This is a genomic window from Planktotalea sp. (genome assembly GCF_050633725.1).
GTDB lineage: Bacteria > Pseudomonadota > Alphaproteobacteria > Rhodobacterales > Rhodobacteraceae > Planktotalea.
On sequence record NZ_JBOEHB010000002.1, the window covers coordinates 230,687 to 287,470 of the forward strand.

Consider the following 56,784-nt stretch of genomic DNA (forward strand, 5'->3'; position numbering starts at 1 on the left):
CCAGCTTCCCAGAACTTGCGCATGTCTTTGGTCCATGCGGAAAGCTCTTCAACCGCATTCGGGTTCACGGAATAGAGCCGATTGGTCCCGCTTTTACGCTGATTGATAACGCCCGCCTCTTTCAAAATTTTGAGATGCCGCGAAATCGCAGGTGCGGAAATATCCGCCAGCCCATGCAGCTCGCCTGCTTGGGTTTCGCCGTCCTCTAGCAGTTTGCTCACCACAGCAAAGCGCGTGGGATCTGCAAGGGCAGAGAAAATGGGAATCAGTGGATGTTGGTCATGGGTCATGACACAACAATTAACCAAATTGTTAATTAAAACAATTGTTAATTTCTAGAGGGAAAATTCGGCCTTGGAATAGCCCTGCACAAACAGAAGCGCCGTCAGATCGCCAAAATTAATGCGCACGTCACACTGAGCTGCAACTGAAGGCTTGGCATGAAGCGCAACGCCCATACCCGCGCGTGTCAGCATGCCTAGATCATTTGCGCCATCGCCAACCGCAAGGACATCGATCTCACCAATTCCCAAACGCGCTGTGATCTCTTCCAAAGCATCTACCTTGGCCTGCTTGCCGAGAATCGGCATTCCGACCTCTCCCGTCAGAACGCCATCCGCTGCAATCAATGTATTCGCGCGGTTCTCATCAAAGCCAAGCTTGCCCGCAATCGCAGAGGTAAACGCAGTGAACCCACCAGACACCAACGCCGCATAAGCGCCATTCGCCTTCATCGTCGCGAGCAAAACAGGCCCACCAGGCATGAGCGTGATGCGTTTTTCCAGAACGTCGCTAATAACGCTCTCGGGCAGCCCTTTGAGCAAGCCGACCCGTTCGCGCAAGGCCCCGTCGAAATCAAGCTCTCCGTTCATCGCGGCTGCGGTTATCGCGGAAACGCGTTCACCAAAACCAGCTTCGTCGGCCAGCTCGTCAATGCATTCTTGCTGGATCATTGTGCTGTCCATATCGGCCAGCAGCATCTTCTTACGGCGGCCTTCAGCGGGCGTTACAACCAAATCTACATTCAGTTTTTGGACATCCGCCCACACATCCCAAAGATTACTTGGCACGCGTTCCAAAGGAAACTCGGCAGCTTCATCTGCACTTAGCCAAATTGCGTCACCGCCACCCCAAGCGCTTTGCAAGGAAGCGACCAGAGAAGGATCAAGCGAACCTGGACGGGCAATAAGTGAGCAGATGAACATGGGCGTCTCCGTTTGATAACGCGCTTGCCCTAACCTAAGACGCAAGCGCATACCAGAGTCACCCTCATTGTTTAGGTTTTATCGATACGCTGCGGGTACTGTTTTTCGAATGTTCTTTCTGATCGAAGAAACACTCCACCCTGTTATGCTTGATAGGTAGTTCGCTTCTTGCGCTAAACGTTTTTTCGTATCGCGCACGTAGTCTCGCCCTTCATCGCACGTTACTTTTCCATCGTAGGGATGATTCATGACATAGCGGCCTTGGAAATTGCGCCGGTTGTTTGTCTCTCTAAACACGAGATCCTTTGGCATTTGCCCTTTGCTATATTGCGCATGATAGCGCGTCACATAGACATTCTGCGGTGTCCCATTTCCACGGGCCCAGCGTACGCCAAGCTTGCGCAGGTCAGCATTGGGTAGTGGATCCGCAGCACATGGATCGCACCATGCCATATCCCAGGCATATTCCATTACGATCCCACCAGAACGCCCTACCGTTTTGGCAAACATTGCTTTGTAAAACTGCCCGAATACCTTTTCGACAAACACAGGTACGTCGCCATCGCTTGGAAGATCTTTTGCTTTGTAGTTGGCGACTTCAACGCGGCCTTTGCGCGAGAGCAAAAAGAACAGTGCATCTTGTGCCTTTTCCGCATTTAGCTTGCCCAGCTGAATAGGCAGCATGAAGGATTTTGAGCGGAAAGAGATTTGCAAAGGCGGTAGGTCTTGCGATTGCTTCGCCGCGTGACGGCTCAAATTTACTTTAGCAACAAGGAATTTCATCCCCGCGCCGATATAGTCTGCCAAAACTAAATCCGCGCCTTGCGGGAGCTTGTAACCCTCTGCCGTCAGGAATGTTGCAAGCCCGTCAGATTCTTTCGCTTTGAGGATAAGTATATCGTACTGACCAACCGCATATTGCGCCTTGATCGTCACGCCCTTGGCGCGCGCACGGATCTGCAGAGATTGTTTCTTTACATTTCGTCGAGCCGAAGACTCTTCGACAATAACTGGGGAAGCCATAGCAAGTTCTGGAGCGCAAGGGTCGTCGTCAAAGTATTCGACCAATCGCGGGGCCGTATAGCTGTCCAGATGGGCGACAATCTTAGCATCAACTGTCTGAATTTGATCGCGGCGTAGCACCTTGGGCGTTGGCACAATCATCGCAAAATCAGCGGGCGCGCCGCGATAATCCGATGACATTGTGATTACCGATTTGTTCCCATCACGGACAAAAACAACTTTTGACGATTGGTTGTACAGAGCGCCATCTGCCTTGGCGACGTAAAAGCCGCAAAATGCGCTGGCTTCTGATGTTCCGAACACTGTTAATAAAAGCAAAAAGAGAATTCGCATCTCACACCTCGGACTAAGCAATATTGATCTAATAAGTAGAGCTTAGGCAAAGCGTCATGTTCTGGCACTTCACGAAATGTGACAGACTAGGCGTTCGCGATTGGGGCAGGTCTTTAGCTACGCAAAAGGCTTAAGCGGCGTTTTGACGTTTCGCTTCTGTCAAAATGGCAAAAAGCGTTTCCGGATCATCATTCGCCCGTAGCTTTTCGCAGGTTCTCGCTTCACGCATTGTGCGCGAGATAAGCGCGAGCGCTTTGAGATGGGCAACACCCGCGTTCTCTGGCGCGAGGAGGCTAAAAAACAGATCAACAGGCTTACGATCAACAGCGCTAAAATCGATAGGCGTCTCGAGACGAATGAACATACCCTTTACAACATCGACCCCGTCTATGCGGGCGTGGGGCAGGGCGACGCCTTGCCCAACACCAGTTGTCCCCAGGGTTTCGCGTTCTTGCAACGCGGCTAGGGTACTCGCAGAATCAAGACTATAAGCATGCGACGCGAGATCAGCCATTGAATGCAAAAGCATCTTCTTGCTTGAAACCGTTGAGACAGTTTTCACTGCCTCGGGCATCAACAAATCCAAGATATCCATACGCCTGTTCCTAATCGGATCTTATGGCGGGGTCTTACAGGGCGCAGCCAGCCAAATCAATATGATCGGATTCTTAACCCACCTTTGCGATTGAATCAGACGATATCAATATCGTTAGTAAGCAGTCCCAAGCTGCCTATATTTTCGATCACAAGAACATCGCCGCCACCAAAATCCAGTACGGCATCTCCTGCGATGATCACGCCAAAGTCCGTCAGCACCTGCGAAGCATTTCTGACGCCAGACCATAGATTGTCGTTCAACTCGATCGTGTCCGTGTTGTTGTTGAAGTCAACCACGGTATCTTCATCATCATTGTTGTTGAACACAAAGCGATCCGCTTGCGCGCCCCCATTCAGCGTATCGTCGCCGCTTCCGCCTGCAAGAATGTCACTTCCGTTACCGCCTTGAAGTGTGTCGCTGCCATTGCCGCCATAGAGGGTATCATCGCCCTTATGGCCTTCAAGGCGATCATCCCCATCGTTCCCCAACAGCATATCATCGCCGACATTACCTTCAATAGTGTCGCTGCCTTTGCCGCCTTCTAGAAGATCCTTGCCATCACCACCTTCGATGGTGTCATCGCCTTTACCGCCCTCAACAATATCTCCGCCAGAACCGCCTTTAAGCAGATCGCTATTGTCCCCACCAAAGATTTTGTCGTCTCCGCCTTCTCCGAAAACACTGTCAGCGCCTTCATGACCGCGCAGTTCGTCCTTTCCTTTGCCGCCCTCAAGGCGATCCGTTCCCTCATTGCCCTCTAGCGTATCAGCTCCCTTTTGGCCCTTTAGCGTGTCATTTCCGGCACCCCCCAAGAGAACATCGTCATTGCCATATCCGTTAAGCGTATCATTCCCGCGTGCGCCGTGAATTTCGTTGGCAGAGCTGTTGCCAAATGCTTTGTCATCACCGTCACCCAGATAGGCGTTCTCGATGTTCGTGCCAGCTTCAATATCGGCCCAAGTCACTCCTCCGACGCGAATGTCATTGCTGCCGGCGCTATCCAAATCCAAAATAATTTTGGCTGCGATAGCTGCCATATTCAGCCAGTCGTCACTGCCCCCATTGCTATCGCTGATTGTCATTCGATCAACGTCTACGGCCGCATACATTTGAAAATCATCGGTAATATGATGCGTTGTATTAGTGTCCAAGGCCTGTCCGTAGAAGTCCATCGACCAACCGGACAGAAGGCCAGTATCCCCCGATTCCGTATCTTCAATTGACAATGTCCAGTCGCCAGAAATGACCTCTGCGCCAAGCAAGGCGGTTACTCCGAAAGACCAACTTCCTGTGAATTCTGAGCCACCGCCTTGGAAAACGGATAGAGGAATCGCACTGCCGTCGGGCGCATAAAGTAAAATCACCAGATCGCTGGTGAACGTGTGCGTTAGATCAATCGTCACCATTAGGTCTTCTACGTACATGCCACCTGACACGACCGTCATAGTGGATGTTATTGTCGCGTTGTCGCTTATTAATTGGCTGTCCAAGATCGCGAAACTTTGGCTCACTTCGTTTGAGCTATCTTGCGCCTCGTCGTGCATCACCAACCATGCTTCGGCCATACGCACCGCTGAAAAAGCATCCACCATGCCAAAGCCGTAACTCAGACTGAAGGACATACCGCCGCCATTCCAGTTGGTCGCTGAGTTTTCAACCCATGCGGATTGCTCAAATCCTGAAGCAGGGCTCCCATAAGCCGATCCAGTATGAGCGGCAGAAATTGCCAGAATGTCCTGAACATTGCGCCAGCCAAGATCTTCATTGGCTTCAAGCATGAGAGCGACCACGCCAGAAACAACGGGGGTTGCAGCGGAGGTTCCATCAAAGTCGGAAATGTAGTTGTCGTTCGTATACCCGTCGCTATCGGTTCTATCCGTTGTGTAATTGCTCGCCGGTGCTGAAACGAGAATCGAAACGCCGTAGTTGGAATAATCTGCGACAAACCCATCAAGTTCTGTCGCGGCAACGGTTGTCGTGTAGCGAACTGCGTTGATGCCGTCCGCATTGGCATCGGAAGTTTCGTTTCCTGCCGCTTGCATGATCACCGTACCTAGTCCAGCACGTCCGTTCTCTATGGCGACCTCCATGCCATTATAGACTTCGTCGTAAACATCCGAATTTACATTCGCTAGGTTTTGGTAACTACCGAAAGAGGGTGTGCGGCCCCAACTGTTGCTTATCAGGTCAAAGTGTTGCCCCCATGCGAGGGACGCAACTTCTGCTGCAAGGTTTGGCAGCCCTTCAAGAAAGTTAACGCCGGTGAGCGTTACCCCCCAAGCAACACCGACACCGCCTGTCCCATTTTGCCCAACTGCGCCAATGATACCCGCGCATGCAGTGCCATGCGCATCTGCTCCTACCAACGGAAAAGGATCATAAGTTATGCCGTTGTGAACGAAATGAAGTGAAGAATCATAGTTGGTTGCAAGGTCTTCGTGAGAATACTCGACACCATCGTCATAGACCCCTACTTGGATGCCGTTTCCATTGAATTCGCTCCAAATGGTTTCGATATCGCCGATCACCGTTAAAAAGGTTTGGCTCGCATAAGATGGATCTGTTGGCGTCGTCATAGTATTCTTCCTAACAATTATCACACGTTACATATTGCCCAAACAAGCATTCTGCGCGGTCCACCATCGAGGTGTTTAACGTCACCGATTTGCAGTCGCGCATTGCATCTTTCGCACGTAGACGGAACGAAGGCTACAAGGCGACTAAGCTTTGTGGGGAATCAAAACGTACGTCCTCTAAATGTCGTACGTTGGCGAAAACCTAAAAACTGTCGCGCTGAATGCGCCTATCGGAAACAACTGGCCGCACTTTAGGTCAAAATGACAGTAGATTGCTCTATTTTCACTGTTGCGGTTCAAAAACACCGCCCGTATGTCCGGCGGTGGGACACCCTTCCCCAACGAAGGGCATATATCTGAGAGGATACCAGCAATGGCTATCGAGCAACCGGCGACGCGTCCGGCCAATCCGCGTTTTTCTTCTGGCCCCTGTGCCAAACCCCCCGTTTTCAAACTCGACAATCTGTCCGACGCGCCCTTGGGCCGCTCGCACCGCGCAGCCGTTGGCAAAGCCAAGCTGAAAGCCGCGATTGAAGAGACCCGCGACATCCTCGGCATTCCTGCCGATTACAAAATCGGCATCGTGCCTGCATCTGACACAGGTGCATTCGAGATGGCCATGTGGAACCTTCTAGGTGAGCGTCACGTTGAGATGCTTGCTTGGGAAAGCTTTGGCGCTGGCTGGGTCACAGATGTGGTCAAGCAGCTCAAGATCGACGCGACTGCAAAGACCGCTGACTACGGCGAGATCGTTGATCTCTCCGGCGTGAACTTCGACAACGACGTTTGCTTTACGTGGAACGGTACGACCTCTGGCGTTCGCGTGCCAAACGGCGATGTGATCCCGAGCGATCGCGCTGGTCTGACGCTCTGCGATGCGACGTCTGCTGCATTCGCGATGGACCTGCCTTGGGACAAGCTCGACGTGACGACCTTCTCTTGGCAGAAGGTTCTGGGCGGCGAAGCGGCGCACGGCATGCTGATCCTGTCCCCACGCGCTGTTGAGCGTTTGGAAAGCTATGCGCCAGCGTGGCCTCTGCCGAAAATCTTCCGCCTGACCAAAGGCGGCAAGCTGATCGACGGCATCTTCACAGGTGCGACGATCAACACACCATCTATGCTCGCGGTCGAAGATTACCTACAAGCCCTCGATTGGGCGCGCTCTGTCGGCGGACTTCAGGGGCTTATCGCCCGCGCCGACGCGAACACGGCGGCGATCACAGCCTTTGTAGAAGCAAACGATTGGATTGAATTCCTCGCGGTCGATCCTGCGACACGCTCCAACACCTCTGTCTGCCTCAAGTTCAACGATGCGCGCATCACGGATGGCCCTGCGTTTGCCAAAGCAGTCGCCAAGCGTCTGGAGAACGAAGACGTTGCGCTCGACATCGGTGCCTACCGCGATGCACCTGCGGGTCTTCGTATCTGGTGCGGCGGTACGGTTGAAACTTCGGACATCGAAGCGATGCTGTCTTGGCTCGCTTACGCGTTCGAAGCCGAGCTCGCAGCTTCCTAAAACAAGGGTGCGTGGCAACCACGCACCTTACTTTCCCGAACATATGTAGGGTGCGTGATAGCGCGCACCGCCCCTATCAGACATAAGGACCAACACCATGGCCCCCAAAGTACTCGTATCCGACAAACTCTCTGAATCCGCGGTTCAAATCTTCCGCGACGCAGGCATCGACGTCGATTTCCAGCCTGATCTCGGCAAGGACAAAGACAAGCTCGCCGCAGTCATCGGCGACTACGATGGTCTTGCAATCCGCTCCGCGACTAAAGTCACGGAGAAAATCCTCGACGCTGCAACGAACCTGAAGGTCATCGCGCGTGCAGGTATCGGCACCGATAACATCGACAAGGTTGCGGCCTCCAAGAAAGGTGTGATCGTCATGAACACGCCATTCGGCAACATGATCACAACGGCAGAACACGCCATCGCGATGATGTTCGCTGTTGCGCGTCAAATTCCAGAAGCGTCTGCATCCACGCATGCTGGCAAATGGGAAAAGTCCAAGTTCATGGGCGTCGAACTAACCAACAAAACGCTTGGCGTTATTGGCGCAGGCAACATCGGCGGTATCGTTTGCGATCGCGCCCGTGGCCTCAAGATGAAAGTGGTCGCGTTTGACCCCTTCTTGAGTGAAGAAAAAGCTGCGAAGATGGGCGTTGAAAAGGTTGAGCTGGACGAATTGCTCGCACGCGCAGACTTCATCACGCTGCACGTTCCCTTCACTGAAGCGACGGCAAACATCCTCTCCCGTGAGAACCTCGAGAAGACCAAAAAGGGCGTTCGCATCATCAACTGTGCACGCGGTGGTCTCGTGGATGAAGAGGCGCTCGCGGACCTGCTGAAATCCGGTCACGTTGCTGGCGCGGCGTTCGACGTGTTCAAGGAAGAGCCTGCAAAAGAAAACGCGCTGTTCAACCTGCCTAACGTTGTTTGCACACCGCACCTCGGCGCGGCGACGACCGAAGCGCAAGAGAACGTGGCGCTGCAAGTGGCCGAGCAGATGTCAAACTACCTCAACACAGGCGCAGTTGAGAATGCTCTCAACATGCCATCTGTGACAGCTGAAGAAGCTAAGATCATGGGTCCATGGGTCGCGCTTGCAGGTCACCTTGGTGCCTTCATCGGTCAAATGACGGACGAGCCGATCAAAGCAATCAACATCCTTTATGACGGCTCTGTGGCTCAGATGAACCTTGATGCGCTGAACTGCGCCGCTATCGCCGGTATCATGAAGCGCGTGAATCCAGATGTGAACATGGTGTCCGCGCCTGTGATCGCAGCCGAGCGTGGCATTCAGATCAGCACCACGAATCAGGACAAGTCTGGTGCGTTTGACGGTTATATCAAAGTGACCGTTGTCACCGACAAGCGCGAGCGCTCTGTTGCGGGTACAGTCTTCTCTGACGGCAAGCCACGTTTCATCCAGATCAAAGGCATCAACATCGACGCCGAGGTTGGCCAGCACATGGTTTATACAACCAACGAAGACGTGCCGGGCATCATCGGTACGCTGGGTAAAACAATGGGCGAGCATGGCGTGAACATCGCGAACTTTACCCTTGGCCGCGCAGAGGCCAACGGCGAAGCGATTGCTCTGCTTTATGTTGACGAAGAAGTGCCAGCAGCCGCGCTCGCAGCGCTGGAAAACGCGGGCATGTTCTCTTCCGTTAAGCCGCTCACATTCGACGGTGCATAAGATACCAGCCCTAAAGGTCACATAGATTTCTGAATACAAAGGCCGCTCTTCACGGGGCGGCCTTTCTCGTTTAGGTCTGCACTTATGACACATACAATTTATGCCATGGGCGATATTCATGGTCAGCTCGAAATGCTCGAAGACGCGCTCGCGTTGATCGAAGAAGACGGCGGCGCTGATGCCCATATCATCTTTCTAGGTGACTACGTGGATCGCGGCGCGAATAGCAAAGCAGTGATCGAACGTCTCGTACAAGGAAAAGCCGCAGGCAAGCCTTGGCGCTTTCTCAAGGGTAATCATGACCGCATGTTCGAATGGTTCATGGAGCCTGTGCCACGTCATGATCCGCATTTGCTGGTGGGCTATCATTGGCTGCATGAACGCCTTGGCGGGACAACGACGCTTGCGTCATATGGTGTAGATGTCGGTGAGCGCCGTCGTCTTTTTGCCGTGCATGAAGAAGCGCAAGTCGCCGTTCCACTTAGCCACAAACGGTTCTTGCAAGATTGCGAAGTCTCTATTTCCCAAGGCCCACTGTTCTTTTGCCACGCAGGCGTGCGTCCAGGTGTTGCGCTGATAGATCAAACGGAAGATGATCTTGTTTGGATCAGGGAAGAGTTCGGCAGCGATACGCGCGATCACGGTGCGCTTGTGGTGCATGGGCATACACCAGTCGATAAACCGCTACATGCTGGCAACCATGTTAATCTCGACACTGGTGCGGGGTATGGCAAACCACTAACTGTGGCTGTTTTTGAGGGAACGAAAATCAACGTTCTTACAAAGGCTGGTCGCCAGCCCTTAAGGCACTCCTAGCTTCTTCTCTCCGGAAGTATCCTAGGGGGTCTGGGGGACTAGTCCCCCAGCCTGTCGGCTCGGCAACGCCGAGACGAAACCCTATACGCCTACGTCAATAATCGCCTTCGCAAGGATCGGCACAGATTGCGCGTTCAAACCCGCAATATTCATGCGGCTGTCACCAACCATATAGATGCCATGCTCGGTCTTCAGCTTTTCCACCATGTCAGGCGTAGTTCCAAGACGCGAGAACATGCCGCGATGCTGTGCGAGGAAGCCAAAGCGGTCAGAGCCGCTTAGACGCTGCAATTCACCAGCGAGTTGCTCGCGCAGGCCAAGCATGCCCAACCGGACCTCTTCCAGCTCGGCTTTCCAATCCGCGCATAGCTCTGCATCACTCAGAACCATCGTCACCAAACGCGCGCCGTGATCTGGCGGGAAGGAGAAATTCTGACGGTTCAAGAAGGCCAGTGTTTGCTGGTTCAACACTTGTTGAGACGCATCCGCAGAGACGGCCATCAAGATACCTGTGCGCTCGCGATAGATACCGAAGTTCTTGGAGCAGCTCGCCGCAATCAGACACTCAGGCACGGAAGAGGCCACAAGACGCGCAGCAGCGGCGTCTTCTTCGAGACCATCGCCAAAGCCCTGATAGGCGATGTCGATCATCGGAATCGCGCCTGTTTCATTGAGCAAATCAACAACCGCCTGCCATTGCGTCAGGTTCAGGTTCGCGCCTGTCGGGTTGTGACAGCAGCCATGCAGCAACACGATATCGCCCGCTTTCACGTCTTTCAGATCAGCCATCATGCCGTCGAAATCAACGCCGCGTGTTTCCGCGTCGAAATAACGATAGGCGACATATTCCATGCCCAGATAGTCCAGAATCGATGTGTGGTTTGGCCACGTCGGGTTGGACACAAAGACGCGCGCGTTCGCGTTCGCGAGCTTCACAAGCTCAAACGCTTGGCGGATCGCGCCTGTGCCGCCGGGCGTTGCAGCCGCAGCAATAGAGCCGCGCGCAACAGATTCGCCTAACACCAAACCAATCATCGCATCAGAGAACGCGGGATCACCCGCGAGAGCGACATAAGACTTGCTGTCCTCTTGCTCCCATAGCTTCTTTTCCGCCGCCTTCACAGCGCGCATGACGGGCGTGAGACCATCAGCGTTTTTGTAGACACCCACGCCAAGGTCAATTTTGCCATCACGCGGGTCTTCGCGAAACGCCTTCACGAGCGACAGAATCGAATCGACGGGTAGCGGTTTAAAGTTCTCGAACATCATGCTTCTCCTGTTTCTATCGGCATACTTGGGACCGCGCCCCACTCTGTCCATGATCCATCGTAAACGGAGTGATCATTTTTGCCGATCCGCTCTAATGCGAGCGATAAAATACATGCGGTGATGCCAGAGCCGCAGCTTGTAATAACGGGTTTGTCCATATCGACACCTGCGTCAACGAAGGCGGCCTTCAAAGCATCAGGCTCTTTCATCGTGCCATCATCATTCAGCAAGTTTTTAAAGGGAACGTTGCGCGAACCCGGAATATGCCCCGCGCGCAATCCTTCGCGCGGCTCAGGCGCGCTGCCGGCAAACCGTTCGGCGGAACGCGCATCGACGATTTGAGGCGTGCCAAGCTTTGACGCCGCTGCAACCTGCGTTGCGTCCTTTACCATCTGGTTTTGAAAACGCACCATCATATGACGATCGCGAATAACAGGGGGCAAGTCCTCAACAGCGCGGCCCTCGGCCACCCATTTCTTTAGACCGCCATCCAGCACAGCAACATTCATCTGTCCCATCAAACGAAATAGCCACCACACACGCGGTGCGGAAAACACTCCTTCGCCGTCATAAACAACGACCTGATGGCCATCACCCACGCCCATGGCGCGCATGCGGGACATGAATTTTTCGGTACTAGGGGCCATGTGTGGCAGGCTCGAGCGGGCATCGCTAATTTCATCAATATCAAAAAAGCGCGCGCCCGGAATGTGGGCTGCATCGTATTCAGCCTTTGGGTCACGACCTTCGGACGCCATATACCAAGACGCATCAATTATGCGCAGATCGGGATCGCGCATATGCGCAGCAAGCCAATCGGTTGAAACCAATGTTGTGGGATCGTCCATTGCCATGAGAATTGCCCTCTTTTTGATACTACTTGCTTACTGCCGAGGACGCGCAGTGGCAAGCGTTGGCACCGCGCTGAGCGCGATGCCAGTAGGCTATTACTTAGCCATCATGTTCTTTACGACACCAACAATCGCCAGCACAACGCCGCCGCCGACACCGCCGCCTGCGACTTGCGTCAGGATCGAGCCGATATCCATACCGCCTGCAGCGCCGCCAGCGCCCATCATGCCGAGGATTTGACCGCCCAAGCCACCGCCAACGATGCCAGAGATTGAGTTGATAAGCGTACCTTGGTTCAGGTTCTTCAAGACACCGCCAGCAACGTTGCCGCCAACTGCACCCGAAATAAGACCAATCAAGAGTTCCATAGTATTCCTTCCCGTCGGGCCAGATTATCGCAGCGCATATGCGGCCCACCTTATGCGCAGGGCGAACGTTAACTGCATTTGCGACATTCTGTCATGGGGAAAGGATGGGAAAACTCCCCGTTTTACTCGCCGTGGCGTAGCAAGCGCTGTTTCTGACGACCCCAATCCCGTTTGGCATCGCTCGCGCGTTTGTCGTGGTTCTGCTTACCTTTGGCGATGCCGATCTTCAGTTTCACAAAGCCCTTGTGATTGAAGTAAAGCACCAGCGGCACCAGCGTCATGCCCTTGCGTTGGGTGTCAGCCCACATGCGCGATAGCTCTTTTTTCGAGGCGAGCAATTTGCGGCGGCGCTTTTCTTCGTGCCCCCAGGTCTTCGCGGCCTCGTAAGGTGCGATATAGCTGTTCACCAGCCATAGCTCGCCATCTTTCACTTCAGCATAACTCTCGGCAATGTTTGCTGAATTCACACGAAGCGATTTGACTTCAGAGCCTTGCAGAATGATCCCGCATTCAATGTCATCCTGAATCGCATAGTCATAGCGCGCGCGCCGATTCTCGGCGATCACCTTGTAATTCGGATTGTCCTTGGGCTTGGCCATGCTCGTCGCGTCTTTCTCAGTCTGAGCGTTCTACATAAGACGTTCCGCGGTCCACTCCAAGGCCAATTGAGAAATGTCTCTGGACTTGTCGCGCTCGCCTGCGCAGTGTCATTGCGAAACATCTAAATGGTAAGCAGCTTTCATGACCGATTTCCTTCTCCTCGCTTTCATCTTCCTCTGTGCTGGGGTCATCGCCGTTCCAATTGCTTCGCGGCTTGGGCTTGGCTCTGTGCTTGGCTATCTGATCGCTGGCATTGTCATCAGCCCGATCCTTGCGCTGATGCATGTTGACGTTATCGCCATTCAGCATTTCGCGGAATTTGGCGTGGTGATGATGCTCTTCCTTGTGGGGCTGGAGTTGGAGCCAAAGATGCTCTGGGCGATGCGCGCCAAGCTCTTGGGGCTCGGTGGTGGTCAGGTTGGTTTGACGACCGTTATTGTCATGGGGCTTTGCATGGCGTTTGGGCAACCCTGGTCTATCGCGCTGGCGATTGGTCTGGTTATGGCGCTGTCTTCAACGGCGATCGTTTTGCAGACGTTGAACGAAAAGGGGTTGATGAAATCCGACGGCGGGCAATCCAGCTTTTCGGTTTTGCTGACCCAAGATATCGCAGTTATCCCGATGCTCGCGTTGCTGCCGCTGCTGGCCATGCCAGAACTGATGGACGTGGCAAGTGATGCTGCACATGGCGCGGCGGATCATGGTGCGGATAGCCATGCGGATGACGGCGATCATGGCTCTGGCCTCAGCCTCGTTGACGGCCTCAGTGGATGGCAAACCATGCTGGTCACGGTGGGTGCTGTCGCGGCTGTGATCCTCGGTGGTAGCTTCCTGACCGCGCCGATCTTTCGCTTTATCGCTGGCGCAGGTCTGCGCGAACTCTTTGTCGCTGGCGCGCTGCTGATCGTGATTGGCATTGCTCTGCTTATGTCGCTTGTGGGCCTGTCCCCTGCGCTTGGCACGTTCATCGCGGGCGTTGTTCTTGCCAATAGCGCTTATCGGCATGAACTCGAAAGCGACATTGATCCGTTCCGTGGCCTGCTCTTGGGTCTGTTTTTCATGAGCGTCGGCGCAGGCATCAACTTTGCCTTGCTCTTTGAAAACATCGGCTCAATCGTAGGGATGACGCTGGGCCTGATCGCGGTCAAAGCCTTCGTGCTTCTCCTCCTTGCGCGTATCTTCAAACTTGAGGGCGGAGACAAATGGCTCTTTGGTCTTGGCCTCGCACAAGCGGGTGAGTTTGGCTTTGTGCTGCTGTCCTTTGCGGTTGCGGGCGACATCATTCCGAGCAGCACAGCGGATATCCTGCTGCTTGTCGTTGCCCTGTCGATGTTACTGACACCCGCGTTATTCATCATCTATGACAAGGTCATTGCCCCGCGGTACACCAACGAAGAATCGCGAGAAGCCGATGAAATCCATGAGACCTCGAATATCATTGTAGCAGGTCACGGTCGCGTTGGCGGCATGGTTGCTCGTGTCTTGCGCGCTGCGGGTCATACACCGACTGTCATCGACTATTCTTCTGCGCAGCTCGATATGTTGGAAAAATTCGGGGTGAAAGCCTACTTTGGCGACGCTTCCCGTCCTGACCTGCTCCATGCCGCAGGCATCCATGAAGCGAAACTGATCGTCATCGCGATTGATAACAAAGAACAAATCTCTGAGATGGTTCACTACATTCACACCAACCATCCGAACGTGCATATTATGGCACGCGCACTTGATCGCAATCATGTCTATGAACTCTACGCAGCAGGCTGCCGCGATATCATTCGCGAAACTTACGACAGCTCACTGCGCATGGCGCGCTCTGCGTTTGAGGCATTGGGTATAGAATCGGACAAAGCCAGCGACATGGTCAAAGTCTTCGACGAATCCGATCGCGCTGGCATGATTGAGGTTGCAGATACTTATGACGTAAATATCAACCCATTCGAGAACGAGGCTTTCATGACCAAAGTTCGAGAGGTCGCGCCGCGCCGTGAGGCGGAGGTCAGAGAACAGATGGAACAGATATTGAAACGCAATTCCAAGGGCGATGAACAGCTATGAAAGACGACAATTTCCTGCGCGAAAACAACGCGCGCCACATGTGGCACCCAATGGGTCATCCCGCTGATAGCCAAGCGAATCCGCCTGCGATTATCGCCAAGGCAGAGGGCGTGCATATCGAGGACTTGGATGGTCACAAAACCGTCGATGCCGTGGGCGGCCTTTGGTGTGTGAACCTTGGATACTCCAACGATGTGGTGAAGGATGCGATCGCCAAGCAGCTCTATGATCTGCCCTATTATTCCGCCTTTGCTGGCACCTCCAATCCACCTGCGATTGAGGCCTCCTATGCGGTGCGCGAGTTCTTTGAACCTGACGGCATGGCGCGTGTGTTCTTTACCTCTGGCGGTTCGGACAGTGTTGAGACCTGCCTGCGTCTTGCGCGCCAGTATCACCGTCTGCGCGGTGAGCCGACACGCACCAAGTTTATCTCGCTCAAGAAGGGCTATCACGGCACGCATTTCGGCGGTGCCTCGGTGAACGGCAACAACCGTTTTCGCATCAATTACGAACCGCTCCTGCCGGGCTGTTATCACCTGCCGAGCCCCTATCCCTACCGCAATCCGTTCAATGAAACTGACCCCGCGCAACTGGCACAGAACATCGCTGCGGCCTTTGAGGACGAGATCCAGTTCCAAGGCGCAAACACCATTGCTGCCTTTATCATGGAGCCGATCCAAGGCGCGGGTGGTGTGATCGTGCCCGACGCCAGCTTTATGGGTCTCATGCGCGAGATATGTGATCGTCACGGCATTCTGATGATCTCTGACGAGGTAATCACAGGCTTTGGGCGCACAGGCAGCTGGTCCGGCGCGCGTCATTGGGGTGTGCAGCCTGATATGATGAGCACCGCCAAAGGCATCACGTCGGGCTACTTCCCCGTGGGCGCAGCGATGTTCAACGAAAAGGTCGCGGATGTGTTCGAGAACAGCGATCCTGCCGAGGGCGGAATCTATCACGGCTATACCTATTCCGCGCATCCCGTTGGCGCGGCAGCGGTCACGGCCTGCCTTGCTGAAACCCAGCGCCTTGATCTGAAAACCAACGCAGCGGCGCGTGGTACTCAGTTGTTCAAGGGACTGCAAGCGCTGGCCGACAAACACGACATTATCGGTGATGTGCGCGGCGGCGAAGGCCTGATGGTAGGCTTTGAAATGGTCACGGATCGCGCGGCGAAAACGCCTGTTGATCCTGCGACCGTCAAACGCATTCAGCAAACGACCTACGAGGCTGGCGCAATGGTGCGTATGGGGCCACCAAATATCCTCATGTCACCCCCGCTGACGATCTCTGAGGCAGAGGTGCAGGTCATTCTGGATGCATTGGATGCGGGGCTTTCCGCCGCTTAGGCGCAACCTGCTTGACGTTAGACAAGAGAGGCTCCTAGGTTGGGAACATCTTGGGAGCCTTTTGATGAAACACCTTTTTTCTAGCGTATTGGTCGCTGCATTTTCTCTGACTCTGCCGAATATTGCTGACGCGAAAGAGTTTAAATACAACTGGAAACGTACCATTTCATCCGGTGCGTTTGATCAAGAGACATTTTTCCATTGGACCAAGATGGGCGCTGATGGAATTTGCCGTCAGGATACGTCATTTACAATCGACGCAAAGAAAAAGCCCAAGAAAGGCACTGTACAGTGGTTCTGGGTTTCCAAAGTGCTGCCTTCGGGCGAATGCGCGGGCAACCTCGTGAGTGGGTATCAGATTGTTTACACCCCGAAACGCAAGCCAAAGAAAGACGAAGTCGTTCTAATGGTACGTGGACTTGATCGCCTAGATGAGGGGCGTGTGGATGTGGACAAAGCGCGCATCGAGATAAAGATCAGGAAGCGCTAGTTAACCTTCCGCAGGACTTCCGCTGCGTGTTCTGCAAGGGCCGAACAGGGCGGTTAGCGCAAGAATAATACCTGAAACGGCGGCAATCATGCCAGCCGCGCTAACCGAGTTGTCTGCTCCGATCCAAAGCGGGCCATATCCTGCAAAGACATAGCCAAACACCGCAGAAAGCGTGGCAAATAGAATGCTCCACATGACTTGCACGCCGAGCGAATTGGTCATCAATCGCGCGGCCGCTGGTGGGCAAATGAACATGGCGATCACGATAATCGAGCCAACGGCATCAAAGGCTGCTACGGCTGCCAGTGCAGCGACAATGACCAGTGCAAACCCCAATGGCCCCGTTCGAATGCCAACGCTTTGTGCGAAGCCCTCATCAAAGGTTGATAGCTTCAAAGGGCGCCAGAAAATCCACGTAAACACTGCAACAACCAGCAAAACTGCGAAAAGGCGGGGCAATTCTACTGGCAAGTAAGCCAAAGCTTCGATGTCCAAGACAGACGCCCATCCAGTTGCATCAAGCCATATCAGGCTTTCAAGGTTTCCAAACAAGGCGTGTTCTACGTCCAGATGCACAGTGCTGGTGTCAGATTGCTCCAGCAACAAAACACCACCCGCAAACATGGCGGTGAAAGTGACGCCCATTGCTGCACCCGGCTCAATCCTGCCGAGGCGACGGATTGCTTCTATCATGATCACAGCAAAGACAGCTGCAGCAGCTGCGCCAAGCATCATTGGTACGGCCGCAACGACCCCCGTAATCAAAAAGGCAACCACGATACCCGGCAAAACAACATGGCTGATCGCATCGCCAATCAAGGCTTGTCGGCGCAGCAACAAAAAATTTCCGGGCAAGGCGCAAGCAATAGCGGCGAGGATGCCGATAAGCATTGGCGTTAAGGACAGCGCTACAAATTCTTCTCCCATCACGCTGGCACCCCCTTGGGAGCGCCAATGAGACGATCAAGCTCTTGAATTTGATCTTTGGTCAGAACGCTCTCGATTTCGGTGAGCCCGTCATAAAAGGTCGCCGCCAGAGCAAACTCTTCTCTTGATCGCGCCATTTGCCAGCGGGTTTCATCGCGTAGCGCTTTTGCGGCGCTCGCCTTTCCGTCTGAGGTTGCGACTCCGTCAGCGCGCGCTAACCCCGCGCGTTGAAGAAGTCGAAGCGTCAGTTTCTCGTAAATTGGTTGTCCCTGCGCGAGCGCAAGTAAACCTTGCCGTACATGCACGCGCTTTTGAAATGAAAGATGCTTCAGAACTGCGGCCAATACGCCCCTTGCAGGCGCGAACAGAAGCGACAGAACAAACATCGCAAATAGCACCAACACAATGACGGGGCCGGTCGGTAGGGCAGGCGCGATAGCCGACAGCGCTGCGCCGATGTAGCCAGCAATGCCGCCAACCACGCCAGCGACCCAAAGAACCCCTGTTACCCTTTCGCTCCAGAACCGTGCTGTCACAGGAGGAATGATAAGCAGGGCGACAATGAGAATGAGACCTACAATTTTAAGCCCTACAACGGTGATCGCCATAACAAGGCCCATCATAATCAGATCAAGCCGCGGCACATTTAGCCCACTGGATGCTGCGAATTCAGGGTCAAATGCGACCGCGCTTAGGGGTCTGCGAAACGCGACTACCGCGCCAAGCACAGCCGCGCCGCCTAAGGCGATGAGCAGTGCATCAGAGAAAAGCATACCAGCGGTCGAGCCGAGCAAGAACCCTTCAAGACCAGCCTGACGTCCCTCACTCATTGATTGGATAAACGTAAGCAGAACGATGCCAATGCCGAAGAAAACCGACAAAACCGCTCCGATGGCAGCATCTTCCGCGAGGCGGGTCCGCCGTGTCAAAAAGCCGATGCATAAAAGCCCGATCCACGCTGATGCGGCTGAGCCCAGCATCAAGCCGATCAAGCTACGCCCATCGCCTCCCATCGCCACCATAATGATAAACGCAACACCAACGCCGGGAAGGGTGGCATGGGAAATGGCATCACTCACCAGCGCGCGTTTGCGCAAGAATAAGAAAGTGCCAGTTACGCCCGCAGCGATGCCAAGCAACATCGCGCCAAGCGTAACAAGCGTGGCGTTATAGCCGAGCTGAAGCGTCAGAGCTTCCCAAAGCATAGATTACGCACCCACAGCCGCTTGGCCGAGCTGACCCGTTGCAAGACGACCGCCGTAAGCCTCCTGTAGAGTTTTCGGGGTGAAAGCCTCTTTAACCGTTCCTTCGGCAACGCGGGTCGTGTTGATGATGAAAACGCGGTTGAAATAATCGGGAACAGTGCTGAGATCGTGATGCACCGCAACGACGGTTTTGCCGCTTTCGCGCAGGCTTTGCAGCACGTCGATGATTGCCTTTTCTGTTGCTGCGTCAACGCCCGCGAAAGGCTCGTCCAACAAATAAAGATCTGCGTTTTGCGCAAGCGCACGCGCCAGGAAAACGCGCTGTTGCTGACCACCAGAAAGCTGACCAATTTGGCGGTTTGCGAAATCCTGCATGCCAACGCGCGTAAGGCACTCCATTGCTTTGGCTTTATGCGTGCCTCGGAGGCGTCCGAGCAATCCAAGCTCGCGGTAAAGGCCCATCAATACCACGTCCAGAACACGCGTCGGAAAGTCCCAATCAACGCTCGCGCGCTGCGGGACATAAGCAATTCGTGCGCGGGCGTCTTCAACAGGTTGTCCAAAAACCTGTGCCGAGCCTGCAAGGGGTTTGATTACACCTAGTGCTGCCTTTAGTAGCGTAGATTTTCCTGCACCGTTTGGACCAATAATTGCGGTCATGGAGCCAGAAGGAACTGTCATATCAACAGAGAATACCGCAGGCTTTTGACCGTAGCTTACCGTCATGCCACGGATCGCGAGCGCTGCTTCAGCGCTGTCCTCAATCAACAGTGTTCCATTCGATGTCGCCAGTTCAATCGGTGTCATTGCTTAGCTCCCTACCGCGAGATTGCCGTTCAAGCCACGCTCAGGCGTTTTGCCACCAAGAGCGCGCGCAATCGTTGTGATGTTATGGTCAATCATGCCGATGTAGCTTGCTTCATAAGTGCCATCTTCGCCCATCGCGTCGGAGAACAATTCGCCACCAATCGCGACGGTATGATTCTGTGCGGCGGCACCTTCAATTAGCGCACGGATGTTGCGATCAGAGACCGAACTTTCCACAAAAGCCGCAGCGATTTTGCGCTCTACCAGCATATCAACCAGCGAAGAAATGCGATTGAGGCCAGCTTCGCTTTCCGTAGAAATTCCTTGAATACCGATCACTTCGTAACCGAATTCGCGCCCGAAATAACCAAATGCGTCATGCGCTGTTAGCAATACCCGCGCGGCTTCGGGTACGGTTGCGAGCGTCGTCTCACCATAGGCTTGAAGTGCATCAAGCTCGGCTTCAAATCGAGCGAGGTTTGCTGTGAACGTCTTAGCCAATGCGGGGCGCGCATCGCTCATTGCTTTGGCGATAGAATGCGCCACCTCGCGCCAAAGGTTTGGCACCATCCAAACATGAGGATCAAAGCGACCGTCGTAGTCCGCGTGTGAAATTAAGCTCTCGCGAGGCATAGCCTCAGCAACGGGGATAGAAGCACGGCGACGGCCAAGTTTTACCAAGAATTCTTCCATTTGGGCTTCTAAATAGAGCCCGTGCCAAAGCACCAAATCCGTGCGCGTCATTGCTGCGATATCACTACGGGTTTGACGATAAGCATGCGGATCGACGCCTGGGCCCATCAATGCTTGGACCTCAACGTGATTGCCGCCGATCTGCCGGGCAGTGTCAGCAATCATGCCTGTCGTCGCAACAATGTTGAGTTTGTCTGATGCCGATGCAAATTGCGGCGCGAGTGCGCTGGCCACAGTTGCTACAAGAAATTTGCGACGGTCAAAGGTCATGGAATCTCCAAATGTTAGTTTGAATATGAGAGTCATTCGCAAAAAGTCAATGCAATTGCGAATTATTCGCAACTCAGTCGCCATTTCCTGATCAAATGGTCAAAAAATAGACAGCAATTCGGTCCGATCGCTTGCCAAGGACCCCATCACATGGGACAGATTGGCGAACAATGCCCCTTGGCTGGAGAGCCTTATGTCTGTGCTAACTGATCAAAAAACACCGCATCTGCCCCAGACGGTGGAACCTCGAAATCCGGGGATGGAGCTTGATCTAAGCTGGGTGCGCTCGGTTCAGGCCAATACCTCAGCGATTGAACGGCGCGCGAAAACGCTGCCCGGTCGGCGGAGCGTTAAGAAGGAATACCAAGCTGCATGGCTCTTGCGCGCGATCCAGTGCATCGACCTGACCACGCTATCAGGTGATGACACCGCCGAGCGCGTGCGCCGTCTCTGCGCTAAGGCGCGGACCCCTTTGCGCGCTGATATTGCGGAACAGCTGGGCATCGAAGGCCTGCACACAGGCGCAATCTGCGTTTACCATGATATGGTCGAAACCGCCGTCGAAGCGCTCGCTGGTTCGGGCATTCCTGTCGCCGCTGTGTCTACGGGCTTTCCTGCGGGTCTCTCCCCCTTCCATCTGCGTATCGCCGAGATCGAAGAAAGCGTGAAAGCAGGCGCTGCCGAGATCGACATCGTTATTTCCCGCCGCCACGTCCTGTCTGGCGATTGGCAAGCGCTCTATGATGAAATGCGCGCCTTCCGTGCTGCTTGCGGTGATGCGCATGTCAAAGCGATCCTTGCCACGGGCGAGCTTGGCACATTGCGCAACGTCGCGCGGGCTTCGCTGATATGCATGATGGCGGGTGCTGATTTCATCAAGACCTCGACAGGTAAAGAGAGTGTCAATGCGACGCTTCCCGTTAGCTTGGTCATGATCCGCGCGATCCGCGATTATTACGAGCGAACAGGTTTCCGCGTCGGCTACAAGCCTGCTGGCGGTATCTCAAAAGCCAAGGACGCACTGGTCTATCTCGCGCTAATGAAGGACGAGCTTGGTGATCGCTGGCTGCAACCCGACCTTTTCCGCTTTGGCGCATCGTCCTTGCTCAACGACATCGAACGCCAGTTAGAACACCACGTTACAGGCGCATATTCCGCCAGCTATCGTCACGCGCTGGCGTAAGGAGAACACCATGACAATTTCCGAGCGTTTGGACAAAATGGACTACGGCCCCGCCCCTGAGGATGCGAGCGACGCGCTGGCATGGCTGGTCGATCAAGGCGACGAATTCGGCCACTTCATCGATGGTGCTTTCACCACGCCCACCGATGATTTCCAAAGCAAGAATCCCGCGACTGGTGAGGTGCTGGCGAACCTGTCCCAAGCCACGCAAGCGGACGTCGATGCGGCTGTTACAGCGGCGCGCAAAGCGCAGGGAAAATGGGCCAAGCTCGGCGGCGCTGGCCGTGCGCGCTACCTCTATGCGATTGCGCGCTTGATCCAGAAACACTCACGCCTGTTCGCGGTTCTGGAAACGCTCGACAACGGCAAACCGATCCGCGAGAGCCGCGACATCGATATCCCGCAGGTGCAGCGCTATTTCTACTATCACGCTGGCTTGGCGCAGTTGATGGACGACGAGATGCCCGATCGCGAGGCGCTGGGCGTATGCGGTCAAATCATCCCGTGGAATTTCCCGCTTCTCATGCTGTCCTGGAAAGTCGCGCCCGCGCTTGCGATGGGTAACACGGTTGTCCTGAAGCCCGCTGAATACACATCCCTCACCGCGCTTTTGTTTGCTGACATTTGCCGTCAGGCTGGCCTGCCAAAGGGCGTCGTGAACATTGTCACTGGCGACGGTACTGTTGGTGAAATGATCGTCAATTCCGACGTGGACAAGATCGCCTTCACTGGCTCGACCTCGGTTGGGCGTCGCATCCGCGAAGCGACCGCTGGATCGGGCAAAGCGTTGACTTTGGAATTGGGCGGCAAATCCCCCTACATCGTCTTTGATGACGCTGATCTCGATAGCGCTGTAGAAGGGCTGGTCGATGCGATTTGGTTCAATCAGGGCCAAGTGTGCTGCGCTGGCTCTCGCCTCTTGGTTCAGGAAAGCATCGCAGAGCGGTTCTACACCAAATTGCGCGCACGTATGGACGGTCTGCGCATGGGCAACCCGCAGGATAAATGCATCGATGTTGGTGCCATTGTTGATCCTGTGCAGCTTGCCGAGATCACTAAGTTGGTCGGCGAGAATACCGAAGGTCAGATGCACCAAGCCACCTGCGACATGCCCGAGGGTGGCTGTTTCTACCCGCCTACTTTGATCACGGGCCTCTCCCCTTCTGCGAAGCTGATGCAGGAAGAAATCTTTGGCCCCGTCCTTTGTGCTATGACCTTCCGCACCCCTGCCGAGGCTGTGCAGCTTGCCAACAACACGCGCTACGGTTTAGCGGCGACGCTCTGGACGGAGAACGTCAACCTCGCCCTCGATATCGCACCGCAACTGGTCGCCGGCGTCGTTTGGGTGAACGCGACGAACCTCTTTGACGCCTCCGCGCCCTTTGGCGGCGTGCGTGAAAGCGGCTTTGGGCGCGAAGGTGGCTGGGAGGGCCTTGCCGCCTACACCAAGCCCAAAGCGAAACGCAAAGCGCTGGCCAAGATCGAGGCCTTCACTGGCAGCGACGCAAACACAGACCCAATTGATCGCACTGCCAAGCTCTATATCGGTGGCAAGCAGGCGCGCCCTGATGGCGGTTACTCAAAAGGTATCTATTCAAGGCAAGGCGCGAAACTCGGTGATATCTCGCTCGCCAATCGCAAGGATATCCGCAACGCTGTAGAGGCGGCGCAGGGCGCGAAAGGCTGGTCCAAAACCACAGGTCATTTGCGCGCGCAGATCCTTTATTACATGGCCGAAAACCTTTCAGCCCGCGCGGACGAATTCGCCGCCCGCATCAACGCAATGACAGGTAAGCGTAACGGCAAGGCCGAGGTCGACGGCGCGCTCAACGCGCTCTTCACCTATGCGGCTTGGGCCGACAAATGGGACGGCTCCGCGCGCGGTGTTCCGATCCGCGGCATTGCCTTGGCGATGAATGAACCTGTCGGCACTATTGGCGCGCTCTGCGCAGATGAATCGCCTTTGCTGGGCCTTACTCACGCGATGGGTGCGAGCATGGCGCTGGGCAACCGCTGCGTGCTGGTCGCGAGCGAGCCTTTCCCATTGGCTGCGACAGATTTTATCCAAATTCTGGAAACCTCCGACGTCCCCGCTGGTGTGGTTAACATCCTCACGGGAAGCCATACGGACCTCGCACCGCACCTTGCCGCGCACAATGATCTTGACGCGCTTTGGAGCTTTTCCTCGTCGGATGTTTCAAAAGTTATCGAAGCGAAATCAACTGGAAATCTCAAACGAACTTGGGTGAATAACGCTCAGTTGTCTGATCTTAAACCGCGCAACTATTTGAGTGCTGCGTGCGAAACAAAGACGATCTGGGTGCCTTACGGCGAGTGAACAACTAAGCGAGCAATGGTGATGCTTCGCGTTTTAAAAACATGAGTTAACGCTGAAAATAGTAAAGACCAGCACCCCGGGAGGAGGAGGGGATGCTGGTCTCTTGCATTGGCGGTCCCTGTTGAAATTAACGCCGCTGCTTATGTTGGAAGACTCTGGGAGGAGAAAGATCCAACATTTTCTGTATGCACTAAAGCGAGGCTTCGCTTTCAGTTCACATATTGTTTTGTTCTATTCGCCTTTCGCCATGAGGCGCTTTGCGTATTCCGGGATGCCTTCGCGTGTGATGCCGATATGCGTTAGTTCTTGATCGCTCATGGTTGAAAGCGTGGACAACATTCGTGCAACTTGAAGGTTGTGAACGAACTTTGCTGCCGAAGCCTTAAACCGCTTTGCAAAAGTCAGAGCCTTGCTCGGGAACCCATCTAAAAACCGAGTGGGCGTATCAGTTGCAAGAGCGGGTTGGTTTATCCCAATCGGATCGGCGTGTGAGCTAGCAGTCATTTGCAGCCTCCATAGCAATTCGTTTCAGAGACGCGCGGTGCAGGCCCAAATCTCTTAGGTCGCGATCGCTGAGACCTGCGAGTTCAGAGTAGGTTTGGCGAAACAGTTTCCGACGCGCACGCGCCTTGCGGAGTTCATCCAACGTGTGATGAACAAATGTGCGGCTCGCATCAAAAGCGACGTCGAGCACACTGTTTAGTCGTGTAGAAACCATGTTAGTACCTCGTGTCTTGCTGCATTGCAGAATTTATGCTGCAATGCAGAAGTACGATTAAACGGTAGCGCTCACAATTGAGCAATTTGGCATAGGCCCCGTGCCAATTTGGAACAGCAAGGTTTTGACCATGGATATGTCATCGCAGATGTTAATCTTCGCAAATGTCGTTGAACAAGGAAGCATCTCTGCAGCTGCGCGAAAGATGGGCCAGACACCCTCAGCGGTTAGTAAGCAAATCAGCCTGCTTGAAGATCAAGTGCATTATCGCCTTTTGAACCGGACCAGAACGGGTGTCCTTCCGACCCATGAAGGACAGGAGTTTTACGACAAATGCAGGGCTATGGCTGAGAAGTTTAGGGAAGCAGAAGCGCATATATTGAATTTAGACGGCGTTCCACGCGGCAAATTGAAAGTCGCTTCCAGCGTCGCATTTGGCAAAGCTCAGCTCATTCCGTTGCTCCCTAAGTTTTTGGAGGAATTCCCAGAAATCCAAGTATCGTTGGACCTGACAGATCGGGACGTTGATCTGCAAGGCGAGGGTTTTGATGCGGCTATCGGATTTGCAGAACAACGCCGCGATCCTGATATTGTTGCCCGCAGCATCATGCAAAGCCAGCGCGCATTGTGTGCATCCCCTGAGTACCTAGAACGCCATGGCAGGCCGAATAGTTTTGAAGAGCTTGCTGATCACAACTGCCTGCGCATTGCGGGCAATAGCCGTCGAAATGCCTGGGGCAACACAGACGATAACTTCACTCAGAATTTTGAAATCGAAGGGAACTTTGAAGGCAATAGCACCGATGTGGTTTTTCGGGCGGCGCTGGCGGGTATCGGGATCGCGCGGTTGCCTCGCTATATGACTGATCGGAAGTTTGAGTCTGGCGAGCTTGTCCATGTCATTCCGAATTATGCGCCGCCTAGTACGAGTATCGCTGTAATGTTTGCCGAACGTCGCAACCTCGCGCCGAAAATACGTGTTTTTGTAGACTTCTTGGTCGCGCAATTTAGCAATGCTGCTCGACCCATGTGACAGGTTTTTTAAAAGCGCCATCGCTTCGAAGAGCCGCTAGCGGGTCAAGCTCAGCGCTGTCAGCTAAAGAAAAGCGCGTTAAACGCCAACGATATTGATATCTGAGGCCTCTATCTGCCCCGTTGTATTGCGCGCGATTGCGGCAATCTCGCCATCCAGCAGAATCTCAGTTCTAAATGCACCTGCGTGAACAGTGACTAATGGTGCCGGGCCACTCCCATCATACACTACAGTAATCTGGTCGCTTCCTGGCTCGTAGTCCTCAATGATTGCAAAATCGCCGTCTTGTGACGCGTCCAACAGGAATAGATCAGCGCCGCCGCCACCTGTTCCGCTATCGCCTGCTTCGAGAAACAACAAATCATCCCCTTGTCCACCGTCGAGGGTGTCCGCGTGCTGATCAACGACAACTTCGGACAGGATCGCAGGGTCGACAGAGTCGAATGCTGGCTGAGCAAGGATTTCTTCTGCGGTTCCATTCAGGATAATACTAGGGTTTGTTTCGTTGGTAATTCGAATGGCGTTAACGACCTCGCCCGTGACATTTGCGGTGCCAAAACCGAGCCCAAGCAAATCGGACGAACCGCCGAACAATGCATCTACGCCATCGCCTCCGTGCAGGCTGTCTGCGCCTTCGCCGCCAGTAAGGATATCGTCGCCTGCGCCACCGTTGGCGGAATCATCGCCCGCACCACCCAGCAAGACATCGATGCCCTCTCCGCCCAATAGGGTGTCATCGTGATCGCCCCCATCAAGAACGTCTCCACCATCGCCACCTTCGAGAAGGTCAGCCTCGCTGCGACCAAAGATGTAATCAACGCCACGTTCACCGAGGAGAGTGTCTGAACCTTCACCACCATCCAATAGGTCATTGCCGTCTTCGCCATTCAAGACATCGTCGCCCGTTTCCCCAAACAACCCGTCATCGCCAGCGCCGCCAAAGAGGTGATCATCTCCGTTTTCGCCAAGAACAATGTCGTTTCCACCTAATGCGTAAACTGTATCATTTCCTCCTTGGGCGTCGATTATGTCGTCGCCAGACGTGCCTGAAATGACGTTGGTTGTAGGAGAAGTGGTCAAATCTTCAGCGTCGTCACTTGCCTCTTCTGGGACGTCGTCAGTCTCTTGTTCGTCGTCATCGCCACCGCCGAAATCCACCAATAGAAGACCTAAAAGAAGCGGAATAACCAACAATGCAATCATAAAAATGCCCCAAAACGAAAGTTAACCATAAGAAATTGAAAACAAATTTAGGCTTTGTCAAACTTGAATTGGTCAAAGAAAAGAACGAGGCAATTCGCTGCCTCATTGCTCGCTTTCTTGTTTCCAAACTTGGCACAAATTGGCCGCTTTCGACCCATTGTTTCTGGACTTCCGTCCGTCAACGCTCTGCCAGTCGCGCGACACCTACGTCAGAAGGGCTAAATCCTTCGCTCTCAATATAATCAGGGCAGGCTCGTCCAAGGATATTCGCCGCGGCAAAGTCTGACAGCGCAGGCGCGGATTGGATGCCATAGCCGCCTTGGCCTGCGAGCCAGTAGAAAGCATCAACAACATCAGAAAATCCGGCAACAGGCGCTTTGTCCTGAACAAAACTGCGAAGCCCTGCCCATTTGCTTTCAATTCGGCGCACGTTCAAATCAAAGGCTGTTTCTATTCGGTCCACACCAATCGCGACGTCGATTTCTTCAGGTTGGGCATCACAAGGTTCGCTCGGCGTTTCATCTGCAGGCGAAATTAGCAATTTTCCTGCGTCGGGTTTTAGATAAAATTGCTCGTCCACATCAATCGTGATTGGCGCTTGTGCGAGTCTTTCAATGTCAGGTGCAGCGATCATCACTGCGGTGCGCCGTTTTGGCGTCAAGCCAATCGTTTCAGCGCCAGCCATTTCACCAAGTTTGTCAGCCCATGCACCAGCTGCATTCACAACCACTTCGCTCTTGATTTCGCTATTGCCTGCATTGATCAACCAAGCATCCGCACGGGATAGACTACGCACCGCTGCGTTAACGAACAGCGTGCCGCCTGCCTCTTTGAACATGCGTAAAAAGCCCTGATGAAGCGCCCCGACATCTATGTCTTGGCCCGCTTCGTCGAGCATGGCATTTTGGGTGTATCCAGCACGAATTAGAGGATTACGTTTGCGCGCGTCTGCCTCGGAAATGACGCTGACTTTACTGGACTCAACTGACGCGACCAGTTTTTCCAGCGCCGCGCTTTGGTCTGCTCTGGCGAGCATCATGATTTTCCGATTTGAAAACAACGGCGCTTCGCAAAATCCCTTGGGTGGGTTTCGAAAAAAGGCTTCAGATGCGCGCGTCAGGGCGCGGATTGGAGCAGGTCCGTAGCTTGGCGCAAATACCGCAGCGGAACGTCCCGTTGTATGGTAGCCGGGCTGGCTTTCCATTTCGAACAAAGCAACACGTTTGCCCGCCTGTGCAAGCCTTGCCGCGATCGAAGCACCGGCGATCCCCGCGCCGATTACAGCGATATCATAGTGCTGCCCCATGGACTGACCCTTGTGCTAGGTTGCAAGTTGAAGTTCTGAAAACCCAACTTGCTCACAGGGATCAGCCTTGATCAAGGCGTATCGCGTAAATACTCGTTAAGGTTTGAGCGCCTGTGCAGCTTCAAATTGGCTAAGAAACACGCTTCCTGTCATCTCATGTAAGAAATGCTCTTGCTTCAACCGATCCATCACCGGGCCTTTGACCTCTGACAGGTGCAGCTTTACATCCATCTCCTTTAACCGCTCGTTAATCATTTCGAGGGATTCCAGCGCTGATAGGTCAATTTCGTTAATAGCGGTGCATTGCAGAATGACATGGCGGATTTCCGTATCCCCCGCGACGCGCTCATGAATTTTGTCTTCCAAGTAACGGGCATTGGCAAAATAGAGGCTTTCATCAACCCGCAGCGAGACTACACTTGGATTGGTGATCACATCGTGGCGCAGAATATTGCGATAGTGCTCTGTGCCAGGCACCTGACCCACCTCCGCAATATGTGGTTTGGACGTTTTGTATAGGTGCAGCAGGATGGACAGCCCAACACCGGCAGAGACACCAGCCTCGACGCCAAACGCGAGGGTTAGCAAGATCGTTGCAGACACAGCAGCGAAATCGGCCTTGGAGTAGCCCCAAGCGCGTTTTAGGATAGAAAAGTCCACGAGGCTGAGAACAGCAACGATGATCGTCGCGGCAAGTGTCGCTTTGGGCAAGAAGAAGATCAACGGCGTCAGCGCGAGGGCCGCGATTGCAAGGCCAATTGCAGTAAAGGCTCCAGCGGCTGGCGTTTCCGCGCCTGCGTCGAAATTGACGACAGAGCGTGAAAAGCCGCCGGTGACCGGGAAGCCGCCCGTGAGTGAAGCCCCGATATTTGCGGCACCAAGGCCGATGAGTTCTTGGTCTGGGTCAATGCGCTGACGCTTTTTCGCGGCCAAGGTCTGCGCGACAGAGATGCTTTCGACAAAGCCGATGAGCGAAATCAGGATCGCAGGGACCAACAGCTGACCGATAAGGGCAGGAGAGAAAGAGGGGAGCGTGAAGGGCGGCAGGCTCTGTGGTACTTCGCCGACAATCTTGACGCCTTGATTTGACAGACCAAAGAGCCAAACCGCAAGGGTGGTGACAACAACAACAGCGACGGGGCCAGCTTTGACAGCGACGCCGACGAGCGTGGCATTCAGCTTGAAGCCCTCAAGCATGGGTTTCAGACCCTTGCGCACCCAGAAAAGGAAAGCAGTCGCAGCAACGCCGATCACGGTGGTGATCCAGTTGATTTCAGGCAGGTGTTTGACCAGCGACACGACGAGATCGAGCAGGTTGTGACCGTGGGCATCAATGCCAAGAATATGCTTGAGCTGGCTCGCGGCGATGATGATGCCAGAGGCGGTAATGAAGCCCGCAATCACAGGGTGGGACAGGAAATTCGCCACAAAACCCAGTTTCAATAGGCCCATCGCGAGCAGGATGATACCCGAGAGCGCAGCCAGCGAGAGGGCAGCGACGGCATAGCCCATTGTTCCTTGCTCAACGATATTGCTGAGCGCGGCTGCGGTCATCAACGAGATCACCGCGACGGGGCCAACAGCCAGCGCGCGCGAGGTGCCGAACACCGCGTAAAGCATGATCGGCACAATAGAGGCATAGAGACCCGCCTCGGGCGGCATGCCCGCCAAAAGCGCATAGGCCAGCGATTGCGGGATCAGCATGATCGTCACAATGACAGCCGCCATCAAATCGTTAGAAAGGGCGGTCTTGTTATAGTCCCGTCCCCACGTGAGGATGGGCAGGTAGCGCTTGAAATCGGGCATTGGGGTCTCGGATATTGTAATCCCCCTACGCGCGGCGCGCAGGGGAGGGGGGTCTTAGGAAACGGTGATCTTCTCAGGCTTGGCCATCCATTCACGGCCCTTGAGCATGGCCTTCCAATAGACAGGCGGCAGCATTTTCTCTTTCAAGAACCACGCTGCGCGGCTGGGTTTGGTGCCATCAATCACGAACTTGGGGAAGCTGGGCTGCATGGTGCCGCCATAACCAAATTCCGCTAGAACGATTTTGCCACGCTCAACAGTCAGCGGGCAGGAGCCATAGCCGTTGTACTGCGCGCTAGGCGCATGTCCGTCGATGTCAGCGACAAGATTTTCGGCCACAATCGGTGCCTGAATACGCGCAGCGGCGGCGGTTTTTGCGTTCGGCGCGTTCATCACGTCGCCCAGCGACCAGACGTTGTCATAGGTCTTGTGGCGCAGCGTGGATTGATCCACATCGACCCAGCCAGCAGCATCGGCCAGCGGCGAGACACGGATGAAGTCAGGCGCGACCTGCGGTGGGCAGACGTGCATCATGTCGAACTCCATCTCGACGCGCTCTACTGGCGTGTCAGGCTTGGAGACATCGAACCACGCTTTTTTCGCGGGGCCATCCACAGCGACAAGGTTGTGGAAGAAGTTGAGGTTGGCGTCGTATTTCTTGACGTATTCCATCAGCGCAGGAACGTAGTCTTTGACACCAAAGAGCACACCGCCCGCATTGTTGAACTGGATATCAACGTTCTTCAGAACACCGCGGCGGTGCCATGCGTCTCCAGAGAGATACATCGCCTTTTGCGGCGCTCCTGCGCATTTGATCGGCATCGGCGGCTGGGTAAAGATCGCGCGGCCTTCGATCATTTCATCGACCAGCTTCCACGTGTAGGGCGCGAGGTCATAGCGATAATTCGAGGTCACGCCATTGTGGCCAAGGGTCTCGACGAGGCCTTCGATCTTGTGCCAGTCGAGTTTGATACCGGGGCAAACGATCAGGCGGTCATATTTCACGACGCGGCAGCCATCGAGGATGACAGCGTTGTTTTCAGGCTCGAACGCAGCGACGGCGGATTTGATCCAATGCACGCCGCTGGGGATCAAAGAACCCATAGTGCGCGCGGTTTGCTGGGCTTCAAAGATGCCGCCGCCGACCATGGTCCAACCGGGTTGGTAATAGTGGATATCGGCGGGATCGATCACAGCGATGTTGAGGTCAGGCTTACGCGCACGCAGGCTGGCAGCAGCGGAAATGCCGCCCGCGCCTGCACCGACGATCACAACGTCAAAGCTGGCATCGCCTGTATCCGTGGGGGTCTTACCGCCATTGACGATACGGCGCACAACGCCGCCCATGTCATAGCCCGCCGCCTTGGTTGCGGCGAGGATGTCAGCGACGCTTTTGCTGCCCGCTTGGGACAGGGACCAAAGCGTCGTTGAGCGCGTGCCTGTGCGGCAATAAGCGAGCACTGGACCAGGGAGGTTGGAGACAGCTGCATCGAAGTCCGCTGCATCCGTATCAGAAACCTTACCAGCCACAATCGGCTGATAGGCCGTTTCAAGGCCGAGCTTTTCGGCCTCTTGCGCGATTTCGTCAAAGGTGGGTTGATCTGCGCCTTCACCATCGGGGCGGTTACAAATGATCGCGCGAAAACCTGCGTCTTTGATCTTTTGCAGATCAGAGGCGGTGATTTGTTCGGCGACTGAAACGCCTGCGGTGAGGGTTTTGATATCCATGAAATTCTCCAAACAAAGGCTCTCATTTGGCCTTTTGGCATTGGGCAAGGAATTTACCTTGCCCAATAGTTATGTGGGTTGTTTATTCTGCTTCGCCTAAGCCAAGGGAAACGAGCTTGGCGCTATAAGCCGGCTCACCAATGCGTTCGATCAGATCGAGTTGAAGTTCGAGCCATGCTTTGTGGCCTTCTTCATCCAGCGCGATTTGCTCGAACAACTGACGCGAACCCAGATCACCTTCGGCGTCTGCTTCTTTGGCTGATTGCACATAGAATTGCAGTGCATCTTTCTCGTCAGCGAGATCGGATTCGAACATCGCTTTCAGAGTGCCTGCGCGTTTTGGCGTGTTGGCAAAGGCGATTTCGGGATTACCCTTGAGAAACAGAATGCGCGCGATGAAGAGATCGGAGTGACCGATTTCTTCGGTTTGCTCTTCACGCATTTTGGTGGCCAGTTTATCTAGCCCCCAATCATCCAGGACATGTGCATGCAACTGGTATTGGTGCGCCGCAGTCATTTCCATCTGCAGCGCTTTGTTGAGGTTCGATAGAGTTTTCGAATTGGACATTGTGAGCGTCCTTTCTGCGGTCGATTAGATCGCGTTAACTGGCACTTTGAGCATTGGGTTGCCGTCGTCATCCGTCGGCACTTCACCCGCGCGCATGTTCACCTGCAGCGATGGGATGATCAGCTTGGGCATATCGAGCTGCGCGTCGCGCTCTGTGCGGAACTTGACGAAGTCCTCGCGTGTTTTGCCTGCGCCAACGTGGATGTTGTCTGCTTTCTGCTCGGCCACAGTGGTTTCCCACTCGATTGCGCGGCCATTTGGGCCGTAGTCGTGGCACATGAACAGGCGTGTTTCGTCTGGCAAGGAGAGAACCTTCTGGATGGAGTCATAAAGATCATCCGCAGAGCCACCCGGGAAGTCACAGCGCGCAGAGCCGCCATCGGGCATGAAGAGCGTATCGCCAGCAAAGGCCGCATCGCCAACAACATGCACCATGCAAGCAGGCGTGTGACCTGGCGTGTACATCGCAAAGGCGTCCATGTTGCCGATCTTGTAGGTGTCGCCGTCCTTGAAGAGCGCGTCGAATTGCGAGCCGTCGCGCTGGAATTCGGTGCCTTCATTGAAGACTTTGCCGAAGGTGTCCTGAACAACCATGATCTTTTCGCCAACGCCGATTTTGCCACCCAGCTTGGACTGGATATAAGGCGCGGCGCTCAGGTGGTCTGCGTGCACATGGGTTTCGATAATCCAATCGAGCGTGAGGCCGCGATCTTGGATTTCTTTGATCAGCTTGTCTGCGGCATTATAAGTGATGCGGCCAGCGGCATAGTCGATGTCCATGACGCTATCGATGATAGCGCAGTGCTGTGTCTCAGGATCGGTCACAATGTAAGTGATCGTGTTCGTCGCCTCGTCAAAATGTGGGGAGACGTCGGGTTTAACTGAAATATCAACGGGATATGTCATAATAGGCTCCTGTATACGATGGATTAGGCTTGCGCGCTTGAGCGTTTGCTCATCGCGGATTGAATGAATTTCGCAGCAAAGATGCCTGCGAGCAGGGCAGCCACGAAGATGAAGACTTCAACGCGGCCTGTGCCGAGGGCTGGCAGCGCGCCGCCTGGGCAGAACCCTGCAATGCCCCAGCCGATACCGAAGACCGCAGAGCCTCCGATAAGCTGCATGTCCAAATCTTTGCGGGACGGTAGGAAGAAGTGTTTGTCAAACATCGGGGCAGGGCGTTTCAGCACGAAACGATAGCCGATGAAAGCCACGACAACTGCGCCGCCCATGACGAAGATCAGGCTTGGATCCCATGTGCCGGCAATGTCGAAAAAGTTGATGACTTTGGCGGGGTTTGCCATGCCAGAAATGGAAATGCCGATGCCGAAGATCAGGCCGATGATGTAAGTGAGGATCATTTTCATGGGATCAGGCTCCGATCACGTGGCGCATCACATAGACGGTGAGGCCAGTAAAAATCATAAAGGTGATGGTGGCCGCGATGGAACGCGGGGATAGGCGCGCCATGCCGCAAACACCGTGTCCGGATGTGCAACCAGAGCCAAAGGTGACGCCAAGGCCAACGATGAAACCACCGATGACGAGCATCGTGGTTGAGATCGGCACCTGAACCTCAGGCATCTCGCCCGTGATTGCCATGACTGCAAGCGGACCTGAGATCATGCCGAGAAAGAGCAATGCGCGCCATGAGAAGTCAGACGAGCTAGACGGCTGTAAAAGCCCCGCCATAATGCCGGTCGCGCCAAAGATGCGACCAAGGGTGGCCATCAGCATCACTGATGCGAGGCCAATCAAAACGCCGCCCCCGAGGGAGGCGTAGGGTGTAAAGGTGGTTTCCATGATTCTCTCCAAAACTTGGGTGTGTTGTAGAGATGCGTTCGCTTGGCTTCAGTGACAATGTCACTTTGGAAAATCGAACGTGCCTGAAACTGGAAAATTAACAGTGATGGCTCATGTTTTCTCGGAAACTTGCGAAAATGCCTATGCAGTTCTTTCAGCTATAGCTTTAGCTGAAAGAACTCATGCAGAGTTGATTTTGCTTTTGGAGAATACCCGATCGCCCTTATGAGCGAGTGTTATAAGGGTCCCAGAAAGCGCTATTGTTGTTTTGCGTTGAACACAAATAGCGCTTCGCCGTTGATCATGTAATCGTTGATCAATTGTTCAGCGCTTTGTCCAGTCAACCAGCTTTCCAGAACTTGGCTCGCGGTGGCATTAACGTGCGGGTGTTTGAGTTTGCTGACAGGCAGATAAGCATATTGATTGAATAATACAGGATCGCCCGAAAATAACTCGGCTAACTCGCCCTTGTTGCCAAAGTTGAGCCAACTTGCACGGTCAGAAAGAATATAGCCATTTAGGCCCGCTGCGGTGTTTAGGCTTGCGCCCATGCCTGCGCCGACTGCCTTGTACCAACTATCGAACGTGTTGGGGTCAAGCGACGCGTCACGCCAAAGCGCGAGTTCCTTTTTATGGGTGCCACTGTCATCTCCTCGGCTTACAAAAGTTGCTTTGGCTTGTGAGATACTTTGCAGGGCATCGGCTGCGTTGCCCGCGTTTCGAACACCAGCGGGATCAGCGTCGGGGCCAATAAACACAAAGTCGTTGTACATAATTTCACGCCGGTGAGGGGCAAAACCTTTTTCAACAAACGCATCTTCGGCGGCTCGGGAATGCACGAGAATTGCATCAACATCACCCGCCTCACCCAATCGTAGGGCTTGGCCTGTGCCTACAACAAGTAGCTGAACCTCAAGTCCAGTCTCTTCTAGAATGGCGGGCAATAGAACATCGGACAGACCAGAATTGTGAAAGCTGGTCGTCACCGCAAGTTTCATTGAGTCAGCCTGTGCTGTTGCGCCTAATAGGCTGAATACGAGGGCGAAAATGCGGATCATTCTACGATGTCTCCTTGGAAGAATGCCTTTGCCTCTGCTGTTGTAGGGGCAGAAAAAATGTCGGGCGCGCGGCCCTGTTCGTGGATTTTGCCATTCAACAAAAAGACTACGTCGCTGGCAAGACGCCGCGCCTGACCAAGATCATGGGTGGTCATTATGACGCGTGTGCCTGACGTGTTTGCGGCGCGCAGAACGTCTTCTATTTCTCGGGTCGAGCGGCCGTCCAAATTGGCGCAAGGTTCATCCAAGAACAACACCTTCGGCTGACGGATCAAAGCGCGCCCCAGCGCGAGTTTTTGTTTTTCCCCCCCTGAAAGACGCGGGGCAGGGTGATCCAACAGATCCGTAAGGCCGATGCGTTCGGCCCATTTTGCAACTTCTTTTTCGATGACGGTCTTTTGCATACCAAGCAGCTGCAAGGGATATGCCAAGTTCTGTGCAACTGTACGCCGCAACATGATGGGGCGCTGGAAAACATAGGCTTGGCTTTGCTGTGCTTCACTGGCGGGCACCGACCAATTGGCACTGCCAGTTGAGACGCGTTCAACGCCATGTAGCACCTTTAGCAGAGTTGTTTTCCCTGCTCCGTTAGGGCCAAGAACAATTGTAAACCCAGTCGCAGGCAACGTTAGATCGATTGGACCAAGGATGGTTTTGCCGCGTCTTTTGACGTGGATGTCGTTTAGGCTGACAGTTAAGGCATGTTCTACCATGTGCCATGCCTTTCAGTGCGAGACAGCGAATGAATGGCGAAATTGACGAGCAGTGCCAAAGCGATCAGCACAAAGCCAAGACCAAGAGCCAAGGCAAAATCGCCCTTGCCTGTTTCCAGCGCAATGGCCGTGGTTAATACGCGTGTGGCGTGATCAATATTGCCGCCAACGATCATGATCGCGCCAACCTCCCCAATCGCGCGGCCAAAGCCGGCAAGGGCCCCTGTAAGCAGAGCGCGGCGGCCATCCCAGATAAGCGTGAGAACCCGCTGACGCTGGCTGGTGTTCAACGATATAAGTAGGTCATGATATTCCGCCCAAAGCTCACGCATGGCCTGATGGGTGATTGACGCAATAAGGGGTGTGATGATGATCACTTGGGCTATGATCATTGCCGAGGGAGTAAACAACAGACCCAAAACACCAAACGGGCCAGAGCGCGACAAAAGCAGGTAAACGATCAAGCCGACCACGACGGGTGGCAAACCCATCAGTGCGTTGAGCGTGGCAATTGTCGCGCGGCGAAATCGAAAGCGACGAATTGCAAGCCAAGTGCCAAAAGGCAGCGCAATAACGGATGCGATCACAAGGGCTGACAGGCTCACCTGAAGCGAGCGCAGTGTGATCTCGACAAGATCCTTGTCGAGCGTCACAATCAGCTGAAAAGCGGCCAGCAATCCAGCCCAGATTTCGTTCATGCTGCTATCGGTCCCAGCGCTGTGTCAGGCTCAGTTGTCAAGGCGCACGGCGGAGCCTGCGGTTCGATCTTGGCTGGAAAAACCAGCGGCACCAAGGATCATGTTAGAGCCCACCGCGATCACCGCGATAGCCACAAAAGCGATCAACATTGTTTTCATGTTAGTCCTTTCTGAGCACTGTTTGAGTGCGTAAATAGTCAATCAGATCATCGCGATCTATCTGTTTCACAATTCGCTGCATCGGCATTTTCGTGCCGGGAATGTAGTGATCAGGGCCAAGGTCGAAAAGCGCATCTATCGTCTCTGCTGACCAGACAATGTCAGAGCCGTCAAGCGTATCGGAATAGCTGTAGTCAGCCACGGTCCCCGCTTTGCGCCCAAATAACCCATGCAAGCTCGGCCCTGCTTTTCGCGCGCTGCCTTCGGTGAGGGTATGACAGATCGAACACTTGCGTTTGAACTGACGTTCCCCATTTGCGAGCGTTTCAGGTTTCTCAAGAAAGCTGCGTGTTGTTCCTGCCATCGGTTGATGCTTTGTCATTGTGGCGAGGGGCCAAGAATAGACGATGTCTTCGATCCCACCAGCATGCAGGTTTTGTCCGTCGTGCGAAAAGGCCAAGGCCCAAATGGGTCCGGTACGCGAGGCTTGAAAGTCATGGGTGATGCGCATCTCGGCGGTATCAATTACCATGATATATCCTTGGCCATCACCAACAGCGAGCGCTTTTCCTATCGGGTCGTAGGTCATTGAAAGGATCGGGCGACGTTCTAGCGTGAAGTCAGCAATTTGCTCACCAGTTTCGAGATGAATGATCCGCGTGCCGCCGTCCGTTGCGCCGTATGCGAGCCAGCTGTCTTCGTCATTCACAATCAACTCATTAACGCCAAAGCCATGTTTAACGATCACATTGGAGACAACGGGGCTTTCTGTGTAGCGCCATGCGCGAATAGTGCCATCGACAGAGGCAGAGTAGAGCGTTTCACCGCTTGCGGAAAACGCAACGGAATTGACGCCGCTTTTATGACCTCGCAAGCGCGTTTCGCTTGTGGTTTCACCGCTGCTGGGGGTCAGGCCGATTGTGCTGTCCCAAGAGGCAGTCGCGATCAAAGCGCTATCTGGAGTGAACGCAATATTGACGATCTTTGCCGTGTGGGTTGCTGTTTTCACGCCTTTGCCGTCCGCCCAAATCCAAAGGCTGTCGTCATCACCCGCTGAGGCAAGAATGCCAGTGCTGGAATACTGAACCGCGTTTACCGCGGCGCGATGTGCTTCAAGCCATTTGGGCGTTTGATCCTGCCAAAGCCCAACAGAGTTATCAAAGCTCGCGGTTGCGATTTGACCGCTTGGAGCCACGGCGATGTCCATGATGGGGCCGCCATGCCCTTTAAGCGTGAAGAACTCCTGCGCAGAAAGAGGCGTGGCGCACAGGGCAGATATGACCAGTGCGCGCCACATTTATTCAGCAGGGGTCGCTGTGTTTGGGGCTGTGTTTTGCGCTGCCTCAACTTCCTCAACCCAGATTGAATGGTGCTCACGCGCCCATTGCTCTTCTACGTCGCCCTTGGTCATCGCCTCGGCTGCGCCTTCCATGCCAACGGTGCCGATATAGATATGCGCAATGATGATCGCCATTAGAACAAAACTTACACCGGCATGCCAAAGCTGCGAATACTGCATTTCTTGATGTGGTGCGAGATTGGTGGGCAATTCACCAAGCCCGAGAAGCCCTGAAATGCCAAAGGCATTGAGCTTTGCAAACGTCGCGGCGAACATGTTGATCTCGAAAGGGAACAACAGTGCGAGGCCGGAGATCGAAATTGTCGTGCCAAACAGGATCACAGACCAGAAGATCATCTTTTGACCCGCGTTGAATTTCTTCGCTGGTGGGTGCCCTTTTGAGAATATTCCGCCGCCTTTAAGCAGCCAGTTAATGTCTGAGCGATGTGGCAGGTTGTGAACAACCCACATCACAAAGATCATGACGAGACCTAGCATAAAGGCCCAAGAAACATTGTTGTGAACCCATTTCGAACCAACTGCGAGGAAGGAAAAAGCATCGTGGCCAAAGGCAGGGATCAGCACTTTGCGCCCAAAGAGGGAAATCAATCCAGTCAGCGCGAGTAGGATAAAGGAGCCAGCCAAGAGCCAGTGCCCAAAACGCTCTACAGCTTTGAAACGTTCAATCTTGCGACCCGTTTTTTCGCCGTCAATTTTGATGCGACCACGGATGAGATAGAACAACGCAAGCAAAACCACGGTGAGACCAAGGAGATAAGCGCCATAAGTCGCGAGTGGCCCCTGTCGGAACATGAGCCAGCGCATCCCACCGTCTTGTACCAAAGTCGTCGCAGCAGGGCCGTTGTTCGAAGCCGTTATGTCCGCCGATCCAAAGCGCAATGCGCGCCAGAGTTCGGGATCAGATGCACCGCCGAGGGTGCCGAGCTGACCTGCAAGGCTTGCCCCGTCTGCATTGCCCGTGTTGTTTGACCGAAAACTGTTATCGACAGGCTCTCCGTTTTGACGAGCGATAATATCAGCTAGCGTTTGCGCTCCACCCGTTTCCGCGCGTTCGACTACAGGTGCGCTTGCGTCTTCTGCCATTGCGAAGGTGGCAGCAAAGACAGTCAGGAATAGGCTTAGAAAAAGTGCGATCAATGCGCGAAACATGGGAGGTCCTCTTGTTTCAAATAAGTTGAAAAGGGCGACCCGACAAAGGGGCCGCCCTAATCCGTTTAACTTCAGTCAGGGCGGTTTAGCCGTCACGTTGTCCGTACGCAGAACCCCAGCCCCAAGCGCCGGAACCGAAGCCACGGGCAACTACGCGTTCGCGGTAGATGCCTGAGACAACGTCGCCGTCACCTGCGAGAAGCGCTTTGGTCGCACACATCTCAGCGCAGATTGGCAATTTGCCTTCTGCGATGCGGTTGCGGCCGTATTTTGCGAACTCGGCTGTTGAGTGGGTCTCTTCTGGACCACCAGAGCAGAATGTACATTTGTCCATTTTGCCACGGGAACCGAAGTTGCCTGCCTGCGGGAACTGCGGCGCACCGAAGGGGCACGCGTAGAAGCAATATCCACAGCCAATGCAGAGGTCTTTGGAGTGGAGAACCACGCCTTCCTCGTTCTGGTAGAAGCAGTCTACAGGGCAGACCGCCATACAAGGTGCATCGGAGCAGTGCATGCAAGCGACCGAGATCGAACGCTCCCCCGGGGAGCCGTCATTGATCGTGACGACTTTCCGGCGGTTGATGCCCCAAGGCACCTCGTGCTCGTTCTTACAGGCGGTGACGCAGGCGTTGCATTCAATGCAGCGTTCGGCGTCGACGAGAAACTTTGCTCTTGCCATGTGTTGGTCTCCTTATGCTGCTGAGATTTTGCAAAGAGTACACTTGGTCTCTTGCATTTGCGTGACTGAATCATAGCCATAGGTCTGTGCCGTGTTGGTAGATTCACCAAGCACATAAGGGTCAGCACCATCAGGGTATTTGCCCCGAAGATCTTCGCCTTCCAAATGACCACCAAAGTGGAACGGCATAAAGGCAACGCCTTCGCCAACCCGTTCGGTCACCATGGCCATCACTTTGACCTTGCCGCCTTCGGGGCCTTCCACCCAGACCTGTTCGCCATCACGTACACCAAGGTTGTTGGCATCGCGTGTGTTGATCTCAACGAACATGTCTTGCTGAAGTTCAGCCAGCCATGGGTTGGAACGGGTTTCATCACCGCCCCCTTCGTATTCGACCAAACGACCAGAGGTCAGGATCATTGGATAATCCTTGCTAAAGTCGTTTTTCTGGATCGAGGCATACATGGTCGGCAAGCGATAGAACTTGCGGTCCTCATATGTTGGGTAATCCTCAACCAGATCACGGCGGTTGGTGTAGAGCGGTTCACGGTGAACAGGAACCGGATCAGGGAAGGTCCAGACCACAGCGCGCGCCTTGGCGTTGCCGAACGGCGCACATTCATGCGCAATCGCAACCCGCTGGATGCCGCCGGAAAGGTCGGTCTTCCAGTTGGTCTTTGGTCCTGCGACAGCATCAATGGACGCACGTTCTTCGTCCGTCAATTCGCTGTCCCAACCGAGGTCCATCAGCATTTGCATGGTGAACTCAGGGTAACCGTCCTGAATGTCGCTGTCCTTACTGTAGACACCTTCAGCCAGTAGATTGTCGCCATCGCGTTCAACGCCGAAACGGGCGCGGAATGTCAGGCCACCTTCAGACACACGCTTGGACATGTCGTAAAGGTTTGGCGTGCCGGGGTGGTTCATCTCGGCTGTGCCCCAAGATGGCCACGGCAGACCGTAGTAATCGCCATCCGCAGGTCCACCCACCGCTTGAAGCGTTGTGCGATCAAACGTGTGCTGGTTCGCCATGTGCGTTTTGATGCGCTCAGGGCTTTGACCTGTGTAACCAATGGTCCACATGCCTTTGTTGAACTCACGTGTGATGCTTTCAACGTTTGGTGTTTCCGCGTCTTCCATTTCGATGTTGCGGAAGAAACGATCTCCCCAACCGAACTTGTTGACGAACTTGGCCATGATGACCTCATCCGGCTTGCTCTCGAACAATGGATCGACAACTTTGTCACGCCACTGGAACGAACGGTTTGAAGCGGTGACAGAACCACGTGTTTCAAACTGCGTACAGGCAGGCAGCAAGTAAACGCCATCTGTGCGATCATGCAGAACCGCAGACACCGTTGGATATGGATCAACGACGACAAGCATATCCAGCTTCTCCATCGCGGTCTTCATTTCCTTCTGGCGTGTCTGAGAGTTCGGCGCGTGACCCCAAAGAACCATGGCGCGGACTTTGTCCGGGTTGTCCATGTTGTCTGGATCTTCAAGCACACCGTCAATCCAGCGCGATACAGGAATACCTGTCAGGTTTTGCAAAGACTTATCTTTGCCATCTGCGCTCTTGGTTGATGCGAACTGACCTTTGAGCCAATCAGCATCTTCACCCCAAACACGGCCCCAATGCGCCCATGCACCTGCTGACAGACCGTAATAGCCCGGAAGCGTGTGCGACAGAACACCAAGGTCGGTTGCGCCCTGAACGTTGTCGTGACCACGGAAGATGTTTGTACCACCACCCGATGTGCCCATGTTGCCAAGCGCCAACTGAAGCACGCAATATGCGCGTGTGTTGTTGTTGCCGTTGGTGTGCTGTGTGCCACCCATGCACCAAATCACAGTGCCGGGACGGTTGTTGGCCATCGTGCGTGCAACGCGTTTGAGCTGCGAACCTGGCGCGCCTGTTACGCGCTCAACCTCTTCAGGTGTCCACTTTGCGACTTCTTCCTGAATTTGGTCCATGCCCCAAACACGGGTGCGGATGAACTCTTTGTCTTCCCAACCGTTGTCGAAGATGTGCCACAGGATGCCCCAAACCAGCGCAACGTCCGTACCAGGACGGAAGCGTACGTATTCATCTGCATGTGCAGCGGTACGTGTGAAGCGTGGATCGCAAACAATCACTGGCGCGTTGTTCTGCTCTTTCGCTTTCAACAGGTGAAGCAAAGAAACAGGGTGCGCCTCGGCAGGGTTACCACCGATGATGAAGATCGCTTTGGAGTTGTGGATGTCGTTGTAGCTGTTTGTCATGGCGCCGTAGCCCCATGTGTTGGCTACGCCCGCAACAGTGGTCGAGTGACAAATACGCGCCTGATGGTCGACGTTGTTTGTGCCCCAATACGCCGCAAACTTACGGAACAGATAGGCCTGTTCGTTGTTATGCTTTGCAGAGCCGAGCCAGTAAACGGAATCCGGTCCGCTTTCCTCGCGGATGTTCATCATGCCATCGCCGATTTCGTCGATCGCTTGATCCCATGAGATGCGCTTCCACTCACCACCCTCTTTTTTCATCGGGTACTTCAGGCGGCGTTCACCGTGGGCATGCTCGCGAACCGCGGCACCTTTGGCGCAGTGCGCCCCAAGGTTGAATGGGCTGTCCCAGCCGGGCTCTTGACCCGTCCAGACGCCGTTGCTGACCTCTGCGACGACGGTACAGCCGACAGAGCAGTGTGTACAAACGGATTTGATCGTTTCAACCGCTGTCGCCGCTGCGCTTTGGGCAGAGGCTTGGGTGACAGTGCCACCCGTGGCTGAAATTGCGGCAAGGCCACCAATGGCCAAACCAGAGCCGCGCAAAAATGAGCGGCGATCGACAGATTTTTCTGCGATGTCAGATAGTATGCCAGTCCGCTGGGGGCGTCGCGCAACCCCGTTGGTCTTTTTCTTTAGCATGTGTAGTCCTCCCTTGCTTGCATGGGCAATTGCCCCGCTCGCTTGGTTTCGATTGCTACTTTGAGATGTCGGGCGTCACGCAACCAGTCTCTCAAAGGTCGTACAGGGCAGCGTCTTAGAAACGGGCGCTATCCAAATAAGCGCGGGTGTGCGCTGTGTCTTGCATCGTTTCCGATGACAGATCGACAGGCTGGGCTTCAGCCGTTGTCGCGCCGGCGGCGAGTGCCACAGCAGCGGCTGGCGCAGTGGTGCCAGCGAGTTTCAGAAAGTCACGGCGGCTCGCGCCTTCGCTCTTTCCCTTAAGGGCTGTCTTGGTCATGGGGATGTCTCCCTCCCTTGTTGCGGCGGGCATCCCCGCCATTAAAATCGCAGGCCGCTAATTTGCGGTCATGCGAAATGCTTCGCGTTCAATATCCATGAATTCGCGTCCTACATTGCCGACTGAGGCATAAAGGATCGAATTTTTGGCAGCTTCCAAATCGGAATAGAAATGTCCCGCCCAAGGCGCGATGTGTTTGTTGAAGAACTGCTTTTGATCTTCGATCGAGGCGGGCTGGCCAAAACGCCCAACAATCATTCCCGCCATCATTTCCATCAATGAGGCGATGTTATCTTCTGGTTCATAAACGTTTGGCGCGCGCGTCATCGTGCGCGCCGCCATATCCGCGCGCAGACCCGCCAATGGCTTTTCGTTCAAGAAACCAGTGAGATAATAGCTCGCATAGGGCAGCAATTCGCCGCGCCCAAGACCGACGAACAGTGCATTGAATTCGCTTTCGACCTTTGTGGGCTTGCAGGCTTTGGCAACGCGCGCGAGACCAGAAATGGCTTTGCCCAGCTCGCTATCATCGCCAGACAGTCCCGCACATTGATCGAGCAACAACTGATCAGGCGGGCCGGAAAGCATCAAGCCCAAGAAATTATAAAGATCAGCGCGCAGGCGATCTTCGGAAGCGATTGTAATATCTTCAGCAGCGTTCACGCGTGTTCCTCAACTGTAAATTTCATGCGGCGCGGGGTCGGCATCGAAAAGACTTCTGGCTCTTCAAGTTCAGCGACTTGTTCGTGCTCTAAAACGTTGATCTCTTCGTTCTCATCGGCCTCAGCGCTTAGCGTAGGCTCGCTTTCGATCTCATCTTCGAGGTCTTCAACGGCTGGTGATGGGTTTTCACGCTCTTCCGCTTGGCGCGCCATTTCCTCAACATGTTTCAACATACCTTTACCAACTTGATATGCGGTCTGGATGTTTTCCACAGCCATAGCTGCGTCTGTGAAGTCCTCGCCGTAATCGACCAGCATATCGACGTTCGCCAAGACCGGGTTAGAGCGCCACAGGGTGCGTAGCGCGCGGCGGCGAATCTGGTCGGGAACGGCTTTGTCCATGAAAGCAGCAAAATCATCGCCTTGTACCAAGGTGTCGGGGTTTGGCAGGTTCAGCTCTGCGAGCATGTCTTCTTCGCTTAGTTCTTCAAGAGCTGCGTGTTCTTCTGCCAAAGCCTTCGCATCAATCGCGTCTTGCTCGGCTTTTGCTTCAGCGGCAACGCCCGCGCGGCGGCGGGCCCAGAAATTCGGCTCACCACTCAATGGATTGTCTCCTTTTTGGCGGGTGCGCGATAAACATCAGAGGTTTGACGTATACGTGCATCGCCAATGCCGTCCTCTTTTCGATCCACGCGCGCTTTATCACGGCGGCGCTTCACAAAGACTTCGTCTTCATGGTGCATTTCAACGTAATCGCGAATCCAAGCGACCAAACCCTCGGGCATCGGGATTTTCTCGACCAGTTCCTCGCCGGTGTCCGCATAGTCTTGCGCCTCATAAGGCGAGGCTGTCGCCAGAACAACGTCAAGCGGGGTATCATCTTCGCTCTGACGCATAACGACATAGATCGCGGGAACTTTCGCCGAAAGACCATGGAGGTAGGCTTCTGTATCCGTGCGGAACAATTCCAGAGGAAGCGTAGCCGCGTGAAATTCAACGGTTTCACCGTCTCGGCGCAGCTCTTTCCAATTGGCGTTGCTTGCGCCGGGCAGAACATCAGTCGCTTTCCAAACATGCTTGGCCCAGCGCGTCACGCCAGGTTCTCTGCGGATAACTATCCCCAAAGGCATCGAGATTGAGTTTGAATTAAGCTCGATCTGTCCTGCTCCTCGATTCCAAGTGACGTAGGGGAAAAGTAGACGAACAAACACCCCCTGAAAAGCAATTTCACCTGTTGAAAATTTTCAGAAAGCGAAATGACGCGCTGCGGCGAAGGTTAGACTTGGCTACTAGTCTGTAAACATTGGGGTATCAGCAAAAAAGGGGGGCATACTAAAGTATTAGAGCGGCGGTTCAATTTGCACTCGAAGCATTCAAGTCATTGAATGCGTTGAGATGTTTTCGGTTTACGTCAGGGAAAAAACACGCCAATCCTACGACTGACCCAGCGACTTCTGCTGCCGTCAAAAGGGAGATTCAAGTGGCAAAAAGGCTCGTATTATGTGACTGCATGGGCAGCCAAGCGATAGATGCTAACGCGATTTCTGCGGGCAGCGGGCTTGAGTGCTCCAAGGTCTATACGGGCCTGTGTCGCGGTCAAATTGAGAATGCCGCGAAAGAAATTTCAAAAGGTGATGCGCTCATCGCTTGTCAGCAAGAGCGACAGGTTTTTGAAGAGCTCGCAGAAGAGCTTGGCGGTGAAACGCCCGGTTTTGTCGATTTGCGCGACAGGGCTGGCTGGGGCGAAGGCGATACTGCACCCAAGATGGCGGCACTGGCTGCCGAAGCCGCTTTGGCGCTGCCACTTGGAAAGTCGATTGATGTTGTTTCAGAAGGCACTTGCCTGATCATTGGAGCAGAGCCTGCGCTCGAAGCGGCGCGCGAGCTGAGTGAAACGTTGGCGGTCACAGTGCTCGTGCCGAACGCTGATCTGGTGCCAACGGATCGCAGTTTCGATTGCGTCGTTGGCATTGTGCGCAATGTTTCGGGTGCCTTAGGCGGATTTAGTGTTAAGATTGATGCGCTTCAGCAAATTACCCCCGGTGGGCGCGGTGCGTTTGAGTTAAGCGCGCCTTTGGATGGAGCCAGCTCTGCTTGCGATGTCATTCTCGATCTTGGAGGTGGCTCTGCATTGGTTCCAGCGCCGGAAAAACGCGAAGGGTATTTGCGCGCAGACCCAAGCTATCCGCCAGCGGTTGCTAAGGCCGTTCTCGAAGCTTCTCAACTTGTCGGCACATTCGAAAAACCGCTTTATGTGCGCTTAGAGGAAAGCCTGTGCGCCCATAGTCGAGCGGAGCAAGCCGCTTGTTCAAATTGTTTGAACGTTTGTCCAACTGGCGCAATCGTGTCGGCTGGTGAGCATGTTGCGATTGATCCAATGATCTGTGCTGGCTGCGGATCATGTTCCGCGGTCTGCCCGTCTGGCGCGATCAGCTATGATGCGCCTCCCGTTGACGCCCTTTTCCGCCGCATGAATACTTTGGCAACAACCTATCGCAGCGCAGGCGGCCAAGATGCACGGTTGCTGGTCCACGATAGCGCGCATGGCGCTGAAATGATCTCGTTGGCTGCGCGGTTTGGGCGGGGATTACCGTCTAACGTGATCCCGCTTGAGGTTGAGGCTTTGTCAGGATTTGGCCATGCCGAAATGCTTGCAGCTTTGGCTAGCGGTTTTTCCCATGTTGATATCCTAATGTCCCCAAAGACCGAAGTCGAAGTATTGGACGCGCAGGTCGCTCTTGCTTCTGCGCTGTCGAGCGATGGCGCGACTCGCTTGCTGGATGCGACAGACCCGGACGCACTATGCGAGGCGCTCTACGAAGCTGTGACAGGTCAAATAGAGTGCGAGCCAGTTTTGCCTATCGGGAGCCGCCGACAAGTCGCGCGTCTTTCTGCGAAGGCGCTGCAACCAAATGCGGAAATTCTCGATCTGCCTCAAGGGGCACCCTATGGCGCAGTTCTTGTCGATACCGACGCTTGCACGCTTTGTTTGTCTTGTGTGTCGCTCTGCCCATCAGGCGCATTGGGAGACAATTCAGACCTCCCACAGCTACGTTTCCAAGAAGATGCATGTCTTCAATGCGGCTTGTGTAGCAACATCTGTCCAGAAGATGCGATCACGTTGAAACCGCAAATGGATCTGACGGACGCCGCTCTTAGTCAGCGGATTTTGAACGAAGAAGAACCCTTTGCCTGCATCGAATGTGGCAGTTTGTTCGGTTCAAAATCTACGATTGCGAAGATAACTGAAAAGCTGGCAGGCAAACATTCCATGTTCGCTACGTCTGGCGCTGCCAAGATGATCCAGATGTGCGAGAATTGCCGCATTCAGGCGCAGTATCATTCAACGGATAACCCGTTCCAAGGAAATGAACGCCCGCGCGTGCGAACGTCTGAGGACTATTTTTCCAAGCGCAAGGATCACTGAGATTGCAGCGGCGCGCCCAAATTTGCAGGTTCAATCGAGCCCACATATGCGGTGATCGCTTCGATTTGATCCCATGTGACCTCTATCGGGGCGATGGGCGAGGGCAGGTTATCCGCAAAGGGTTCGGTAATCTCGCTGACCTGCGTAAAGGCAGGGTGCGGTCGCAGCATAAAGAAGGTCTCGAAGCGTTCTTGCCAGTCTGGAAACGTGCGCATAAGGGCGAAGGAAGGGGTAGAACCTATGGTCTTCATCCTGTTGCTCGCGTTCACGACATGGCAGCGACCACATTGCTTCAGACTGATCTTTTCGCCAAGCACCGCGTCACCAGTCAAAACGGTCGCTTCGACAGCTTTGGTGACACTAACATCCGCGCTGAACAGCGGTGTGCCGTCGGGCGCGTAGGCTTCGATCGTGCGTTTTCCTACGTCCGACAGCAGCCATTTTTCAAAAGCCTCCGTGCGGGGCGTTTCAATGGCGTCAAAATGCCAAACGATGCCGTCTTGCGCGAAAACAGCGGTGCCTTGCGCTGCAAACTTAGCATCGGCATTTCCCTCTACGGTCTTGATACGCACTCCCGTTTTCAGAGAAAAACGCGGAAGAAGATGTTTCAAGAACCCCGTCTCAATCAAAGATTTGGGGGCATGCAATGTGAAAGACTTTTCTTGCGCCGAGGCTGGCATAGCCGCGATGGCCAACACGGCCAAGAGCGTTCTGAACATTGGCTACCTCCCAGCTATCAATGCTTAGTTGCAGCCCAGACTAGGGGCGCTACTGTGCATCCGTCAACAATTCTGATCCATCAAAGGACATCCTCATGAGCGAAGATTTCAACATGTCTATGCGTAAATTCCTCAAACAAGTTGGCGTGACTTCGCAGCAAGCTATTGAAGACGCGATGCGAAATGCTGAAGGGACGAGCGGCAAGAGCTTTGAGGCGAAGATGGTTCTGACGATTGATGGCATTGAGCTAGAGCATGTCGTCACTGGCAAGATTGAAGGCGCATAAATGACTCTGTCCCGCGATGATGTTCTCGCCTGTCTAAAAGAAATCAAAGCTCCTTCTGGCGTTGATCTGGTCGAGGCCGGATTGGTCCGCGCGCTTAACGTCGACGACGGGAAAGTGCGCTTTGTTATGGAGGTGGATCGCCCTGATCCCTTTATGGCGGCAAAGGCTGAGGCCGAAGCAAAGCTCTCTGAACTTGGGGCGAGCTCGGTTTCTATTGTCATGACGGCGCATAGCAAAAAGGCACCGCCACCTGATTTGGGCACGGCGCGCAAAGCCGAACCTGCTGGCCCGGAAAAAATTCCCGGGATTGATCGCATCATTGCCGTTGCCTCTGGTAAAGGCGGCGTTGGAAAGTCGACTGTCGCGTCGAACCTCGCTTGTGCATTGGCGGCCGAGGGCTGTCGCGTCGGTATTTTGGATGCAGATGTGTACGGCCCTTCGCAACCCCGTATGCTTGGTGTTTCGGGACGTCCACAAAGCCCTGATGGCAAGATCATTTTGCCGCTGCGAAACTACGGCGTGACAATGATGTCGATAGGTTTAATGACCAACGAAGATCAGGCGGTCGTTTGGCGTGGGCCAATGCTGATGGGTGCTTTGCAACAGATGCTAAATCAGGTGCAGTGGGGGGCGCTTGATGTTCTGATCGTCGATTTGCCACCGGGAACTGGCGATGTGCAAATGACGCTTGCGCAAAAGGCAAAATTGGACGGCGCGCTTGTCGTATCAACACCGCAGGACGTTGCGCTTTTGGATGCACGTAAAGGCATCGACATGTTCAACCAAATGGGCACGCCCGTGATTGGTATGATCGAGAACATGAGTACGCATATCTGCTCGAAATGCGGTCACGAGGAACATGTCTTTGGCCATGGCGGCGTAAAGGCAGAGGCCGAAAAACTGGGCGTGCCCTTGCTTGCTGAGATACCTTTGCACTTGGATATCCGCGTTGCTGCGGATGGCGGTGCGCCGATTGTTGTGTCCAAGCCCGACAGCGCACAGGCCAAAGCCTTCCGCGATGTTGCTAAGGCTTTGATTGCGGACAACAAAGCATGAGTGAGCCCAGCTTTCCTCCCTTGTTCAGCGGGCTCGGTGTTGAAGGCCAGATTGACCCGTTCGACAAAGCCTGTGTTGAGGCAACGCGCGGTTGCGATGCGGGACTTGTTGTTTACAATCTTGGTGCCTCAACACTGCGGGCAGCGATGGTATTTGCCCCCGACGTCGTACTCGAAGACGCAATGACCATGTTACCGCTATGCGGGGTAGGTTTTCAAAATGCGCTTGGCGCATTGGCACCGCCTGAAGTTGCGGTTCACCTCGGTTGGGAGGGCGATGTGCGTATCAACGGCGCGATCTGTGGCCGCTTGCGCGTTGCGGCTGCGTCAAGCGATCCCAGAGCAGAGACAGATTGGCTGGTTGTCGGGCTAGAGCTTCCGCTTTGGCCAGAAAGCGATGACATGGGTCACACGCCAGACGAAACAGCGCTTTATGCCGAAGGCTGCGCTGATGTGAATGCGGTAGATTTGCTTGAATCTTGGGTGAAACACACGCTCGTAGGTATCAACACCTGGCTCGAAAGCGGGGTGGCGGCACTTCACACAGATTGGCGAGCACTTGCGCACGGCATTGGAGATGAAACGCAAAATGGCCATTTGTCTGGCACCTATTTAGGGGTTGATGAGCGTTTTGGAATGTTGCTGCGGGATAGCGAGACGACCCACTTGATCCCTTTGACGAACTTGCTGGAAGGCTCCTGATATGATGCTTGCACGCGCAATCCATTTTGATGAAAGCGATATGAACATCTTTCACGCACCAGCACGCACGGGCGAGTGGTGCATTTCAGGTGGGTTTGAGTTCTCCAATTGGGGCGAAGGTGATTTAAGCGGAAAGGCGCGTCAGGCGTTTGCAAATGGATGGCTTGGCTGCGAAACCTTTGGCCGCGTTTCGGTTGTCGCAGTAACGCAAATAGAGCCAGCGGAAATGGAAGCTCTGATCGTAGCTTTGGCGCAGCATTTTGTAGACATGTACGGAGCCCCCTCGCTGGACGCCGCTATGGGTGTCGCGCGCGATGAAGTCATGCACATGGTTGATATATGCGAAGGCCAAGCAGCGAACACGTTGCTATTGGTGTCTCGCGAGCTGACGGAAGCAGGCGTCAAAGAAAGCTACCGCATCGTTGAACCCCGCGATGCGGGGCTAGACCAGTTTGCCATCCATGGCTCGTTGGATGACGATCACTAAGTCTGCCGCCAGCTTTTGAAAGCGCGAGCTTCCCTTATTCAAAACGCCGAATTGATCGACTAGCGTTGGGTCGTTTTCCAAGAGCGATGAAGAAGCTCGAGGTTACGTCCGGCTATTTTCAAACTGGGCCCAAGCTTTTTCAAACGTTTCGAAATCAAAACCAGCTTTGCGGGCTGGCTCTAGTATCAGGTGTTCTGTGGAGAGCAGTTTCTCGATGGCATCTTCCAACGTTTCGATAACGTCCTCGGGAATTACAACTGCGCCGTGACGATCTGCGTGGATCAAATCGCCTTCTTTAACGAGCATGCCGAAAATTTCGACGGGTGTTCCGATTTCTTTGACATGAACAAAACCATGGCTGGGCCCAATTGATCCTGCAACAACTGGGTAGCCTGAAGGTACATCTCCGAGGTCGCGCATGACACCGTTTGTCACAGTTCCTGAAAGCCCAAAGCCTTTGTGCACTGTGGTATTGATTTCGCCCCAATATGCACCGATGCAATCAGGGAAATCCATGTCCTCAACAACAGCAACCGCCGGCATAGGTGCTTGGGCCATATGCTTATAGTATGCCATGCGGCGCTCTTTGATCACCTCTGGCGGTTCAGTTGGGGCGTGGACTGCAGCAATCTTAGCTGTTCGGGCATAGCCAACAATCGCAGGTTCGTTCGGTGCGCTGCACAGCATTGTGCCGCGTGTGAATGCATCAAAGCCGCGTTTTCCCTGCGCTACTTCGATTGCATTGCAAACGGTTGGCGTGTCTACAGATTGCAAGCGCTTGAGTAAGGATGGGGTCATGATCTGTTATCCCTTTGCCAGTTCGGCACCCTCGGAAAGACTGGTGAGCTTGGCGTAGGCGATGTCTGGATCAACCGCGCCGAAACCGGCGAAAGTACCGAACCCACAGTCAGATCCGGCAATAACACGATCTGCGCCGACGATCCCGGTGAAACGATCGATCCGCTGCGCCACCAACTCTGGGTGCTCGACAAAATTTGTGGTTGTGTCGACTACGCCGGGTACTAGGATTTTGTTGTCGGGAATCTCAGACTTGCGATCACGAAACACAGTCCATTCATGCGCGTGGCGAGGATTTGATGTTTCGAACAGAACGTACTTGGATTTCGTCGACATCAAGGTCGAAAAGACCGTGTCCATTGGGATATCGCAACAATGCGGTCCCTCGTAATTGCCCCAGCAGATATGAATGCGTACCTTGTCTTCTGGCACATTTTCCAATGCGTGATTTAGAGCTTCCACATGGGATTCCGCGACCTTGAGGAATTCTTTGTCTGTTAGGTCGTGGAACAGCATGTGCCGTGACAAGGCAAGGTCAGGGCAATCTAATTGCAGATCAAGGCCAGAGGCGACAATTGTTTCGTATTCTTCGCGCATCGCATCGGCGAGGGCAGCGAGATAGGCCTCGCGGGTTTTGTAATGATCATTCTGCAGGAATAGAGAAATCACGCCCGGAGATGCCGCATTCATAAAGCCACGCTGCGCCCCATGCTTCGCCATCGCTCCTTTGAGGTTGTCGATGTCTTTTTGTAGCTCGCTTTGTCCCTTTGATGTCACGTCTCCTGTGCACATCGGGCGGGCGTATTGGGGTGTCCCACCGTCATCGGCCAGCCGCTTCAGGAAGCCGGGAAACATCTTTAGATCGGCGGGCGCATTGCGGGGGCTGTCACCAGAAAACCCAGTGTAGCGGTCTTTAACGTAGGTAGCATATGAGATTTTTGAGGTCTCGCCATCGCTTACAATATCGATGCCGGCCTTGACCTGCTTCGCGACTGTTTCATCAACCGCTGATGTCATTGCGGCATCAAATGCGGCTTGATCATACGGTTGCTGGTTTTCCCGCGCAAAAATGAAATCAACAACATCTTGAGTGCGCGGCAGGCTGCCAACATGTGAGGTCAGAATTTTGGTCATGGTGTTTCTTTCAAATGCAATTGGGGGGCGATGTTATTTTCCCGTCCAAGTTGGTCCGGCTGGGTCGTCGTTGGAGATAACACGGTAAAGGCTGGCTTCGCCCGTCATGGATGGTTGCAGCTTATGCGTAAAGCCAGCGGGGAGCAGGCATGTATCGCCCGGATTTAGTGTTGATGCTCCTCCCTCCCAAGATAGCTTCCAGTGCCCGCGCATCGGCATCAAAACAACGGATTGCTCGATTGTGATCGGATCGGCGTTCAACGATCCACGCGTAATGAACTCGATATCAAAGCCCGGCTTATCTGGCAGGATCGCATTTTCTCCGATGACTTTGGCGGGGGATTTACCCGCCAACCCCATCAGATCAAGGTAACGCGCGACATGGCGCGGGATCACGTCCAAAGCGGCTGGTTCAGGCATTTTGGCAAGCTCTGCGTCGCCTAACACGGGCATTGGATTGACGCCGTCGGGCAATGTTGCCCCTTGCTTGGTGTCGTATAGTTTTCCGTTTTCACCCAGAACCAGCCCGTGCTCGGTTGCATCTTGGATCACTTGCGGAGCCCAAGTGACACCACCACCTGCGTCATCGCCGCCAAGGACGGCCATGATCATTCCGTAATCAATCCCGATATTTTCAAATCCACGGAAAATTCCAGTCGGGATGTTGAAGATATCACCTTCTTCTAGCGTGACCTCACCCGCATCGCCCCAACGTCCCCAAAAGAAACGCCAGCGCCCCTTTAGGACAAAGAACACTTCAGCAGTGGTATGGCTGTGCAGTGAGTTACGGCATTTCGGAGGCTGGCCCGCGGCACCAATGTTGAAGCCGGGCGTGTCGTTGATATGCACGTGTTGGTCGGCGCTTTCGCTTACACCGCCGCCGATGATGGTGAAGTTTTCCTTTTGATCGCTGCCAGGGGTATGGGCGTCGATGAAGGCTGTTTTGCATGGGATCAGATCGCCATAACGAACGATCCGCGTTTCCATTTGTGCTGGTGTCATAGTGTTACCCTGTCTTCATCGCGATCTGTTTCCAGATCGAAGTTTCGTCAAAAAGTGTATATTCGCGGCGAATTCCCCAAGGGCCAAACTCAACATGGCTGGCACCCATCACATGAACTTCGGCGCCAGATGGCTCGCCAAATGCGCCCCACCCGTCGTGTTTACCTGTGAGGCTCCAACGGATCGCTGCACGAGGTGACATCATCGGGTCTTCGCGACCGATTTGATGGTCGATTGTAAAGGTGGCCGATGGGAACGCCGCGCGCAGGCTGATCCAAAAATCATCGACGCCATCGGTCGAAAACAGTTCTTTCCCACCCGGGTAGAAGCCAGTAACCGCGCGGTCATATTCGGCAGGAATGACGCCCAAGTCAGCGCCCATGATACGGTTCAAGATATCTGCGTATTTTTCGCCCCATAGGTTGTCATTGCCGCGCCCTGTGTAGGGGCCGACCTTGTCGATCGAGGGATGGAACGGCTGCACACATTTGTCAGCGCCGCCTTCGCGTTCGATCAAATCGATCGCATACTCTTTGGGGTCCCAGCCAAGCTGACGAACCACGGCCCCTTGGTCGCGGATCAACCATTCGTCATTGATTTGATTGTTGATCGCATGGCAATCGGCGATGATACGGTAGCGCAGTTTTGTGCCAGTTGCTTTGCCATAAACGCCGTCCCCTAAGTGGGTCGCTGTTGATAAAATGCGATGGGATGAGAGCATGCCTTCTTCAGGTGTCCCAGACCAGATCACATCCTCACCAAGCAGTCGGCGATCCGGAAATTCAGCGAGCGTCGCCATAGTCGCACCTATTACGCCAGCATTTCCAAACACGATCGAGCCTGGGGATCGGACGGGAATGTCGGGCGCATAGTAGTGATGCAAGGTCGCAAGATTACGCTGTTCCCAAATCTCTTCGGTGATCCCGAGTATATAGTCTGGGAAATCGGAGAACCGATCTGAGAAACCTTTCATGAGGTCCATCCTTCTGGAATTTTGGCAGAGCTGCGAATGACAAGCGGGCTCTCCACTTTGATATGGCGTGGTTCGGAGTCCGGGTTGCTGATTTTATCGAGCATGAGCGTAACTGTCTCATCGACCATCACATTCGCGCGTTGACGAACAGTGGTCAGGTCATAAGCGGCCCAAGCTGCAGGCGGGACATCGTCGTAACCGACTACGCTGACATCCTCTGGCACGCGCAATCCCAATTCGCTGCGGATGACGTCCATGACTGCAAAAGCCATATGATCCGTCGCGACAAAGATTGCATCAGGTCGGTTGGGGCCTGCAAACATTTGACGCGCGGCATCTTTTGCACCCTCAACGGTGAACTGGCCCAGCCCATGCGCCGTCAGAGCCAGACCGGCTTGGGCCAATCCATCGCGGAACCCGGCTTCACGATCTCGTTGCGTAGATGCGCCTTCCCAGCCTCCGATATAGGCAATCCGCTTATGGCCAGCAGCGGCAAAAAAGGCTGCAACAGATTGGCCGCCCGCAAAGTTGTTAGAGGTAACAGCCGAGTGAGCGGCGGTATCTTGTGAACGGTTAAACAAAACCACAGGGACGCCGGCTGCCTCACAACGTGCTGTCAAATCACTTGAAATACCAACGCTGGCAGTGATGATGCCATCGACTTGATAGTCTAGCAATTCGTCGATGACTTGATCGGTGGATTGGGTGTCATTTGAGGCCATGAAGACCAGAACGTGATACCCTTCCGCCTGTAAGGAGTTTGACAACTTCTCAAGAGCCAAAGGGTAAAAGTAGTTATCAAGATAGGCGACGATCAATCCGATTATGCGGCTTTTGCCAGTGATCAAAGATCTGGCTAGGACATTCGGGCGATAACCAAGTTCCAATGCAGCTTCGCGAACTTTTAGCGCGGTTTTAGGGCTTACTGACGCGCCTTTCGTGAACACGCGGCTCACCGCAGATTGGCTGACACCTGCCAGCTGGGCGACTTGCAAAGAGGTAACACGATCTGCCATCAGCCTGCTGTCCAACCTCCGTCAACAAGTATGTGTGTGCCTGTAACCAAAGACGCGGCATCGGACGCGAGATAGAGCGCAGCGCCCATTATATCTTCGACCTCGCCCATCCGATCCAATTTGATTTTATCTTTGATCCATTTCGAACGTACTGGGTCATCCAAGGTCTCTTGGGTCAACGGCGTTCGAATGAAGGTTGGGCAAATGGTGTTGATGCGAACGCCAAGCGGGCCCCATTCAATTGCCATGCTTTTTACCATGCCTTCAAGCGCGTGTTTGGAGGCGCAATATACCGTTCGATCTGTGCCGCCGACATGGCCCATTTGCGATGAGATATGAATTATTGATCCGGAGATATTCGCGCTCTTCATTGCCTGCGCAGCATAGGTTGATAAGAAATATGCGGACCGCAGATTGACGTCCATTACCGCATCAAAATCCTCGGGCAAGGTTTCTAGCGCGGGTTTGTGGCGTGCCATTCCTGCTGAATTGATGACGACGTCAAATGGGTCCTGCATTGCGTCTTTCAGTGACCCAAGGTCGGCTTGATCCAGAATAAGCGGCTGCGCATCCCATCCTTTGGCGCTCATCGCCTCTACCGTTTCATTCAATCGATCTGCGCCGCGGGCCGCGCAGACAACAGATGCCCCCGCTTGGGCCATCGCAACTGCGCAGGCTTGCCCTATCCCAGAAGAGGCTCCGGTCACTAAGGCACGTTTGCCTTGCAACGAAAACGAAGGGGTGGAGGGTAAGTTCATGCGCGATCTCCGATTGGGAAACTTAGGGGCGACATATTCCGTGCTTTGTTGAACTCGCGCAACCGCGCAAATACATCAACGCCAAGTTGGCGGTATACATCCAACAGATCGACCAAGACCCAATTTTCGCGAATTTTGTCACCGTCCAAACGCCAGAAATCCAAGGAGCGCAATTCAATCTTTTGCGCGTTGGGCGCTATACCCATCCACCCTGATCCAGTGACAGTTTGCACCATATCAGGCCATCCTGTTACGGCGACGTAGTCACCCTCTGCAAAGAAATGGAAGCTGGTTTCATCTGGGTATTGCCCACGATCTGGCATCGCGTTCAGGAAGGGGATTTGGTGCCAGTGCCGAAAGCCCGATATGCCGCGCGCTGTGCCAATGCCAG

At 54.2% G+C, this 56,784-nt stretch carries 57 protein-coding genes (2 of these 57 only partly in view); 14 read left to right on the forward strand and 43 right to left on the reverse strand.

The window, feature by feature from the left end:
- From ACRBCU_RS03285 to ACRBCU_RS03305, 5 genes are all read right to left on the reverse strand, one after another.
- Positions 1–290 carry the 5' portion of an ArsR/SmtB family transcription factor gene (locus ACRBCU_RS03285; protein WP_431363933.1) on the reverse strand. Its footprint begins 46 nt before the window's first position, so only the first 290 of its 336 coding nucleotides appear in the window; it begins with the start codon at positions 288–290; the stop codon falls past the left edge of the window.
- Positions 291–335: 45 nt separating this feature from the next.
- Entirely contained in the window at positions 336–1,205 is an 870-nt protein-coding gene (gene serB / locus ACRBCU_RS03290; protein ID WP_431363934.1) for a phosphoserine phosphatase SerB, read from the reverse strand.
- Between the two features lie 78 nt (positions 1,206–1,283).
- On the reverse strand, positions 1,284–2,561 hold the full coding sequence (locus ACRBCU_RS03295; protein ID WP_431363935.1) for a DUF2330 domain-containing protein: 1,278 nt from the start codon (positions 2,559–2,561) through the stop codon (positions 1,284–1,286).
- A gap of 130 nt (positions 2,562–2,691) precedes the next feature.
- A complete protein-coding gene (locus ACRBCU_RS03300) occupies positions 2,692–3,156 on the reverse strand; it encodes a PTS sugar transporter subunit IIA (RefSeq protein WP_431363936.1) in 465 nt (154 codons plus the stop codon).
- Positions 3,157–3,251: 95 nt separating this feature from the next.
- Positions 3,252–5,735, reverse strand: coding sequence for a S8 family serine peptidase (locus tag ACRBCU_RS03305; RefSeq protein WP_431363937.1), 2,484 nt, complete (start codon positions 5,733–5,735; stop codon positions 3,252–3,254).
- A gap of 373 nt (positions 5,736–6,108) precedes the next feature.
- Here ACRBCU_RS03305 and ACRBCU_RS03310 point away from each other — a divergent pair, with 373 nt between their 5' ends.
- From ACRBCU_RS03310 to ACRBCU_RS03320, 3 genes are all read left to right on the forward strand, one after another.
- Entirely contained in the window at positions 6,109–7,251 is a 1,143-nt protein-coding gene (locus ACRBCU_RS03310) for a phosphoserine transaminase (protein WP_431363938.1), read from the forward strand.
- Between the two features lie 97 nt (positions 7,252–7,348).
- Entirely contained in the window at positions 7,349–8,944 is a 1,596-nt protein-coding gene (serA, locus tag ACRBCU_RS03315) for a phosphoglycerate dehydrogenase (RefSeq protein ID WP_431363939.1), read from the forward strand.
- Between the two features lie 84 nt (positions 8,945–9,028).
- Positions 9,029–9,760, forward strand: a complete 732-nt coding sequence (locus tag ACRBCU_RS03320) for a metallophosphoesterase (RefSeq protein ID WP_431363940.1) — start codon at positions 9,029–9,031, stop codon at positions 9,758–9,760.
- A gap of 81 nt (positions 9,761–9,841) precedes the next feature.
- On the opposite strand, the gene ACRBCU_RS03325 is transcribed toward ACRBCU_RS03320, so the two are convergent.
- The 4 genes from ACRBCU_RS03325 to smpB all read right to left on the reverse strand — a co-directional run bounded on the left by ACRBCU_RS03325 (position 9,842) and on the right by smpB (position 12,848).
- Complete coding sequence (locus ACRBCU_RS03325; RefSeq protein WP_431363941.1) at positions 9,842–11,026, reverse strand: aromatic amino acid transaminase; 1,185 nt, start codon at positions 11,024–11,026, stop codon at positions 9,842–9,844.
- Positions 11,026–11,877, reverse strand: coding sequence for a 3-mercaptopyruvate sulfurtransferase (gene sseA, locus ACRBCU_RS03330; RefSeq protein WP_431364004.1), 852 nt, complete (start codon positions 11,875–11,877; stop codon positions 11,026–11,028). The genes ACRBCU_RS03325 and sseA overlap by 1 nt, the downstream gene beginning before the upstream one ends.
- Before the next feature lie 99 nt (positions 11,878–11,976).
- On the reverse strand, positions 11,977–12,249 hold the full coding sequence (locus tag ACRBCU_RS03335; protein WP_431363942.1) for a hypothetical protein: 273 nt from the start codon (positions 12,247–12,249) through the stop codon (positions 11,977–11,979).
- A gap of 122 nt (positions 12,250–12,371) precedes the next feature.
- A complete protein-coding gene (gene smpB, locus ACRBCU_RS03340) occupies positions 12,372–12,848 on the reverse strand; it encodes an SsrA-binding protein SmpB (protein WP_431363943.1) in 477 nt (158 codons plus the stop codon).
- A gap of 142 nt (positions 12,849–12,990) precedes the next feature.
- On the opposite strand from smpB, the gene ACRBCU_RS03345 reads away from it, so the two are divergent.
- The 3 genes from ACRBCU_RS03345 (at position 12,991) to ACRBCU_RS03355 (ending at position 16,743) form a co-directional block, all read left to right on the forward strand.
- A complete protein-coding gene (locus tag ACRBCU_RS03345; RefSeq protein WP_431363944.1) occupies positions 12,991–14,904 on the forward strand; it encodes a cation:proton antiporter in 1,914 nt (637 codons plus the stop codon).
- Complete coding sequence (locus ACRBCU_RS03350; RefSeq protein WP_431363945.1) at positions 14,901–16,253, forward strand: aminotransferase class III-fold pyridoxal phosphate-dependent enzyme; 1,353 nt, start codon at positions 14,901–14,903, stop codon at positions 16,251–16,253. The genes ACRBCU_RS03345 and ACRBCU_RS03350 overlap by 4 nt, the downstream gene beginning before the upstream one ends.
- A 64-nt stretch (positions 16,254–16,317) precedes the next feature.
- Positions 16,318–16,743, forward strand: a complete 426-nt coding sequence (locus tag ACRBCU_RS03355; protein WP_431363946.1) for a hypothetical protein — start codon at positions 16,318–16,320, stop codon at positions 16,741–16,743.
- Here the strand turns inward: ACRBCU_RS03355 and ACRBCU_RS03360 are convergent, their stop codons facing one another.
- Genes ACRBCU_RS03360 through ACRBCU_RS03375 form a run of 4 tightly spaced genes read right to left on the reverse strand, consistent with a single transcriptional unit; the run spans position 16,744 to position 20,645 of the window.
- A complete protein-coding gene (locus ACRBCU_RS03360; RefSeq protein ID WP_431363947.1) occupies positions 16,744–17,673 on the reverse strand; it encodes a metal ABC transporter permease in 930 nt (309 codons plus the stop codon).
- On the reverse strand, positions 17,670–18,875 hold the full coding sequence (locus ACRBCU_RS03365; protein ID WP_431363948.1) for a metal ABC transporter permease: 1,206 nt from the start codon (positions 18,873–18,875) through the stop codon (positions 17,670–17,672). Before ACRBCU_RS03365 ends, ACRBCU_RS03360 begins: the two co-directional genes overlap by 4 nt.
- Positions 18,876–18,878: 3 nt before the next feature.
- A complete protein-coding gene (locus ACRBCU_RS03370; protein WP_431363949.1) occupies positions 18,879–19,682 on the reverse strand; it encodes a metal ABC transporter ATP-binding protein in 804 nt (267 codons plus the stop codon).
- A gap of 3 nt (positions 19,683–19,685) precedes the next feature.
- Positions 19,686–20,645, reverse strand: coding sequence for a metal ABC transporter solute-binding protein, Zn/Mn family (locus ACRBCU_RS03375; protein ID WP_431363950.1), 960 nt, complete (start codon positions 20,643–20,645; stop codon positions 19,686–19,688).
- 193 nt (positions 20,646–20,838) lie between these two features.
- Between ACRBCU_RS03375 and deoC the strand changes: the two genes are divergently transcribed.
- Together deoC and ACRBCU_RS03385 are read left to right on the forward strand one after the other, a co-directional pair.
- A complete protein-coding gene (gene deoC, locus ACRBCU_RS03380) occupies positions 20,839–21,828 on the forward strand; it encodes a deoxyribose-phosphate aldolase (protein ID WP_431363951.1) in 990 nt (329 codons plus the stop codon).
- Positions 21,829–21,838: 10 nt separating this feature from the next.
- Positions 21,839–24,166 (forward strand): aldehyde dehydrogenase family protein, encoded by a 2,328-nt coding sequence (locus ACRBCU_RS03385; RefSeq protein ID WP_431363952.1) that lies wholly within the window; start codon positions 21,839–21,841, stop codon positions 24,164–24,166.
- Between the two features lie 231 nt (positions 24,167–24,397).
- Here ACRBCU_RS03385 and ACRBCU_RS03390 read toward each other — a convergent pair whose 3' ends face one another.
- A complete protein-coding gene (locus ACRBCU_RS03390; RefSeq protein WP_431363953.1) occupies positions 24,398–24,670 on the reverse strand; it encodes a hypothetical protein in 273 nt (90 codons plus the stop codon).
- Positions 24,660–24,884 carry a DUF1127 domain-containing protein gene (locus tag ACRBCU_RS03395; protein WP_431363954.1) on the reverse strand — a complete coding sequence of 75 codons (225 nt, stop codon included), beginning with the start codon at positions 24,882–24,884 and terminating at the stop codon, positions 24,660–24,662. Before ACRBCU_RS03395 ends, ACRBCU_RS03390 begins: the two co-directional genes overlap by 11 nt.
- Before the next feature lie 130 nt (positions 24,885–25,014).
- Here ACRBCU_RS03395 and ACRBCU_RS03400 point away from each other — a divergent pair, with 130 nt between their 5' ends.
- Positions 25,015–25,917 (forward strand): LysR family transcriptional regulator, encoded by a 903-nt coding sequence (locus tag ACRBCU_RS03400; protein WP_431363955.1) that lies wholly within the window; start codon positions 25,015–25,017, stop codon positions 25,915–25,917.
- Between the two features lie 78 nt (positions 25,918–25,995).
- Here ACRBCU_RS03400 and ACRBCU_RS03405 read toward each other — a convergent pair whose 3' ends face one another.
- From ACRBCU_RS03405 to ACRBCU_RS03500, 20 genes are all read right to left on the reverse strand, one after another.
- Positions 25,996–27,120 (reverse strand): calcium-binding protein, encoded by a 1,125-nt coding sequence (locus ACRBCU_RS03405; RefSeq protein WP_431363956.1) that lies wholly within the window; start codon positions 27,118–27,120, stop codon positions 25,996–25,998.
- Positions 27,121–27,298: 178 nt separating this feature from the next.
- Positions 27,299–28,426 (reverse strand): NAD(P)/FAD-dependent oxidoreductase, encoded by a 1,128-nt coding sequence (locus ACRBCU_RS03410; RefSeq protein WP_431363957.1) that lies wholly within the window; start codon positions 28,424–28,426, stop codon positions 27,299–27,301.
- Positions 28,427–28,522: 96 nt separating this feature from the next.
- Positions 28,523–30,232 (reverse strand): SulP family inorganic anion transporter, encoded by a 1,710-nt coding sequence (locus ACRBCU_RS03415; RefSeq protein ID WP_431363958.1) that lies wholly within the window; start codon positions 30,230–30,232, stop codon positions 28,523–28,525.
- 54 nt (positions 30,233–30,286) lie between these two features.
- The gene (locus ACRBCU_RS03420) at positions 30,287–31,960 is read right to left on the reverse strand and encodes a TIGR01244 family sulfur transferase (protein WP_431363959.1); all 1,674 of its coding nucleotides are present in this window, start codon (positions 31,958–31,960) and stop codon (positions 30,287–30,289) included.
- 82 nt (positions 31,961–32,042) lie between these two features.
- Positions 32,043–32,528 (reverse strand): bacterioferritin, encoded by a 486-nt coding sequence (locus ACRBCU_RS03425; protein ID WP_431363960.1) that lies wholly within the window; start codon positions 32,526–32,528, stop codon positions 32,043–32,045.
- 24 nt (positions 32,529–32,552) lie between these two features.
- Complete coding sequence (locus ACRBCU_RS03430; RefSeq protein WP_431363961.1) at positions 32,553–33,434, reverse strand: MBL fold metallo-hydrolase; 882 nt, start codon at positions 33,432–33,434, stop codon at positions 32,553–32,555.
- 23 nt (positions 33,435–33,457) lie between these two features.
- Positions 33,458–33,895, reverse strand: a complete 438-nt coding sequence (locus ACRBCU_RS03435; protein ID WP_431363962.1) for a DUF6691 family protein — start codon at positions 33,893–33,895, stop codon at positions 33,458–33,460.
- Between the two features lie 4 nt (positions 33,896–33,899).
- A complete protein-coding gene (locus tag ACRBCU_RS03440) occupies positions 33,900–34,343 on the reverse strand; it encodes a YeeE/YedE family protein (RefSeq protein ID WP_431363963.1) in 444 nt (147 codons plus the stop codon).
- A 245-nt stretch (positions 34,344–34,588) separates the two neighbouring features.
- Positions 34,589–35,389 (reverse strand): substrate-binding domain-containing protein, encoded by an 801-nt coding sequence (locus ACRBCU_RS03445; protein ID WP_431363964.1) that lies wholly within the window; start codon positions 35,387–35,389, stop codon positions 34,589–34,591.
- Positions 35,386–36,102, reverse strand: a complete 717-nt coding sequence (locus ACRBCU_RS03450) for an ABC transporter ATP-binding protein (protein ID WP_431363965.1) — start codon at positions 36,100–36,102, stop codon at positions 35,386–35,388. The genes ACRBCU_RS03445 and ACRBCU_RS03450 overlap by 4 nt, the downstream gene beginning before the upstream one ends.
- Positions 36,096–36,800: an ABC transporter permease gene (locus tag ACRBCU_RS03455; protein WP_431363966.1), complete on the reverse strand. Its 705-nt coding sequence runs from the start codon at positions 36,798–36,800 to the stop codon at positions 36,096–36,098. The genes ACRBCU_RS03450 and ACRBCU_RS03455 overlap by 7 nt, the downstream gene beginning before the upstream one ends.
- A gap of 30 nt (positions 36,801–36,830) precedes the next feature.
- Positions 36,831–36,959, reverse strand: coding sequence for a hypothetical protein (locus ACRBCU_RS03460; protein WP_431363967.1), 129 nt, complete (start codon positions 36,957–36,959; stop codon positions 36,831–36,833).
- Between the two features lies 1 nt (position 36,960).
- A complete protein-coding gene (locus ACRBCU_RS03465; protein WP_431363968.1) occupies positions 36,961–38,256 on the reverse strand; it encodes a c-type cytochrome in 1,296 nt (431 codons plus the stop codon).
- Positions 38,257–39,468, reverse strand: coding sequence for a formate dehydrogenase subunit gamma (locus ACRBCU_RS03470; protein WP_431363969.1), 1,212 nt, complete (start codon positions 39,466–39,468; stop codon positions 38,257–38,259).
- 85 nt (positions 39,469–39,553) lie between these two features.
- Positions 39,554–40,147, reverse strand: coding sequence for a formate dehydrogenase FDH3 subunit beta (gene fdh3B, locus ACRBCU_RS03475; protein ID WP_431363970.1), 594 nt, complete (start codon positions 40,145–40,147; stop codon positions 39,554–39,556).
- A gap of 12 nt (positions 40,148–40,159) precedes the next feature.
- The gene (locus tag ACRBCU_RS03480) at positions 40,160–43,054 is read right to left on the reverse strand and encodes a formate dehydrogenase subunit alpha (RefSeq protein WP_431363971.1); all 2,895 of its coding nucleotides are present in this window, start codon (positions 43,052–43,054) and stop codon (positions 40,160–40,162) included.
- Between the two features lie 115 nt (positions 43,055–43,169).
- Entirely contained in the window at positions 43,170–43,373 is a 204-nt protein-coding gene (locus tag ACRBCU_RS03485) for a twin-arginine translocation pathway signal protein (RefSeq protein WP_431363972.1), read from the reverse strand.
- A gap of 57 nt (positions 43,374–43,430) precedes the next feature.
- Positions 43,431–44,036 carry a TorD/DmsD family molecular chaperone gene (locus ACRBCU_RS03490; protein ID WP_431363973.1) on the reverse strand — a complete coding sequence of 202 codons (606 nt, stop codon included), beginning with the start codon at positions 44,034–44,036 and terminating at the stop codon, positions 43,431–43,433.
- Entirely contained in the window at positions 44,033–44,638 is a 606-nt protein-coding gene (locus tag ACRBCU_RS03495; protein ID WP_431363974.1) for a DUF3306 domain-containing protein, read from the reverse strand. Before ACRBCU_RS03495 ends, ACRBCU_RS03490 begins: the two co-directional genes overlap by 4 nt.
- Positions 44,635–45,165 carry a DUF3305 domain-containing protein gene (locus ACRBCU_RS03500; protein WP_431363975.1) on the reverse strand — a complete coding sequence of 177 codons (531 nt, stop codon included), beginning with the start codon at positions 45,163–45,165 and terminating at the stop codon, positions 44,635–44,637. Before ACRBCU_RS03500 ends, ACRBCU_RS03495 begins: the two co-directional genes overlap by 4 nt.
- A gap of 350 nt (positions 45,166–45,515) precedes the next feature.
- On the opposite strand from ACRBCU_RS03500, the gene ACRBCU_RS03505 reads away from it, so the two are divergent.
- Positions 45,516–47,462, forward strand: a complete 1,947-nt coding sequence (locus ACRBCU_RS03505) for a 4Fe-4S binding protein (protein WP_431363976.1) — start codon at positions 45,516–45,518, stop codon at positions 47,460–47,462.
- On the opposite strand, the gene ACRBCU_RS03510 is transcribed toward ACRBCU_RS03505, so the two are convergent.
- Positions 47,456–48,181 (reverse strand): hypothetical protein, encoded by a 726-nt coding sequence (locus ACRBCU_RS03510; RefSeq protein ID WP_431363977.1) that lies wholly within the window; start codon positions 48,179–48,181, stop codon positions 47,456–47,458. The two genes, ACRBCU_RS03505 and ACRBCU_RS03510, sit on opposite strands and share 7 nt — an antisense overlap.
- 95 nt (positions 48,182–48,276) lie before the next feature.
- Between ACRBCU_RS03510 and ACRBCU_RS03515 the strand changes: the two genes are divergently transcribed.
- From ACRBCU_RS03515 to ACRBCU_RS03530, 4 genes are read left to right on the forward strand one after another with little or no spacing between them, the layout of a single operon-like run.
- Positions 48,277–48,468, forward strand: coding sequence for a DUF6494 family protein (locus tag ACRBCU_RS03515; RefSeq protein ID WP_431363978.1), 192 nt, complete (start codon positions 48,277–48,279; stop codon positions 48,466–48,468).
- Positions 48,469–49,524 carry a P-loop NTPase gene (locus ACRBCU_RS03520; protein ID WP_431363979.1) on the forward strand — a complete coding sequence of 352 codons (1,056 nt, stop codon included), beginning with the start codon at positions 48,469–48,471 and terminating at the stop codon, positions 49,522–49,524.
- A complete protein-coding gene (locus ACRBCU_RS03525; RefSeq protein WP_431363980.1) occupies positions 49,521–50,225 on the forward strand; it encodes a DUF4444 domain-containing protein in 705 nt (234 codons plus the stop codon). Before ACRBCU_RS03520 ends, ACRBCU_RS03525 begins: the two co-directional genes overlap by 4 nt.
- Position 50,226: 1 nt before the next feature.
- Complete coding sequence (locus ACRBCU_RS03530) at positions 50,227–50,712, forward strand: DUF6505 family protein (protein ID WP_431363981.1); 486 nt, start codon at positions 50,227–50,229, stop codon at positions 50,710–50,712.
- A 102-nt stretch (positions 50,713–50,814) separates the two neighbouring features.
- On the opposite strand, the gene ACRBCU_RS03535 is transcribed toward ACRBCU_RS03530, so the two are convergent.
- The 7 genes in view from ACRBCU_RS03535 to ACRBCU_RS03565 are tightly spaced (at most 33 nt apart) and all read right to left on the reverse strand, a layout consistent with a single transcriptional unit that may run on beyond the window.
- Positions 50,815–51,510, reverse strand: coding sequence for an RraA family protein (locus ACRBCU_RS03535; protein WP_431363982.1), 696 nt, complete (start codon positions 51,508–51,510; stop codon positions 50,815–50,817).
- A gap of 6 nt (positions 51,511–51,516) precedes the next feature.
- Positions 51,517–52,644, reverse strand: coding sequence for a cobalamin-independent methionine synthase II family protein (locus tag ACRBCU_RS03540; protein WP_431363983.1), 1,128 nt, complete (start codon positions 52,642–52,644; stop codon positions 51,517–51,519).
- A 33-nt stretch (positions 52,645–52,677) separates the two neighbouring features.
- Positions 52,678–53,646 (reverse strand): cupin domain-containing protein, encoded by a 969-nt coding sequence (locus ACRBCU_RS03545; RefSeq protein WP_431363984.1) that lies wholly within the window; start codon positions 53,644–53,646, stop codon positions 52,678–52,680.
- Between the two features lie 4 nt (positions 53,647–53,650).
- Entirely contained in the window at positions 53,651–54,619 is a 969-nt protein-coding gene (locus ACRBCU_RS03550; RefSeq protein WP_431363985.1) for an ester cyclase, read from the reverse strand.
- Entirely contained in the window at positions 54,616–55,635 is a 1,020-nt protein-coding gene (locus ACRBCU_RS03555; RefSeq protein ID WP_431363986.1) for a LacI family DNA-binding transcriptional regulator, read from the reverse strand. Before ACRBCU_RS03555 ends, ACRBCU_RS03550 begins: the two co-directional genes overlap by 4 nt.
- Positions 55,635–56,393, reverse strand: coding sequence for an SDR family NAD(P)-dependent oxidoreductase (locus ACRBCU_RS03560; RefSeq protein ID WP_431363987.1), 759 nt, complete (start codon positions 56,391–56,393; stop codon positions 55,635–55,637). Before ACRBCU_RS03560 ends, ACRBCU_RS03555 begins: the two co-directional genes overlap by 1 nt.
- A protein-coding gene (locus tag ACRBCU_RS03565; protein ID WP_431363988.1) for an ester cyclase crosses the window boundary here: on the reverse strand, positions 56,390–56,784 show its end. 652 nt of this gene lie beyond the right edge of the window; only the last 395 of its 1,047 coding nucleotides appear in the window; the start codon falls outside the window, past its right edge; its stop codon occupies positions 56,390–56,392. The genes ACRBCU_RS03560 and ACRBCU_RS03565 overlap by 4 nt, the downstream gene beginning before the upstream one ends.

Bases quoted from the DNA above. Each gene is read 5' to 3' on its own strand.
- deoC (WP_431363951.1), top strand. From the start codon at position 20,839: ATGTCTGTGCTAACTGATCAAAAAACACCGCATCTGCCCCAGACGGTG.
- ACRBCU_RS03390 (WP_431363953.1), bottom strand. From the start codon at position 24,670: ATGACTGCTAGCTCACACGCCGATCCGATTGGGATAAACCAACCCGCT.
- ACRBCU_RS03365 (WP_431363948.1), bottom strand. From the start codon at position 18,875: ATGCTTTGGGAAGCTCTGACGCTTCAGCTCGGCTATAACGCCACGCTT.
- ACRBCU_RS03555 (WP_431363986.1), bottom strand. From the start codon at position 55,635: ATGGCAGATCGTGTTACCTCTTTGCAAGTCGCCCAGCTGGCAGGTGTC.
- ACRBCU_RS03465 (WP_431363968.1), bottom strand. From the start codon at position 38,256: ATGTGGCGCGCACTGGTCATATCTGCCCTGTGCGCCACGCCTCTTTCT.
- ACRBCU_RS03520 (WP_431363979.1), top strand. From the start codon at position 48,469: ATGACTCTGTCCCGCGATGATGTTCTCGCCTGTCTAAAAGAAATCAAA.
- ACRBCU_RS03535 (WP_431363982.1), bottom strand. From the start codon at position 51,510: ATGACCCCATCCTTACTCAAGCGCTTGCAATCTGTAGACACGCCAACC.
- serA (WP_431363939.1), top strand. From the start codon at position 7,349: ATGGCCCCCAAAGTACTCGTATCCGACAAACTCTCTGAATCCGCGGTT.
- ACRBCU_RS03420 (WP_431363959.1), bottom strand. From the start codon at position 31,960: ATGGATATCAAAACCCTCACCGCAGGCGTTTCAGTCGCCGAACAAATC.
- ACRBCU_RS03305 (WP_431363937.1), bottom strand. From the start codon at position 5,735: ATGACGACGCCAACAGATCCATCTTATGCGAGCCAAACCTTTTTAACG.
- ACRBCU_RS03455 (WP_431363966.1), bottom strand. From the start codon at position 36,800: ATGAACGAAATCTGGGCTGGATTGCTGGCCGCTTTTCAGCTGATTGTG.
- ACRBCU_RS03500 (WP_431363975.1), bottom strand. From the start codon at position 45,165: ATGCCTTTGGGGATAGTTATCCGCAGAGAACCTGGCGTGACGCGCTGG.
- ACRBCU_RS03400 (WP_431363955.1), top strand. From the start codon at position 25,015: ATGGATATGTCATCGCAGATGTTAATCTTCGCAAATGTCGTTGAACAA.
- ACRBCU_RS03325 (WP_431363941.1), bottom strand. From the start codon at position 11,026: ATGTTCGAGAACTTTAAACCGCTACCCGTCGATTCGATTCTGTCGCTC.
- ACRBCU_RS03460 (WP_431363967.1), bottom strand. From the start codon at position 36,959: ATGAAAACAATGTTGATCGCTTTTGTGGCTATCGCGGTGATCGCGGTG.
- ACRBCU_RS03350 (WP_431363945.1), top strand. From the start codon at position 14,901: ATGAAAGACGACAATTTCCTGCGCGAAAACAACGCGCGCCACATGTGG.
- ACRBCU_RS03450 (WP_431363965.1), bottom strand. From the start codon at position 36,102: ATGGTAGAACATGCCTTAACTGTCAGCCTAAACGACATCCACGTCAAA.
- ACRBCU_RS03375 (WP_431363950.1), bottom strand. From the start codon at position 20,645: ATGACCTTTGACCGTCGCAAATTTCTTGTAGCAACTGTGGCCAGCGCA.
- ACRBCU_RS03415 (WP_431363958.1), bottom strand. From the start codon at position 30,232: ATGCCCGATTTCAAGCGCTACCTGCCCATCCTCACGTGGGGACGGGAC.
- ACRBCU_RS03445 (WP_431363964.1), bottom strand. From the start codon at position 35,389: ATGATCCGCATTTTCGCCCTCGTATTCAGCCTATTAGGCGCAACAGCA.
- ACRBCU_RS03405 (WP_431363956.1), bottom strand. From the start codon at position 27,120: ATGATTGCATTGTTGGTTATTCCGCTTCTTTTAGGTCTTCTATTGGTG.
- ACRBCU_RS03395 (WP_431363954.1), bottom strand. From the start codon at position 24,884: ATGGTTTCTACACGACTAAACAGTGTGCTCGACGTCGCTTTTGATGCG.
- fdh3B (WP_431363970.1), bottom strand. From the start codon at position 40,147: ATGGCAAGAGCAAAGTTTCTCGTCGACGCCGAACGCTGCATTGAATGC.
- ACRBCU_RS03560 (WP_431363987.1), bottom strand. From the start codon at position 56,393: ATGAACTTACCCTCCACCCCTTCGTTTTCGTTGCAAGGCAAACGTGCC.
- ACRBCU_RS03470 (WP_431363969.1), bottom strand. From the start codon at position 39,468: ATGTTTCGCGCATTGATCGCACTTTTTCTAAGCCTATTCCTGACTGTC.
- ACRBCU_RS03300 (WP_431363936.1), bottom strand. From the start codon at position 3,156: ATGGATATCTTGGATTTGTTGATGCCCGAGGCAGTGAAAACTGTCTCA.
- ACRBCU_RS03510 (WP_431363977.1), bottom strand. From the start codon at position 48,181: ATGTTCAGAACGCTCTTGGCCGTGTTGGCCATCGCGGCTATGCCAGCC.
- ACRBCU_RS03485 (WP_431363972.1), bottom strand. From the start codon at position 43,373: ATGACCAAGACAGCCCTTAAGGGAAAGAGCGAAGGCGCGAGCCGCCGT.
- ACRBCU_RS03310 (WP_431363938.1), top strand. From the start codon at position 6,109: ATGGCTATCGAGCAACCGGCGACGCGTCCGGCCAATCCGCGTTTTTCT.
- smpB (WP_431363943.1), bottom strand. From the start codon at position 12,848: ATGGCCAAGCCCAAGGACAATCCGAATTACAAGGTGATCGCCGAGAAT.
- ACRBCU_RS03370 (WP_431363949.1), bottom strand. From the start codon at position 19,682: ATGACACCGATTGAACTGGCGACATCGAATGGAACACTGTTGATTGAG.
- ACRBCU_RS03525 (WP_431363980.1), top strand. From the start codon at position 49,521: ATGAGTGAGCCCAGCTTTCCTCCCTTGTTCAGCGGGCTCGGTGTTGAA.
- ACRBCU_RS03320 (WP_431363940.1), top strand. From the start codon at position 9,029: ATGACACATACAATTTATGCCATGGGCGATATTCATGGTCAGCTCGAA.
- ACRBCU_RS03355 (WP_431363946.1), top strand. From the start codon at position 16,318: ATGAAACACCTTTTTTCTAGCGTATTGGTCGCTGCATTTTCTCTGACT.
- sseA (WP_431364004.1), bottom strand. From the start codon at position 11,877: ATGGACGATCCCACAACATTGGTTTCAACCGATTGGCTTGCTGCGCAT.
- ACRBCU_RS03480 (WP_431363971.1), bottom strand. From the start codon at position 43,054: ATGCTAAAGAAAAAGACCAACGGGGTTGCGCGACGCCCCCAGCGGACT.
- ACRBCU_RS03335 (WP_431363942.1), bottom strand. From the start codon at position 12,249: ATGGAACTCTTGATTGGTCTTATTTCGGGTGCAGTTGGCGGCAACGTT.
- ACRBCU_RS03295 (WP_431363935.1), bottom strand. From the start codon at position 2,561: ATGCGAATTCTCTTTTTGCTTTTATTAACAGTGTTCGGAACATCAGAA.
- ACRBCU_RS03545 (WP_431363984.1), bottom strand. From the start codon at position 53,646: ATGACACCAGCACAAATGGAAACGCGGATCGTTCGTTATGGCGATCTG.
- ACRBCU_RS03425 (WP_431363960.1), bottom strand. From the start codon at position 32,528: ATGTCCAATTCGAAAACTCTATCGAACCTCAACAAAGCGCTGCAGATG.
- ACRBCU_RS03385 (WP_431363952.1), top strand. From the start codon at position 21,839: ATGACAATTTCCGAGCGTTTGGACAAAATGGACTACGGCCCCGCCCCT.
- ACRBCU_RS03550 (WP_431363985.1), bottom strand. From the start codon at position 54,619: ATGAAAGGTTTCTCAGATCGGTTCTCCGATTTCCCAGACTATATACTC.
- ACRBCU_RS03435 (WP_431363962.1), bottom strand. From the start codon at position 33,895: ATGAAAATGATCCTCACTTACATCATCGGCCTGATCTTCGGCATCGGC.
- ACRBCU_RS03540 (WP_431363983.1), bottom strand. From the start codon at position 52,644: ATGACCAAAATTCTGACCTCACATGTTGGCAGCCTGCCGCGCACTCAA.
- ACRBCU_RS03515 (WP_431363978.1), top strand. From the start codon at position 48,277: ATGAGCGAAGATTTCAACATGTCTATGCGTAAATTCCTCAAACAAGTT.
- ACRBCU_RS03410 (WP_431363957.1), bottom strand. From the start codon at position 28,426: ATGGGGCAGCACTATGATATCGCTGTAATCGGCGCGGGGATCGCCGGT.
- ACRBCU_RS03345 (WP_431363944.1), top strand. From the start codon at position 12,991: ATGACCGATTTCCTTCTCCTCGCTTTCATCTTCCTCTGTGCTGGGGTC.
- ACRBCU_RS03530 (WP_431363981.1), top strand. From the start codon at position 50,227: ATGATGCTTGCACGCGCAATCCATTTTGATGAAAGCGATATGAACATC.
- ACRBCU_RS03430 (WP_431363961.1), bottom strand. From the start codon at position 33,434: ATGACATATCCCGTTGATATTTCAGTTAAACCCGACGTCTCCCCACAT.
- serB (WP_431363934.1), bottom strand. From the start codon at position 1,205: ATGTTCATCTGCTCACTTATTGCCCGTCCAGGTTCGCTTGATCCTTCT.